This window comes from Streptomyces sp. NPDC006711 (assembly GCF_042869775.1).
In the GTDB taxonomy this organism is placed as follows: domain Bacteria; phylum Actinomycetota; class Actinomycetes; order Streptomycetales; family Streptomycetaceae; genus Streptomyces.
This window is the reverse complement of record NZ_JBIAGO010000001.1, coordinates 197,285-254,955: the sequence shown is the minus strand read 5'-3', so window position 1 is coordinate 254,955 and position 57,671 is coordinate 197,285. Positions and strand designations below refer to the sequence as shown.

43 protein-coding genes, 2 tRNA genes and 3 pseudogenes (2 of these 48 running past the window's edge) are annotated in these 57,671 nt (G+C 72.6%); 20 read left to right on the top strand and 28 right to left on the bottom strand.

Features of this window, described 5'->3' with window-relative positions; all coding sequences use genetic code 11:
• The 6 genes and pseudogenes from topA to ACFYM2_RS01120 all read left to right on the top strand — a co-directional run.
• Positions 1 to 77 carry the 3' end of a type I DNA topoisomerase gene (gene topA, locus ACFYM2_RS01145; protein ID WP_388832332.1) on the top strand. It extends 2,764 nt beyond the left edge of the window, so the window shows 77 of its 2,841 coding nt (coding positions 2,765-2,841); its start codon lies off the left edge, out of view; its stop codon occupies positions 75 to 77.
• A gap of 159 nt (positions 78 to 236) precedes the next feature.
• Positions 237 to 3,572: a dTMP kinase gene (gene tmk / locus ACFYM2_RS01140; RefSeq protein ID WP_388832329.1), complete on the top strand. Its 3,336-nt coding sequence runs from the start codon at positions 237 to 239 to the stop codon at positions 3,570 to 3,572.
• 257 nt (positions 3,573 to 3,829) lie between these two features.
• Entirely contained in the window at positions 3,830 to 5,035 is a 1,206-nt protein-coding gene (locus ACFYM2_RS01135; RefSeq protein WP_358994486.1) for a DNA polymerase III subunit delta', read from the top strand.
• A 420-nt stretch (positions 5,036 to 5,455) separates the two neighbouring features.
• Positions 5,456 to 7,015 carry an alpha/beta hydrolase gene (locus tag ACFYM2_RS01130; protein WP_388832326.1) on the top strand — a complete coding sequence of 520 codons (1,560 nt, stop codon included), beginning with the start codon at positions 5,456 to 5,458 and terminating at the stop codon, positions 7,013 to 7,015.
• Positions 7,016 to 7,110: 95 nt separating this feature from the next.
• Positions 7,111 to 7,184, top strand: a tRNA-Thr gene (locus tag ACFYM2_RS01125).
• A gap of 138 nt (positions 7,185 to 7,322) precedes the next feature.
• Positions 7,323 to 7,430: pseudogene (locus ACFYM2_RS01120) on the top strand (NUDIX hydrolase); the annotation flags it as partial.
• Here ACFYM2_RS01120 and ACFYM2_RS01115 read toward each other — a convergent pair.
• Positions 7,418 to 7,974: pseudogene (locus ACFYM2_RS01115) on the bottom strand (HD domain-containing protein). The pseudogenes ACFYM2_RS01120 and ACFYM2_RS01115 sit on opposite strands and share 13 nt — an antisense overlap.
• A gap of 128 nt (positions 7,975 to 8,102) precedes the next feature.
• Between ACFYM2_RS01115 and ACFYM2_RS01110 the strand changes: the two are divergent.
• The 3 genes from ACFYM2_RS01110 (at position 8,103) to ACFYM2_RS01100 (ending at position 10,961) form a co-directional block, all read left to right on the top strand.
• Positions 8,103 to 8,176: transfer RNA gene (locus ACFYM2_RS01110), tRNA-Met, on the top strand.
• Positions 8,177 to 8,385: 209 nt separating this feature from the next.
• Positions 8,386 to 9,990: a class I SAM-dependent DNA methyltransferase gene (locus ACFYM2_RS01105; protein WP_388832323.1), complete on the top strand. Its 1,605-nt coding sequence runs from the start codon at positions 8,386 to 8,388 to the stop codon at positions 9,988 to 9,990.
• On the top strand, positions 9,987 to 10,961 hold the full coding sequence (locus ACFYM2_RS01100; protein WP_388832320.1) for a hypothetical protein: 975 nt from the start codon (positions 9,987 to 9,989) through the stop codon (positions 10,959 to 10,961). Before ACFYM2_RS01105 ends, ACFYM2_RS01100 begins: the two co-directional genes overlap by 4 nt.
• Positions 10,962 to 11,285: 324 nt before the next feature.
• On the opposite strand, the pseudogene ACFYM2_RS01095 reads toward ACFYM2_RS01100, so the two are convergent.
• Both ACFYM2_RS01095 and ACFYM2_RS01090 read right to left on the bottom strand, forming a co-directional pair.
• Positions 11,286 to 11,814: pseudogene (locus tag ACFYM2_RS01095) on the bottom strand (UbiX family flavin prenyltransferase).
• An 84-nt stretch (positions 11,815 to 11,898) separates the two neighbouring features.
• Complete coding sequence (locus ACFYM2_RS01090; RefSeq protein WP_388832317.1) at positions 11,899 to 13,119, bottom strand: alpha/beta hydrolase family protein; 1,221 nt, start codon at positions 13,117 to 13,119, stop codon at positions 11,899 to 11,901.
• Positions 13,120 to 13,227: 108 nt separating this feature from the next.
• Between ACFYM2_RS01090 and ACFYM2_RS01085 the strand changes: the two genes are divergently transcribed.
• A complete protein-coding gene (locus ACFYM2_RS01085; protein WP_388459743.1) occupies positions 13,228 to 13,830 on the top strand; it encodes a TetR/AcrR family transcriptional regulator C-terminal ligand-binding domain-containing protein in 603 nt (200 codons plus the stop codon).
• 347 nt (positions 13,831 to 14,177) lie between these two features.
• Positions 14,178 to 14,909, top strand: a complete 732-nt coding sequence (locus ACFYM2_RS01080; protein WP_358994503.1) for a hypothetical protein — start codon at positions 14,178 to 14,180, stop codon at positions 14,907 to 14,909.
• Between the two features lie 22 nt (positions 14,910 to 14,931).
• Here the strand turns inward: ACFYM2_RS01080 and ACFYM2_RS01075 are convergent, their stop codons facing one another.
• The gene (locus ACFYM2_RS01075) at positions 14,932 to 15,441 is read right to left on the bottom strand and encodes a hypothetical protein (protein WP_388832314.1); all 510 of its coding nucleotides are present in this window, start codon (positions 15,439 to 15,441) and stop codon (positions 14,932 to 14,934) included.
• A 169-nt stretch (positions 15,442 to 15,610) separates the two neighbouring features.
• Positions 15,611 to 16,816, bottom strand: coding sequence for an alpha/beta hydrolase family protein (locus ACFYM2_RS01070; RefSeq protein ID WP_388832312.1), 1,206 nt, complete (start codon positions 16,814 to 16,816; stop codon positions 15,611 to 15,613).
• A gap of 190 nt (positions 16,817 to 17,006) precedes the next feature.
• Here ACFYM2_RS01070 and ACFYM2_RS01065 point away from each other — a divergent pair, with 190 nt between their 5' ends.
• Positions 17,007 to 17,237 carry a hypothetical protein gene (locus ACFYM2_RS01065; protein WP_388832309.1) on the top strand — a complete coding sequence of 77 codons (231 nt, stop codon included), beginning with the start codon at positions 17,007 to 17,009 and terminating at the stop codon, positions 17,235 to 17,237.
• Between the two features lie 36 nt (positions 17,238 to 17,273).
• On the opposite strand, the gene ACFYM2_RS01060 is transcribed toward ACFYM2_RS01065, so the two are convergent.
• Positions 17,274 to 18,251, bottom strand: a complete 978-nt coding sequence (locus ACFYM2_RS01060; protein ID WP_358994512.1) for a LuxR family transcriptional regulator — start codon at positions 18,249 to 18,251, stop codon at positions 17,274 to 17,276.
• Positions 18,252 to 18,745: 494 nt separating this feature from the next.
• Here ACFYM2_RS01060 and ACFYM2_RS01055 point away from each other — a divergent pair, with 494 nt between their 5' ends.
• The 3 genes from ACFYM2_RS01055 to ACFYM2_RS01045 all read left to right on the top strand — a co-directional run bounded on the left by ACFYM2_RS01055 (position 18,746) and on the right by ACFYM2_RS01045 (position 20,681).
• Complete coding sequence (locus tag ACFYM2_RS01055; RefSeq protein WP_358994515.1) at positions 18,746 to 19,003, top strand: hypothetical protein; 258 nt, start codon at positions 18,746 to 18,748, stop codon at positions 19,001 to 19,003.
• 29 nt (positions 19,004 to 19,032) lie between these two features.
• Complete coding sequence (locus ACFYM2_RS01050) at positions 19,033 to 19,626, top strand: hypothetical protein (RefSeq protein WP_350231107.1); 594 nt, start codon at positions 19,033 to 19,035, stop codon at positions 19,624 to 19,626.
• Between the two features lie 110 nt (positions 19,627 to 19,736).
• Entirely contained in the window at positions 19,737 to 20,681 is a 945-nt protein-coding gene (locus ACFYM2_RS01045) for a hypothetical protein (protein WP_388832307.1), read from the top strand.
• Positions 20,682 to 20,957: 276 nt separating this feature from the next.
• Here ACFYM2_RS01045 and ACFYM2_RS01040 read toward each other — a convergent pair whose 3' ends face one another.
• The 16 genes from ACFYM2_RS01040 to ACFYM2_RS00965 all read right to left on the bottom strand — a co-directional run bounded on the left by ACFYM2_RS01040 (position 20,958) and on the right by ACFYM2_RS00965 (position 44,893).
• Positions 20,958 to 23,651, bottom strand: a complete 2,694-nt coding sequence (locus ACFYM2_RS01040; protein ID WP_388832304.1) for an AAA family ATPase — start codon at positions 23,649 to 23,651, stop codon at positions 20,958 to 20,960.
• A gap of 36 nt (positions 23,652 to 23,687) precedes the next feature.
• On the bottom strand, positions 23,688 to 25,715 hold the full coding sequence (locus ACFYM2_RS01035) for a carbamoyltransferase C-terminal domain-containing protein (RefSeq protein ID WP_388832301.1): 2,028 nt from the start codon (positions 25,713 to 25,715) through the stop codon (positions 23,688 to 23,690).
• A 77-nt stretch (positions 25,716 to 25,792) separates the two neighbouring features.
• Positions 25,793 to 26,125: a YciI family protein gene (locus tag ACFYM2_RS01030; RefSeq protein WP_358994526.1), complete on the bottom strand. Its 333-nt coding sequence runs from the start codon at positions 26,123 to 26,125 to the stop codon at positions 25,793 to 25,795.
• A gap of 40 nt (positions 26,126 to 26,165) precedes the next feature.
• The gene (locus ACFYM2_RS01025; protein WP_388832297.1) at positions 26,166 to 29,108 is read right to left on the bottom strand and encodes an NHLP bacteriocin export ABC transporter permease/ATPase subunit; all 2,943 of its coding nucleotides are present in this window, start codon (positions 29,106 to 29,108) and stop codon (positions 26,166 to 26,168) included.
• A 37-nt stretch (positions 29,109 to 29,145) separates the two neighbouring features.
• Positions 29,146 to 31,401, bottom strand: coding sequence for an NHLP family bacteriocin export ABC transporter peptidase/permease/ATPase subunit (locus ACFYM2_RS01020; protein ID WP_388832294.1), 2,256 nt, complete (start codon positions 31,399 to 31,401; stop codon positions 29,146 to 29,148).
• Between the two features lie 9 nt (positions 31,402 to 31,410).
• Positions 31,411 to 32,223 (bottom strand): HlyD family efflux transporter periplasmic adaptor subunit, encoded by an 813-nt coding sequence (locus ACFYM2_RS01015; protein ID WP_358994535.1) that lies wholly within the window; start codon positions 32,221 to 32,223, stop codon positions 31,411 to 31,413.
• On the bottom strand, positions 32,220 to 33,800 hold the full coding sequence (locus ACFYM2_RS01010; RefSeq protein ID WP_388832291.1) for a SagB family peptide dehydrogenase: 1,581 nt from the start codon (positions 33,798 to 33,800) through the stop codon (positions 32,220 to 32,222). Before ACFYM2_RS01010 ends, ACFYM2_RS01015 begins: the two co-directional genes overlap by 4 nt.
• Entirely contained in the window at positions 33,782 to 36,028 is a 2,247-nt protein-coding gene (locus tag ACFYM2_RS01005; RefSeq protein ID WP_388832289.1) for a TOMM precursor leader peptide-binding protein, read from the bottom strand. Before ACFYM2_RS01005 ends, ACFYM2_RS01010 begins: the two co-directional genes overlap by 19 nt.
• Before the next feature lie 79 nt (positions 36,029 to 36,107).
• A complete protein-coding gene (locus tag ACFYM2_RS01000; protein ID WP_388832286.1) occupies positions 36,108 to 36,857 on the bottom strand; it encodes a VOC family protein in 750 nt (249 codons plus the stop codon).
• Positions 36,858 to 37,006: 149 nt separating this feature from the next.
• A complete protein-coding gene (locus tag ACFYM2_RS00995) occupies positions 37,007 to 38,395 on the bottom strand; it encodes an NAD(P)/FAD-dependent oxidoreductase (RefSeq protein ID WP_358994547.1) in 1,389 nt (462 codons plus the stop codon).
• An 88-nt stretch (positions 38,396 to 38,483) separates the two neighbouring features.
• The gene (locus tag ACFYM2_RS00990) at positions 38,484 to 39,293 is read right to left on the bottom strand and encodes an alpha/beta fold hydrolase (protein WP_388832283.1); all 810 of its coding nucleotides are present in this window, start codon (positions 39,291 to 39,293) and stop codon (positions 38,484 to 38,486) included.
• A 290-nt stretch (positions 39,294 to 39,583) separates the two neighbouring features.
• The gene (locus tag ACFYM2_RS00985) at positions 39,584 to 40,588 is read right to left on the bottom strand and encodes a Rieske 2Fe-2S domain-containing protein (RefSeq protein WP_388832280.1); all 1,005 of its coding nucleotides are present in this window, start codon (positions 40,586 to 40,588) and stop codon (positions 39,584 to 39,586) included.
• Positions 40,585 to 41,889 (bottom strand): flavin monoamine oxidase family protein, encoded by a 1,305-nt coding sequence (locus ACFYM2_RS00980; RefSeq protein ID WP_388832277.1) that lies wholly within the window; start codon positions 41,887 to 41,889, stop codon positions 40,585 to 40,587. The genes ACFYM2_RS00985 and ACFYM2_RS00980 overlap by 4 nt, the downstream gene beginning before the upstream one ends.
• Entirely contained in the window at positions 41,879 to 43,078 is a 1,200-nt protein-coding gene (locus tag ACFYM2_RS00975; RefSeq protein WP_388832274.1) for a cytochrome P450, read from the bottom strand. The genes ACFYM2_RS00980 and ACFYM2_RS00975 overlap by 11 nt, the downstream gene beginning before the upstream one ends.
• A 1-nt stretch (position 43,079) precedes the next feature.
• Positions 43,080 to 43,955 (bottom strand): ABC transporter permease, encoded by an 876-nt coding sequence (locus tag ACFYM2_RS00970; protein ID WP_358994561.1) that lies wholly within the window; start codon positions 43,953 to 43,955, stop codon positions 43,080 to 43,082.
• Complete coding sequence (locus tag ACFYM2_RS00965) at positions 43,952 to 44,893, bottom strand: ABC transporter ATP-binding protein (protein WP_358994564.1); 942 nt, start codon at positions 44,891 to 44,893, stop codon at positions 43,952 to 43,954. Before ACFYM2_RS00965 ends, ACFYM2_RS00970 begins: the two co-directional genes overlap by 4 nt.
• A 332-nt stretch (positions 44,894 to 45,225) precedes the next feature.
• Here ACFYM2_RS00965 and ACFYM2_RS00960 point away from each other — a divergent pair, with 332 nt between their 5' ends.
• Positions 45,226 to 46,548 (top strand): cytochrome P450, encoded by a 1,323-nt coding sequence (locus tag ACFYM2_RS00960; protein WP_358994567.1) that lies wholly within the window; start codon positions 45,226 to 45,228, stop codon positions 46,546 to 46,548.
• Positions 46,545 to 47,405, top strand: a complete 861-nt coding sequence (locus ACFYM2_RS00955; RefSeq protein ID WP_388832271.1) for a class I SAM-dependent methyltransferase — start codon at positions 46,545 to 46,547, stop codon at positions 47,403 to 47,405. Before ACFYM2_RS00960 ends, ACFYM2_RS00955 begins: the two co-directional genes overlap by 4 nt.
• A 99-nt stretch (positions 47,406 to 47,504) precedes the next feature.
• Here ACFYM2_RS00955 and ACFYM2_RS00950 read toward each other — a convergent pair whose 3' ends face one another.
• Positions 47,505 to 47,690 (bottom strand): hypothetical protein, encoded by a 186-nt coding sequence (locus tag ACFYM2_RS00950; protein WP_358994573.1) that lies wholly within the window; start codon positions 47,688 to 47,690, stop codon positions 47,505 to 47,507.
• Positions 47,691 to 48,098: 408 nt separating this feature from the next.
• Between ACFYM2_RS00950 and ACFYM2_RS00945 the strand changes: the two genes are divergently transcribed.
• Positions 48,099 to 48,467: a hypothetical protein gene (locus ACFYM2_RS00945; protein ID WP_358994576.1), complete on the top strand. Its 369-nt coding sequence runs from the start codon at positions 48,099 to 48,101 to the stop codon at positions 48,465 to 48,467.
• A 94-nt stretch (positions 48,468 to 48,561) separates the two neighbouring features.
• On the opposite strand, the gene ACFYM2_RS00940 is transcribed toward ACFYM2_RS00945, so the two are convergent.
• From ACFYM2_RS00940 to ACFYM2_RS00925, 4 genes are all read right to left on the bottom strand, one after another.
• On the bottom strand, positions 48,562 to 49,830 hold the full coding sequence (locus tag ACFYM2_RS00940; protein ID WP_388832268.1) for an MFS transporter: 1,269 nt from the start codon (positions 49,828 to 49,830) through the stop codon (positions 48,562 to 48,564).
• Positions 49,827 to 51,233, bottom strand: coding sequence for a GH1 family beta-glucosidase (locus tag ACFYM2_RS00935; RefSeq protein WP_388832265.1), 1,407 nt, complete (start codon positions 51,231 to 51,233; stop codon positions 49,827 to 49,829). The genes ACFYM2_RS00940 and ACFYM2_RS00935 overlap by 4 nt, the downstream gene beginning before the upstream one ends.
• Before the next feature lie 480 nt (positions 51,234 to 51,713).
• Positions 51,714 to 53,432 (bottom strand): bifunctional 3'-5' exonuclease/DNA polymerase, encoded by a 1,719-nt coding sequence (locus ACFYM2_RS00930; RefSeq protein ID WP_358994582.1) that lies wholly within the window; start codon positions 53,430 to 53,432, stop codon positions 51,714 to 51,716.
• A 187-nt stretch (positions 53,433 to 53,619) separates the two neighbouring features.
• Entirely contained in the window at positions 53,620 to 54,942 is a 1,323-nt protein-coding gene (locus ACFYM2_RS00925; protein WP_358994584.1) for a LuxR C-terminal-related transcriptional regulator, read from the bottom strand.
• A gap of 151 nt (positions 54,943 to 55,093) precedes the next feature.
• Between ACFYM2_RS00925 and ACFYM2_RS00920 the strand changes: the two genes are divergently transcribed.
• The gene (locus ACFYM2_RS00920) at positions 55,094 to 56,002 is read left to right on the top strand and encodes an NADP-dependent oxidoreductase (protein WP_388459765.1); all 909 of its coding nucleotides are present in this window, start codon (positions 55,094 to 55,096) and stop codon (positions 56,000 to 56,002) included.
• Between the two features lie 69 nt (positions 56,003 to 56,071).
• On the opposite strand, the gene ACFYM2_RS00915 is transcribed toward ACFYM2_RS00920, so the two are convergent.
• On the bottom strand, positions 56,072 to 56,752 hold the full coding sequence (locus ACFYM2_RS00915; RefSeq protein WP_358994590.1) for a GDSL-type esterase/lipase family protein: 681 nt from the start codon (positions 56,750 to 56,752) through the stop codon (positions 56,072 to 56,074).
• Between the two features lie 219 nt (positions 56,753 to 56,971).
• Between ACFYM2_RS00915 and ACFYM2_RS00910 the strand changes: the two genes are divergently transcribed.
• Positions 56,972 to 57,671: the 5' portion of a quinone oxidoreductase gene (locus ACFYM2_RS00910; protein WP_358994593.1), read on the top strand. 311 nt of this gene lie beyond the right edge of the window; the window shows 700 of its 1,011 coding nt (coding positions 1-700); its start codon is at positions 56,972 to 56,974; its stop codon lies off the right edge, out of view.

Sequence of the window (57,671 nt, the reverse complement as noted above, 5' to 3'; positions counted from 1 at the left end):
CCACGGCCAAGAGGGCCGCCGCGAAGAAGGCCCCGGCCAAGAAGGCGGTCGCCAAGAAGGCCGCGCCGTCGGAGTAGGCGCGGGAGACCGGGCTGTTGACGGGGGGTCGGGGCAGGCGCCCCGGCCCCCCGTTCCGCTTCGAGCCCAGGGTGGCCCGGGCCGCGGCGCCCGCGGGCGCCCGCCCATATGTTCGGGCGCCCCCGCCGGGACCGGGGCGCTCCGGATAGGCTGGGCGGATGACGCGAGGAGCCGAGCAGCACCCAAGCTCTGAAGGATCAGGGGGAGTGAGTCCCATCTCCGAAGCCCTGGCAGCGGATTCACGCGAACGGGCGGTACGCGCCCTCTTGCGCATCCCCACGCTGCGGCGATTGTGGAGCGCGCAGCTCGTGGGCGGGATCGGCGACGTGCTCGCCGTGCTCGTCTCGCTGCTGCTCGGGTTGCAGGCCGCGCTGGCCCAGCAGTCCTTCGGGGGTGGTTACCGGGGGGCGGCGTTCGCCGTCGCCGCGGTGCTCGGAGCCAGGGCGCTCGCGACGGTGCTCTTCGGCGCCGTGCTGCTCGGCCCGGTCTCCGCGCTCACCGCGCCGAACGGCCCGCTCGACCGGCGCTGGACCATGGTCGGCGCCGACGGCGTCCGGGCCGCGCTCCTGATCGTCGCCCCGCTGTGGATCGACTGGACGCCGTCCCACGCCCTGCTCCTCATCCTTGTCACCGCCTTCCTCGTCGGCGTCGCCGAACGGCTCTGGACGGTCGCCAAGGAGAGCGCGGCGCCCGCGCTGCTGCCCGCGCCGCCCCTGGAAGGCGCCGCCGTCCGGCCGTTGCCCGACCATCTCGGCGCGCTGCGGCGCCTGTCACTGCGTACGACCTTCGTGGCGATCCCCCTGGGCGCGGCGGCCCTGCTCGTCGCGGCCCTCATCAGCAACCTGCTGGGCACGGGCGTCGACTGGTTCAAGCTGCACCAGGCCGCGCTCGCCTCCTACCTCGCCGCCGGACTCTTCGCCGCGTCGATCTCCGTCGTCGCCCTGCTCGAACTCCCGGACACCCAGACGCCGCGCGCCCGTTCACCCCTGGAGGGGCTGCGCAGGCCCAGCACCGGCAACGGCCCCGACAAGGGACGCACCGGCGCGGTGCCGCTTCTGGTGCTCGCGTGCGCCTCGGTCGCCGGCGCCATCGCCGCGGCCGCGTCCGTGGCCGTACTGCACGCCGTGGACCTGGGCGGCGGCCCGGCCGCGTTCGCCCTGCTCGTCCTCGCCCTGACCGGCGGCACGGTGCTCGGCATCCGTGGCGCCGCCAAGATCCTTCCGGTGCTCTCGCGCCGACGGCTGCTGTCGTTCGCCGTCACGATCACCGGGGTCGCGCTGCTGGCCATGGGCCTGGTGCCCGACCTCGCGACGGTTTTGTTCATCGCGCTGACCGCGGGCGTCGCCGCCGGTGTCGCCGCCAACACCGGGCACGTACTGATCGACCAGGAGACCGAGGAGTACCGCAGGGCCCGCGTCGGCGACCACCTCCAGGCGGTCGTACGGGTCTCGGTCGGACTCGGCGCCATCGTCGCGCCGCTGCTCGCCGCGGCCATCGGCAGCCACCGGGTCGAGTCGGGCTCATTCGTCTTCGCGCACGGCGGCGCCGGGTTCACGCTCATGCTGGTCGGCGCGCTGCTGTTGCCGCTGGCCGCCGTCGTGCTCGCCAAGGCGGACGACCGCCAGGGCGTGCCGCTGCGGCGCGATCTGCTGGACGCGCTGCGCGGCGCCGACCCCGAGCAGCGTCCGGCCGCGACCGGATTCTTCATCGCCATCGAGGGCGGCGACGGCGCGGGCAAGTCCACGCAGGCCGAAGCGCTCGCCGAGTGGATCCGTGCCAAGGGCCACGAGGTCGTGGTGACCCGCGAGCCCGGCGCCACGCCGGTGGGCAAGCGGCTGCGCTCGATCCTGCTCGACGTGTCGTCGGCGGGCCTGTCCAACCGCGCCGAGGCGCTGCTGTACGCGGCCGACCGCGCGGAGCACGTCGATTCGCTGGTGCGCCCCGCCCTTGAGCGTGGCGCCATCGTCATCTCGGACCGCTACATCGACTCCTCCGTCGCCTACCAGGGGGCCGGTCGTGATCTGTCTCCGACCGAAATCGCCCGGATCAACCGGTGGGCAACTGGCGGTCTCGTACCGAATCTGACCGTTCTGCTCGATGTTTCGCCCGAAGCGGCTCGCGAGCGCTTCACCGAGGCACCCGACCGGCTCGAGTCGGAGCCGCCGGAGTTCCACGGCCGGGTCAGGTCGGGATTCCTCACCCTCGCCGCCGCCGACCCCTCCCGCTATCTGGTGGTCGACGCGGGCCAGGAGCCCGAGGCCGTCACCACGGTCGTACGCCACCGGCTCGACCGGATGCTGCCACTCTCCGAGGCCGAGATCAGGGCCCAGGAGGAGGCGCGCAAGAAGGCCGAGGAAGAGGCCAGGAAGCGCGCCGAGGAAGAGGCCGCGCGCAAGGCGGAGGAAGAGCGTCTGGAGCGCGAGCGCCAGGCCCAGCTCGCCAAGCTGCGCGCCGAGGAAGAGGAGCGCAAGCGGCGCGAGCTGGAGGAGGCGCGCCGCCTGGAGGAGGAGCGCAAGGCGGAGGAGGCCCGCCGACGGGCCGAGGAGGCCAGGCGGCTCGCCGAGGAGGAGCGGGTCAGGCGCGAGGCCGAGGAGAAGGCGCGCGAGGCCGAGCAGGAACGCCTGCGCAAGCAGGCGGAGGAAGAGGCGAAGCTGCGGGCCGAGGCGGAGGCGCGCCGCCTGGAGAAGCAGCGCAAGGCCGAGGCGGCGCTGCTGCGTGCCGAGGAGGCCCGTCGCCTGGCGGAGTCCGCCGCGGCGGCGGCGGCCAAGGCGGCCGCCAGGGAGACCGGGGCCGGCACGACGACGGCGTCCCGTTCGACGGGCCCGGCCGGCTCGGGTTCGCGGGGTCCGGCCGACGGGACCGGCGCCGCCGGCCCGTCCGCCCCGGCGTCCGAATCGGAGTCCGAGGTCACCGTGACCACTCCCGTCATCAGCCCCAACGAGGTGACCCAGCCGGTACCGGTCGCCGAACCCGGCGAGGTCACCCAGCCCGTGCCGGTGGCCGAGCCGGAGCCGCGCGACGCGACGGGCACCGCCGGGGCCCCGGCCGCGCGCGGCAGTGACGCCGAGGAGACCACCGTGCTGCCGTCGGTGCAGGACCCGGCAGCGGGCGGGGCGCGCGGCACCGGCCGGAACACGGACCGGAACGCCGGGCGCCGGGCCCCGCGCGACGCCGAGGAGACGGCGGTGCTGCCTCCGGTGCGCGACGCCGAGGAGACGGCGGTACTGCCCGCGGTGCGCGGCGGCGATCCGGCGGACCGGGTGCCACCGGGCCTGTTCCGCGACGAGCACGGCGCGGGCCACCACGATGACGGAGGCAACGAGCGCACCCGCGAGCTGCCCCAGATCGATCCGGCCACCGGCAAGGAGCGCCCGCGCCCCCGTCCGGACTGGGCGGAGGAGACCCCGCTGGACGACCTGCCCTCGCTGGCGGACGAGCTCCTGGGCCCGCACGAGGGCGACGAGGACAACCCGCGGGGTGGGCGGCGCCGCTGAGCGGGCGGCGCCCCTGACCGGGCCGGGCCTCGCCCAGTGAGGCTGCCCGTACCCCGGGCATTCGTGCTGGCACGCAGACCACATTGCGTGCCAGCACGATCGTTTTGGGCCCCCGGATTTTCTACAGTTTTCAGTGCCGCGCCAAGGCGGCCGGCCCATCGCCCGTCCGACCTGCGGCGTTCCGCGCTCTGGCGCCCGCTGTCAGTGGGGTGGCGCACAATGGGCGCAGCAGTGACGGAGGGACGGAGGGGCAGCGGATGACCGTGTGGGACGACCTGGTGGGCCAGGAACGCGTGCAGGAGCAGCTGGGTGCCGCCGCCCGGGACGCCGACGCGCTCATCACCGCCGAGCGTTCCGGCCAGCCACGCCCCGAGGCGTCGAAGATGACGCACGCCTGGCTGTTCACCGGTCCGCCCGGCTCCGGCGGTCCCACCGCCGCCCGCGCCTTCGCGGCCGCCCTCCAGTGCGTCAGCCCGGACCGCGCGCTCGGCGGCGTACCGGGCTGCGGATTCTGCGACGGCTGTCATACGGCTCTGATCGCCACCCACGCCGATGTCACGGTCGTCACCACCGAAGGCCTCACCATCGGCGTCAAGCAGACCCGTGAGCTGGTGCGCGGCGCCCAGATGTCGCCGTCCGGCGGCCGCTGGCAGGTGATCATCGTCGAGGACGCCGACCGGTTCACCGAGCAGGCGGCCAACGCGGTCCTCAAGGCCGTGGAGGAGCCCGCCCCCCGCACGGTGTGGCTGCTCTGCGCGCCCTCCCTTGAGGACGTGCTGCCCACCATCAAGTCCCGCTGCCGTCATCTCACCCTGCGCACACCGCCGGTCGAGGCGGTCGCCGATGTGCTGATCCGGCGCGACGGCATCGAGCCGGAGGCCGCGTACGCGGCGGCCCGTGCCACCCAGGGGCACATCGGCCGGGCCCGCCGCCTGGCCACCGACGCCTCGGCCCGGGCCCGGCGGGCCGCGGTCTTGAAGGTGCCGCTGCGGGTCGACGACGTGGGCGGCTGCCTCAAGGCCGCGCAGGAGCTGGTGGACACCGCGTCGGAGGACGCCAAGCAGATGGCTGAGGAGGTCGACGTCAAGGAGACCGAGGAGCTCAAGGCGGCGATGGGCCAAGTCGCCGGCGGCCGCATGCCACGGGGCACGGCCGGCGTGATGAAGGAGCTGGAGGACAAGCAGAAGCGCCGCAAGACCCGCACCCAGCGCGACAGCCTGGACCTCGCGCTCACCGAGCTGACCGGCTTCTACCGCGACGTTCTCGCGCTGCAACTGGGCACGGGGGTGGCGATCGCCAACGAGGACGTACGGGACGCGGTCGACCGGGTGGCCCGCGCCTCGGGCCCCGAGCGCACCCTGCGCCGCATCGAGTCGATCCTGGCCTGCCGCGACGCGCTCGACCGCAATGTGGCCCCTCTCCTGGCGATGGAGGCGATGACCTTGTCCCTCAGAACGGGTTGACCGAGCGGGGTTGAGCGACCGGGGCGGGCCGGGCCGAGCGGGCCGAGCGGGCCGACCGGGATGGGCCGACCGGACGGGCCGAGCGGGGCGGGCCGACCCGGCGGGTCAACCGGGGGAGCTGACCGACGCGGTTGGCCGAGCAGCTGACCGAGCGCCCCGGTTGCCGCCGAGCGCCCCGGTTGGCCGCCGAGCGCCGCTGGTGGGCTGGCGAGTGCCCCGGTCGGCCGGGCCGGCCCGGTGCACCCAACGCGCGCAGGCCCGACGACGGCAGCCGCCGCCCTGCCCGACGGCCGCAGCCTCCGCCCCGCCCCGACGGCCCGCTGTCGCTTCGGCGACGCGACAACGGGCCCGGGTCGGCGGGTTCACCCGTACGAGCCGCGCGCGGCGTGCAACGCGTCACTGGACGGCTACGCTCCGGAGATGGACTCCAGGCGCCTGCTCCGTACTTCAGCCATCGCCGTCGCGACCGCCGGGCTGCTCATCTCCGGCTGCTCGTCGGGCAGTTCGTCCACGTCGGCGAATGCCTCGGGGCACGCCGCCATCAAGGCGGGCCCGGCCGACGCGCCGTCGGCCGAAGACCTCGCCGCCTACACCACGCAGAAGCTGACGTGGCGGGCGTGCGGGGTCGCCACGTTCGAGTGCGCCACGATGAAGGCGCCGCTGGACTACGCCAAGCCGGCGGGTGCCTCCATCAAGCTCGCGGTGGCCCGCGTGAAGGCGACCGGCCCGGGCAATCGCATCGGATCGCTCATGGTCAACCCGGGCGGCCCGGGCGGCTCCGCCATCGGCTATCTCCAGTCGTACGCGGGCCTCGGCTACCCCGCGCCGGTACGGGCCCAGTACGACATGGTGGCCATGGACCCGCGCGGCGTGGCGCGCAGCGAGCCCGTCGAATGCCTCACGGGCCCGCAGATGGACGCGTACACGGAGGTCGACCAGACCCCCGACGACGCGGCCGAACAGGCCGCCCTGACCAAGGCGTTCAAGGACTTCGCGCACGGCTGCCAGACCAAGTCCGGCACGATTCTGCCGCACGTGTCCACGGTCGAGGCGGCCCGCGACATGGACATCCTGCGGCAGGTGCTCGGGGATCAGAAGCTCCACTACGTGGGCGCCTCGTACGGCACCTTCCTCGGTGCCACCTACGCCGAGCTCTACCCGGCCCGCGTCGGCCGGCTCGTCCTGGACGGCGCGATGGACCCGTCGATCTCGTCCCTGGAGATGAACCGCGACCAGACCGCGGGCTTCGAGACGGCCTTCAAGTCGTTCGCCGCTGACTGCGTCAAGCAGAAGGAGTGCCCGCTGGGCACCGAGTCCGTGGAGGACGCGTCGGACCGGCTGCGGACGTTCTTCAAGTCCGTGGATGCCAAGCCGGTCCCCACCGGCCAGAGCCGACAGCTCGGTGAAGCCCTGGCCACCACGGGCGTGATCGCCGCGATGTACGACCAGGCGGCGTGGCCCGAGCTGCGGACCGCCCTGGCCCACGCCATGAACCACGACGGCGCGGGCCTGCTGGCGCTGGCGGATTCCTACTACGAGCGCGACGCGAAGGGCAAGTACGCCAACCTCATGTTCGCCAACGCGGCCGTGAACTGCCTGGACCTGCCGCCGTCCTTCGCAGGCCCGGCCGAGGTGACGGCGTCCCTGCGCTCCTTCGAACAGGCCTCGCCGGTCTTCGGCGCGGGCTTCGCGTGGTCGAGCCTGAACTGCGCGTACTGGCCGGTCAAGGCCACCGGGTCGGCCCACCGCATCGAGGCGAAGGGCGCCGCCCCGATCCTGGTCGTCGGCACCACCCGCGACCCGGCCACCCCGTACAAGTGGGCCGAGTCCCTGGCGGGCCAGCTCTCCTCCGCCACCCTGCTCACCTACGAGGGCGACGGCCACACCGCGTACGGCCGGGGCAGCGACTGCATCGACACCGCGATCAACACCTACCTCCTGGACGGCACCCCGCCCGCCAAGGGAAAGCGCTGCTCGTAGCCGGTGCCGCCCCCGCTCCGGCCATGGTCAGGACCACTCCAGAAACTGTGTAGACTTGGCGACGCTGCTGCTCGCACCATGGTGCGCAGAGCGGTGCCGCCTTAGCTCAGTTGGCCAGAGCAACGCACTCGTAATGCGTAGGTCTCGGGTTCGAATCCCGAAGGCGGCTCTGTAGAAGCCCCAGGACTCACTCGCCGTGACCTGGGGCTTTTGCTTTTATTGGATACGTCGGCGGCGCCGGGCACGGGCCGCGCGGCGGTCCCCAGTCTCAGTTCTAGTCTCAGTCGCGGGCTTGGGCGCCGATTCCGGCGTCCGCTTCGTCCAGCCGGCCGACCTCGACCAGTACGACATCCACCCCAGCATGCGCCTGCAGATCGGCGACTACCTCGCCGGCACCTACCCCTACCTCGGGTGAGCCGCCAGCACCGCCTCCACCCGTCCCATGGCGGCGAAGATCTGGCGCCGCCCGACGGATGAACCGCCCGACCACGCTGTCGTCCCCGCAGCGGCCCAGGATCTCCGCGACCCGGTCCTCGGCGGTGGTCCGACCGTCGTCGGGCATGGTCGTCATGTCGCAGTACACGAGCGCGTCCACCAGCAGAGGTTCCTCCAGCAGCGGAAACTCGCTCGCGAGTTCGTCCCGCAGCTCCCGCTCGGCTTCCAGGAGCGCGAACGAGTGGTTGGCCACCAGCCGCACCAACCGCTCGTCGGCACTGTGCTCGTCGCGAGGAACCGGGCCCCATGCAGCGGGTGGAACCCAGTCGTGGCCAAGCGCGGCGCGTATCCGACGTCGTGCAGCGTGGCGGCGACGACGAGGAGGCCGGCGTCCTGGCCGAGAACCTGATCTACTTCGACCGCGTGTTTGGCCACTCCCTGCGTATGCGCTCACCTGCGTGGAAGCGCGCTGTGAGCTCAGCTTCCGCGACCTGCGTCGCCCACTCCTTGATCAAATCACCCATGCCTGGCTCTCTGCCCAGGACGTAGTCGGCCCACGCACTCGGCGTCAGTCATACGCGCCCCACAAGCGGCCTCATCGGAACAAGGCTCCTGATCGTGCTCGATCATGGCGTAGGGTGGTGTCTACCGACGCGGGGTGGAGCAGCTCGGTAGCTCGCTGGGCTCATAACCCAGAGGTCGCAGGTTCAAATCCTGTCCCCGCTACGAGATGCGGCCCAGTGCATATGCGCTGGGCCGCACTATTTTCAGCAGCGCTTCCCGCGTCCCTCATCCGCTTCCGGCTTCACCTGGTCCACATCACTCGGTAGCGGCAGCACGCAAGCCCCCTTCGGTCACCTGCCCAGGTCTTCCACACATAGTTCCAGGGGTGAGGCATGGGGTAGCGACTGGCGGCGTGCCGCTAGAGTCGCAGGGTGACTGACGACGCTACTCCCACCCGCACCCGGAGCGGCCCCGAGCATCAGCTGGTGCGGGTGCCGACGATCAAGCGCCTCGTGGAGGCGGGCTGGGATTCGGCCCAGCTGCAATGGAAGCCGGAATGGCGGGTACCGCAGTCGCCTCACGATGCCGCGAAGAGGGAAGAGGGAAAGTCTTTCGCGGGATGGCCCGTAGACCTCGCCCTCTTTGATGACGTGCGTCACGCTGGCGACTGGGAGCATATTCTCGTCATCTGCGAATTCAAGCAGCCCACGCTTGATTCAGGCGTATCGCAGCTCGAGATTTATCTCAATCGCGAACCGCGTGCGCGAATGGGTTATTGGACCAACGGCACCGAGGATGTCAGGGTCTATAAACTGGCCGATGGCAGGTTCCAGTACGTCCGCAATCATGGTTTGCCGCAGCCTGACGAAGAATTCACGCGTCCGTCCGAGAAACCGCTGACTTTCAGCGACTTGGGCACGCCGAAAAACGGCCAGCTGCGTTCCATTTTTAGTCGTCTCCTAGATGTGGTGGTTGCGCGAGACAGCCGCTCAACTCGCTCGGAGTCTCAGCTCAACGAGCTCTGCAATCTCCTATTGCTCAAGCTCGAGTCGGACGAGAACTCCTCCTATGACCCCGACAGGCCGGTCAAATTCCAGCTCTCCCGTGCAGGAGAGGCTGTCACGGCGAAGGCGATGCGGGAGCAGTTCGAAGCCCTTAAGAGGTTCCGTCCAGAGGTATTCGCTGAGCATCGAGAAGGGGCACTTGAGCTCGATGATCACACCATTCAGGAAGCAGTTTACGAGCTCTCCAATCTGAACCTGAAGGACGTAGGACCTGAAGCAATTTCTTCCGCCTTCCAGGTCTTCCGAAGAGCAAATCTAAAGGCAGGAGAGGGGCAGTACTTCACTCCGCAACGAGTTATCGCTGCTGCGGTGAAGATGATGGATATCCGCCTCGAGGACCGGATTATCGATCCGGCCTGCGGAACCGGAGGGTTCCTCACCGAGGCATTCCTCTCTCTGATCGACAAGATTCCTTCCGGGGATTCTGCTGCAGCGGCGCGGACTTGGGCGCACCGGAATGTCTATGGCGTCGACAAAGACTCCATCAACGTGAAGTTGACCCGAGCGATCATGGTTGGCCTCGGTGTCGGATCTGTCAATATCCACATCGGTGACTCCATAAGGGAAGACCGTTGGGCCAAGGATTACCCCCAACTTGAGCGAAGCCTGAGCGACGGATCCTTTACGGTCGTCATCACGAACCCCCCATTCGGAAAGAACCTCAAGGTCAGCAAGGTAGACGCACGTCGAAATGGATACGACATCGCGGCTGCGGCTAGTCGAAGGAAGGGCGAGTACGCGGATCTCGAGATCGGCCTCGTCTTCCTCGAGCGCTCTTACAGGTTGCTGACGAAGGGCGGACGACTCGGTATCATCCTGCCCGAGACGTACTTCTTTTCTCCAACGTACAAGTGGTTGCCGGAATGGTTGAGTGAACGCTTCATTTTGCGGGGTGTTCTGAATATTCCGATGGAAGCGTTTCAGGGGTTCTGTCGAGCGAAGACGAACTTCTACGTCTTTGAGAAGAAGTGATTTCCATGGTACATAAGCCTGCTTGGTTCCGAGATGGGGAAGTATTCGTTTCCTACGCCGCGACTGTCGGCATCAACAAGGACGGTGAAGATCTCTTCGTTGTTGATCCGGTCACGGGAAATCGAACGAATGTAATCGACGACCAGATCGCTGCCGATGTCACGGCGCTGATGGATGATCTCGATACTACGGAAAGCAGTCGCTGGGTAGGGGTGAGTGACCTCACCAGCCAGTTTACCGCAGTCCCCAATTATTTTGACGAGCGTCCGCAGCGTGAGTTCTTCACACTCATGGATTCCCCTGAGATGGAAGGATTTACAAGTGCGTCGATTGGCGAGCTGATCGAGGGCGAAATCCTGATCGGGATGAGTGGGCACGGCAGTCCCTCGGCCGACTTCCGAACCGGGCTCGTTCCGTACATCAAGGTCTCGGATATTCGTGCCGGCCAGGTGAATATCAACCCCACGAATCGTGTCCCGGATGTAGTCGCCGAGAAGTTTTGGAAGGGGAGCGTGTCTGGGCTCGAAGAGTACGACCTCATTACCCCGATCCGAACCAGCAAGAACATCGGGGACTTTGCTGTAATCATGCCCGGGCAGGAGCGTGTGGTTCTGACGAAGGAGGTTCTGGTGCTGCGGGCATCAGAATCTGCTCCGTTCGACAACTTCTACCTCTTGTGGGCGATGACACTGAAGGCAGTTCGGCGGCAGTGGGACCGAATCGTTTTCATGCAGACCAATCGCGAGGATGTCGGGCGACGGTATGTGGAAATTCGCATCCCGGTTCCACCGAGCCGTGAGGTAGCGGACGATGTGTCCAAGGCGTTTCGGGAGTACTACCTGGGCACGCAGCGGTTGCGGGAGAATTTCGTGAACTATCTCGCGAGTGATGACAAGCATCACATCTTCATGTCGACTGGTGCCGCAGTGGCTGAGGAATTCGACGATGAGGTAGACGCCGGCCTCGAGTAGGGCGTGGGGTGCGGGCGCGGGGCACTGGCTCTGGGCGCCGCGTGTTGCTAAGCGCTCGCAGGGCGGCCAGGCAGGCCGCCGTCCTGCTCATGGACGCGGGGTATCGGCAAGCGATCCAGCGTCGCGTCCTCGCCGAGGAGGATGTTCTGCTTGCAGGGGGCCTCGTCGCGGGACACGGGCTTGGGCGGCACCGGAGGCATGTCCCGGGTCGTCGCCGGCGTGTCCACGAGCTGCGCGGCCGTCAGATCCGGAGGAAGCCCAAGGGAGAGCGCGACACGGGCGAGCGGTGTGCCGGGCGCGGAACTCAGCGAGGCGGGTGCGCCATCAGGCGGAAGCCGGGATCGGCCCCGCTGACATGCCCTCCCAGCGCCGGGCCCGTGTCGAGGCGATGGCGAACTGGTCGCAGATCCTCGCCACGATGTGGTCGACGATGTCGTCCACGGTGGCGGGGTGGTTGTAGAAGGCGGGCATGGGCGGCACGATGGCGGCGCCCATGCGGGCCAGGCTGAGCATGTTGTCCAGGTGGATCTCGCTCAGCGGGGTCTCGCGGGGGACGAGGACCAGCTTCCGGCGCTCCTTGAGGGTGACGTCCGCGGCGCGGGCCACCAGACCGTCGGCGTACCCCGTGCGTATCCCGGCGAGCGTCTTCATGCTGCACGGGACGACCACCATCCCGTCGGCGGGGAACGAGCCGGAGGCGATGGACGCCCCCTGGTCGTCGGGGGAATGGACGACGTCGGCCGGAGCCGCGACGTCGCGGGTACTCATCACTCATCCCGGTCTCCAGCTCGACGGTGGCCCGCGCCCAGCGCGTCAGCACCAGGTGCGTCTGCACATCGGGATGGCGCCCCAGTTCCTGAAGGAGCCGGACTCCCCGTACGGAGCCAGGGCCCCGTCGTACGGAGCCGGGGCCGTCACGGCGCCGGGTCGTCCGCTGTCAGGCGGTCGCCCTGAGGGTGGTGTCGAGCCAGTCGTAGATGCGGGCCTGGGACAGGCGCATGGCGCCGGGGTGACAGTGGGCGCCGGACCCCTCCTCTGCGGTGAACACCATGAGGGTCTTGGGGCAGGTGAGGTGGGCGTAGAGCTGTTCGGGCTGGCCCTTGAAGAACATGTCCTCCTCGGCGTCACAGACGAGGGTGGGGCACTGGATCTGTTCGGCGATGCCGTCGGCGAGGGTGTAGTCGAGGTAGGAGGCGTTGAAGGCCCGGGGGGTGTCGACGCCCATGACGTACATGCCGTGGTTGATCGCCCAGCGTGCGATCGGGTCCGTGGTCATGAGCCGCGCCATGGCGGCGTCGAGTTCGGGAGCGGACCGCGCGCGCAGGAGCCGCTCGGCCTCCTCGCGGGTGCCGGGGATGTTGCGCGCGGAGGTCTCGCCGAGGTCGTAGAGGCCGTCGACGGCGACCAGCGCGGCCAGACGGTGCTCGAACGCGGCGGCCCTGGGCGCGAGGACCCCGCCCATGCTGATCCCGAGGAGCGCGATACGGCTGTTGTCGACTTCCGGGAGGGTTTCGGCGAAGTCCACGACGGGGGTGATGACGTTCTCCCAGTCGGGGCGGAAGACCAGACCCTGGTGGTGGCGCGGCCCGGGCATGCCGGGGCCGTCGAAGACCAGCACGGTGTAGCCGCGCTCGACACCGGCCATCGCCCCGAAGAAGTGCAACTCCTCGGCGGTGCCGTCGAAGCCGTTGTGCATGATCAGCGTCGGCCGCGGTGTCCCGGAGTCGTCGGCGCGGTAGAGGTAACCCGGCAGGGTGGTGTCCTCGTACGGGATGGAGACCGGCTCGATGGCCGGGGTGAACAGCGCCGCCGCCGCCCGGTAGCAGGCCACGCTGCGGTCGTAGGCGTCGTCGTGGCGGGGGTCGCACGGGTTGCCGTGCAGAAAGAACTCCGCCGAGCGGTAGTAGTTCGACGCCCGCAGGAACCCGTCCCGGGCGCTGACCTCGTGGCCGGCCGCCAGCGCCTTCTCGGCCTCGGCGGACACCCGGTCCGCGGTGGCCGACCACTCGGTGTACCAGCTGTCGTAGTCGCCCTCGGTGATCCGCTCACCGGTCGAGACGACCTCGCCGACGTCCGCGCCGCCATAGGCGATGTGGCTCATCGACCGCAGGGTCTCGTACCAGAACTGGATGTTGTTCGGAAACAGCAGCTGCTTCATCGCGCACACTCCGCTCGTCGCAAGCACTGATCTGTGCTTACGGCGAGGACTGTAGACCCATCAGGGGCTATGAAGCAAACATCTGTGCTTAACGCTTATGATGGGAGGGTGACTGCGAAACCACCCGTCGAACGCATCCGCAAGAGCCCCGCGCAGGTCCGCGCGGCCGTCCACCAGGCGGTCATCGACCTGCTCTGCGACCCGGCGGGCGAGGACCTCAACATCCCCGCGATCGCCCAACGCGCCGGCGTCAACCACAGCAGCGTCTACCGGCGTTGGGGCAGCCTCGACGCGCTCCTGGCCGACGTGGTCACCACCCGCCTGGAGCGCGACTCACCGCTGACCGACACCGGCACCCTGCGCGGCGACCTTCTCGTATGGGCCGAAGCCAGCGCCGCGAGCATCCGCACGCCCGAAGGACGCGCCCTCGTGCGCGCCGTCATCCTGTCCATGCCGAACAGCACCCAGGCCCAGGCCGAGCGTGCGCAGCACTTCCAGCGCCGCATGCACTCCATCGAGCAGATCCGCCGGCGCGCCACGGCCCGAGGCGAGAACCCGCCGCCCCTGGAGCAGATCCTCGACCAGCTGATCGCGCCCTTCTACATCCGGGCGATCTTCGGCATCGACCTGCCCGCCACCGGCTACTCCGAACTCCTCGTCGACCGCCTGCTCAGCACCGGAAGTGGTCCAGGCCCGGGTGCGTCGACCTGACGGATCCGTTCCGTGGTCGGCGGTGGTGACGCTGCGCCCTCAGGGGGCGGGGTGTGGTGGAAACCGATGCCGGGTGGGTGGTCGCAGGCGGCTGGAACGGGGCGTGGACATGCTGCACACCTCCGCCGCAACAAGACCGTAGGCCCTCCAGTACTATCCGCTCGACAAGCGAGGGGAACACTGCTCCCGTTCTGAGCGTCACGCCGTTCGGGACGGCGCTGCACCGTCATGCCGTTCCTGGGCAGGACGCGGCGGTGCGCAATGGATCCCTCTGTGCCCTCATGGTCGCGGTTCGTCCTCCAGCCTCTCCGGCCGGGCACATCTCTCATAGCCTCAGAAGGTTCTCCATGCGTCGGATACCCACCACCGCTGCCCTCCTCGCCGTCGCGGCGCTTCCGCTGTCCCTGACCGCCTGTTCGTCGGGCAGCTCGGCGTCCGCGGGTGCCGCGAAGCCGGCCACCCCTCCTGGGACCCCCAAGGCCGCCGAGGACCCCAATGCGGGCCTGGCGACCGGCAGTCAGCTGAAGAAGGCCCTGGCCCCCGCTTCGTTCTTCGGTGCCGGATACGCGGTGGACGATGCCGGGGTGCGCGACTCGGGGCCCATGTACCAGGAGCCGAGCAACTCGCCGGTCTCTCCGGGCAAGCCGGACTGCACCAAGTTCTCCGGTACCAGCTGGATAACGGTCACCGGAGACGGCGGTGTCTCCTTCGCGCAGAACGACTACGCGAACAAGAACACTTCCGCCCAAATGGCCCAGGAGATCGACGTGTTCAGGGGAACGGACGCCGCGACCGTTCTCCAGCACCTGGAGAAGGCGACCGCTGCCTGCCCGACCTTCAAGGACGCCGACACGAAGACGATGGTCAAGGTCAAGGGCGCGGCGACCACCGGCCTCGGCGACGAGGCGTACACCGTGACGCTCACCGACCCGGCCTGGCAGAACGGTTCGACATTGATCGCGGTGCGCCGGGGCACGGCTGTGGTGACGGTCCTGTCGACGGCCGGCCACGACAACGGCCTCGCGACCGCGAAGAAACTGGCAGCGCGGGTGACGGGCGCGCTGGGCGCGGAGCGCTGAGCGCGGCAGACACCCCCTAGGCTCAGCGCAGGACTTCGACGAGGATGACCCAGGCGTTGACGGCTGCGACTGTGATGGCCAGGACGAACGCGGCGGGCAGCCAGTACAGGCCGCCCCCCTGGCCGACGGCGAGGGATATACCGGCCGCCAGCAGGGTGAGGGTCAGCGCGGCGGCGACGGACAGCCTGAGCAGCGTCGCGGTGGTCGGTGCGCCCTTGCCTCGACCGGATCGCACGGCTCGGCAGGGGGAGATCGCGCTGCACATGGCGTTGATGAGGACGAAGGCGGCCAGTGCGGTCCGGTTGAGGGCCGGGGTCAGCGTGACCAGACTGACGACCAGGACGATGAGCAGCGCGACAAGGGCTTCGAGTGCGCGGCCTGTCAGGGAGTTGTGGCCTTCGCGTTTCTCCATTTCCAGGACGGTGCGGAGGTTGACGCTCAGGCCGACGAAGATGAGGCCGCAGAGCGCTGCCGCGGCGCCTCCCGCGCACAGGAACAGGTCGGTCCAGCCTTCGGTGGCGTAGCCGGTCATCTTCGGGGCCCTTCGTCGGTCCGGGATCTCGCCTCTGCGGATCTGGTCTGATGCTGCGGGGCGTCCGTTCGACGCGTCCGGCTGTGGTCGGGGCCCGGGTTGGACAGGGAGGCGCGGGGCCCCGGGGTTCGCTGTTCCGGGGCCCCGCGGGGTATGGCGGGGAGTTCGGTTACTTCGCCGGGGTGAGGGTGGTGTCGAGCCAGTCGAAGGTGATCTGGTTGAAGCGGGACATGGCTCCCATGTGGCAGTGCTCGCCCGCGCCTTCGTCCTCGGGAAGGGTGATCAGGGTGTGGGGGCAGGTCAGGGCGTCGCTGACAAGCTGGGGCTGGCCGCGGAAGAACTGGTCGTTCTCGGCGTCCAGGACGAGGGTGGGGCACTGGATGAGCTGGGCGACGCCCTTGAGGGTGTAGTCGGTGGTGCGGCGGATGTAGTCCGCGGGCGAGGCGGCGCCGAACGCCCACACACCGTTGCGCAGGGCCCAGCGCAGCTGGGTGTTGTTCTTCATCATCAGGCCGACGACGGGGTTGGCCAGCTCGTCGCGTCCGGTCTCGACCCACTCGGTCAGGAACGGCGGCATCATCCGGGTGTGGGCGTCGTAGTAGTCGTACAGGCCGTCGTCCAGGACCAGGGCGGCCAGGCGGTGCTCGTGGGCGGCGGCGCGGGCGGTCAGGTAGCCGCCGAGGCTGTAGCCCATCAGGGCGAGCCGGTCGGGGGCGATCTCGGGGCGGGTCAGCGCGTAGTCGACCACCGGCGAGACCACCGCCTCCCAGTCCGGGCGGAAGAAAAGACCCTGCTCGCGCAGCGCCGCACCTTGCCCGGGGCCGTCGTAGGCGAGCACGTTGTAGCCGCGGCGCAGCGCGGCCGCGCCGACGACGAAGTAGACCTCTTCCAGGGTGGAGTCGAAGCCGCTGGTGAAGATGACGGTGGGGCGGGGGGTGCCCGAGTCGTCGACGAGGAAGAGGTAGCCGGGCAGGGTGGTGTCCTCGTAGGGGATCCGGACGGCTTCGACGGGGGTGTCCATCAGGGACGCGGCGGTGGCGAAGGTTTCGCGGGAGAGCGTGGACAGGCGCTTGGCCTCGGGGTCGTTGGCGGGGTCGTCGCGGCGGTAGAACTCGGCGGTGCGGTAGTAGCTGGAGGCGCGCAGCAGGGCTTCGCGGGCGCTGACCCGGTGCCTGCCGGTCAGGGCGTGGATGGCGATCGCGTGGACGCGCTCGGCGGTCTTCGTCCACTCGCGCAGCCAGGCGTCCTCGTCGCCTTCGGGGATGTTGTGGGCGGTGGCCAGGACCTCGCCGAGGTCCGCGCCGCCGGAGTTGGCGAACCCGGCAGCGCGCAGTGCCTCGTAGGAGAAGGACTCGTCCTCGTACAGGAATCGCATGATGCCACCTCAGTGTCGTGCAGCCGAGACGGGTCCGTTCCGTCTCGCTTCGAGAAGGACGGTAGCCCTCATCTAGCCGAGACGCAACCGTTCCGTCTCGTGTGAGGTTCCCGAGCTTGCCTCAGAGCCCTGCCGCACGGCCCCCGGGCCCGGGCGCCGGCCCCCCGGAGGGCCCGTCCTCCAGGACTCCGTGACCGAGGCGATCGTCGCCGTGGAGGGGCGCTGTGTCCGCCGGTACTCCAGCAATGGCAGCGACGGCACCACCCGCTGGCGTCATGTGCACGGCTTCACCACGCTCGACGGGCGGTGCCTCGAATTCGAGGAGGACGCCGCGGTGCCGGCCCAGGGTGACGCCGTCGCCGCGTCCGGTACCGGCCCGAGGACCCCGCGCGCACCCCGCGCTCCGGGGCTGGGGCGGTAACCGCGCCGGCCCCCCGCCACGTACGCCCCGCGTCCCTCAGATCCAGCCCGCTCGCGCCGCCTTCGCGCCGAACTCGAAGCGGCTCGACGCGCCGATGCGGTCGGCCAGTTCGGCCACCATGCGGCGTTCCGTGCGCAGGCCGATGCCCAGGGTGCGGGCGATCGCGTCGTCCTTCGCGCCCGATGCCAGCAGGCGTACCAGCTCGTGCTCCTGCGGGGTCAGGCCGCCGTTGCGGGGCGGGGCGGGTGTGCCGAGCCGGGTGGCGTGTTCCCAGTACGACTCGAACAGCGCCGTCATCGCCGCCACGATCGCCCGGTTGGTCAGCACCAGCGCCGTCGGGCGGCCCCCCTCGAACCCCTCGCCGACCACCGCCGAGGCACCGTCCACGATCAGAAGCCGCATCGGCAGGGACGGCGCGGTACGGATCTCCCCGCCCCGCTCCTTCACCCAGCGGACGTACTCCAGGGTGGCCCGCTCCTTGCTGATGCTGTCCAGGTAGATGCTGCGGAAGGTGACGCCGCGGTCGAGGGCGCGCTGGTTGAGCGGCTGCGCCGCCTCCGTGCCCTCGACGGAGAGCACATTGCTGGGATGGAAGGCGAGCGCTTCGGTGCGGCACTCCTGCGACAGCATCTCCAGACGGGTACGGATCTGGTCCATCCCCACCAGGCGTTCGGTGCCGGTCAGGCCGCCGGACGCGCCCTGCGCCGAGTACTCCGCGGCCAGCGCGGCGAGCGCCGAGCGGTGCTGCTCGATGCGCCACTGCCGGGCGGCCAGTTCGCGCTGTTCCGCCTGGACCAGGACCTCCAGGCCGAGCGCCGGGCTCACCGCGCGCAGGCTGCCGGGCCGGTCCCAGGAAGGTTTGAGGAGCGTCAGGGCGATCAGCCGGTCCACCGCGTTCGTGACCCGCTCCTCGGGCATCGCCAGGTACTTGGCGAGCTCGGGCACCGCTTGTTCCTGATGGAGCAGGATCGCGCGGTAGACCGCCAGCGAATCCTGATCCAGCTCAGCAGGCATCCCCATAGTGCAACCCCTGTCCCCGGCCGTCGACCCGACGGACCCGCCCCCTGGTCCCGCCCGTCCGCGGCACCACCCATCTGCGCGTTCGCGGACCGTCGCGTCCCGCCCGCCGCGGGACGTTCCCCGGCCGCGCAGGACGCCCCGGTCCCGGGCGGCCGCAGGATCGACGGCCGTGCCCGACCTCGAGGTCGGGCAATGCTAGTACGAAATCCGCTGATACGAGCCCGAGTTGGCGCGGTTGCCGCCTCCCCGCCGAGCCACCCCGGACCACACGCGCCCCGCTGCCCTCTCGTCCGGCAGCTTCATGCCCGGCAGCTTCCTGGCTCGCCGGAGCCGGGCCTGAATAACCGGCTCCGGTGTTTTCTATTGGGTGTCGCCAGACGCCGGGCCGTTGAGTTCCGGCCGGCGCGCGGGGCGACACGATCCGAGGCGAAGCACCGGCAGGGGGCCGGCGACCGCCACCGCACCCGCGAGGAACCAGGGGGATTCACATGCGTAACCGGTCCACCGCACGCCACGCCGCTGCCCAGCTCACCGCCGTCGCCTGCACGGCGGCCGTCCTGTTGCTGGGCCTCGTGCTCGGTGCGTCGTCGCTGTTCGGCGGCGGCCACCACGATGCCGGCCCCACAGGCCGTGACACCACCGCGAGACGGACCGTCGACGCCGCGACCGCCGGGCAGTCCGGCCGGTCCACCGTCGTCGACGTGGACTTCCGCTGGGACGGCAAGCCCACCGCCGTACGCGACTGATCCGCTCCGCCTACCCGAGGGAAGCACCAGTGCCGCACCCCTTCTCCATCTCCCCGTCGGTCCTGGTCGCCAGCGCGGCGACCAGGACCGCGCGGGACGTCACGGCGAGCCTGGGCAACCTGGGCGCGACGGTGGCGGTCTGCGCGCCCGAACCGGTGAGCGCCGCCTATCTGTGCCGCGACCTCACGGCGTCCGGGGTGCTCGCCCTGCCCTTCCACAGCAGGCCGGGCGACATCGAGGACATCGCGAGGCTCCTGGTGGACCTCGCCACCGACGTGGGGCCGCTGGACGCGCTGGTCGACCTCTCGCCCGTCGACGCGGCCGAACTCGCCGCGTTACCGGCCGACCCGGACGCCCCGTGGCCCGGCGTGCCCACTTCGCTCCGGCTGACCTGGGCCGTCGCCCAGTCCATGCGGGCCACCGGGCGGCCCGGCCGCGTCGTGCTCCTCGGGGGCCCCGGCGCGGCGGGCGCCGTCCGGCCCGGCGTGCGGCTGCCGCCCGCCAGCCGCGTCGAGCTGCACGTCGTGGAGCCGGCCGACCCCACGGACTCCAAGGGCGCGGGCGACGGCGTCGATCCCTACCCGGCCGAGGCGATCGTGCGCCTGCTGTGGCCCAAGCCCTGAACACCACCCCGGCCGTACCCGGTACCGGACCTGGTCACCCGCCAGGCACCGGGCCGGGGCACGCATACCCGGAGCCGGACGCCGGATGCCGGACCGGACAGGAGAGCGGCATGAAAACCACCGGTGGGGAATCGCTGTGCGCCGAGTTCTTCGGCATCGGGATCACGGTCACCGCCGCTTCCCAGCTCGCCGCCCTGCGCTTCCGCTTCGCCCCGCATCTGATCCCCGAACCGCGCGGCGCCGACCGGCTCCACGTCGACCTCGGGCCCGAACGGCCGGACGGCGCGGCCCAGTTCGTGGTCTCCGGCGCGAACGGTACGCCCATGCTGCGCCGCACCTTCCGGGCCTGGACCAACGTGCCGCCGCCGGTGCCGCCCTTCGCCGCGCTGGCCCGGCGGTTCTGGATCGCCCCGGCCGTGGTCCTGGCGAAGGGGCCGGCCAGCGTCGCGCTGCTCGGCAGTCCCTACGCGCCGCGCGCCGAGGTGGCCCTCGCGCTCGCCCAGCGTTCCTGGCAGTTCGTCTCGGGTCAACTCCTCGTGGTGGACCGGATGGTGGGGCACACGATGCCGTACCTGGTGCCGCTGGAGTTCTACGGTGCTTCGGCGGCCGCGGTGAACACGGACGCGCTGCCCGAGGGGACCTGGCACCGGCGCGCGTCGGCCATCAGCGACGGGGTGCTCCAGGTGCGGCCCGAGCGTCTGGGCGCGGTGGTGCCCGTGCGGGCCAGGCTCGGGCCGCCGGCCCTGGTGCGGCTGTGCCGGGCGCCGGGTGAGACGGTCCGGGTGGCGCCCGCGCACGGGGGGCCCGCCGTCTGGCCACCGGAGGCCGCCGCCGAGACGGCCGCGCTCACCTCTTTCCGCGTCGACATGCCGGGCTCGGGTGGGGCCGAGGAGGCGGCCTGGTTGATCGACGACCAGGTGACGGCTTCGGCGTCCGCCGGGTTCGACGCGGGTGCGGGTGCGGGTGCGGGTGCGGGTGCGGGTGCGGGTGCGGCTGCCGGTGCCGGTGCGGGTGCCGTGGGCCGGGTGCGGGCGATGGACCCCCTCCGCATCTGAGGGGCCCCTCGCCCCGGCCCGTATGCCCAGCCTGTCTGCGGGCCGCCTTCATGTGCGGGTGGTGGGTGGCTGGGCGCGCAGTTCCCCGCGCCCCTGGACGGGGCTTGTGGTGGTCCGGGTGATCTCCGTGTGCGGGTGGTGGGTGGCTGGGCGCGCAGTTCCTCGCGCCCCTGGCGGGGTTTGTGGCGGTCCGCGTGACCCCCCTGAACGGGACGTGCGTGGCTGGGCGCGTAGTTCCTCGCGCGCCTGGACGGGGTTTGTGGCGGCCGGGCGTCTTCAGGCGGGGGGTGTGGGGGCGTTCAACTCCCGCAGGGCTTCGGCCAGTTCGGCTCGGCCGCGGATTTCCAGTTTGCGGTAGATCCGGCCCAGGTGGGTGTCGACCGTCCGCTTGCTGAGGAAGAGGCGTTCGGCCACCTCCAGGTTGCTGAGCCCGGTGAGCACCAGATCCGTGACGCGCCGCTCGCTCGTGGTCAGGCCCGCCCGGCGTTTCGTGCCGGTCCGTAGGTCCGGCGCGTGGGCGGAAGCTGCGCCGCCGGGGCCGTCCCGGCCGTCCTCGGGCGGCTCACCCGGCCCCCCCTCGGCCGACCCGGGCGCGCCCGCGAGCCCAGCCCCTCCAGGCCCGGCCCCGTCGGACCACTTGGCCACACCTGAGCCCGCACCCACACCCCCCGCCCGTACCCCCACCGGCTCCGCCTCCGCGATCGCCAGCGCGGCCTCCGGTTCGCCCAGTTCCTCGTACGCGCGCCGGGCGTCGGCCCGCCACCGTACGCACTCCGGGTTGGCCATGCCGCGCGCGGCCAGCGCGTGGCCGCACTCCAGGAAGAGCTGCAACGCCTCCCCGTGCGCGCCCCGGCCGGCCGCCACCAGGCCCCGCGCCTGGAGGAACTGGGCCCGGATCAGCGGATGCGCGCCGGCCGGGAGCGGCGACCCGGCCAGCACCGTGGCCGCCGCCTCGTGCTGGTCCCTGCGCACCAGGGCGCGGGCGGCGCAGGCGGCGGCCGCGGCCGCGAGACCCGCCGCCCGTACGGATTCGGCGAGCCGCAGCGCTTCCCTGGCGTCGCCGAGAGCCGCCGCCGTACGGTCAAGGCGCAGCGCGATGTCGGCGCGCACGATCAGGGCGAGCGCGAGTTCCCCGGGGCGGGCGGCGCCCCGCGCGGTCAGGACGGTCCGGTCGGCCAGCGCGGCGGCGTCCGGGGCGCGGCCGGTCCAGGCGAGCGCGAGGGCGGCGCCCGGCGCGCCGGTGTCGACGCCGATGAGCGCGGCCGCGTCCGCGCACCGCTCGGCGAGCCGCTGGGCCCGGCGCGGGAAGCGGCCGCCGGCCGCCGTGAGCGCGGCGAGCGCGCCGAGGAACGCGGGCGCGGCGGTGTGCGCCTCCGGTGAGCGGCGCAGCGCGGCCAGCGTGTGGTGCGCGGTGCCCCGGTGGCCGGCCAGCAGGGCCTGGGTGGCGAGCGGCAGCCGCAGGGCGAGCGGTGCCTCCCCGCCGTGACCGGCCTCCAGAGCGGTGGCGGCCTCGACGAAGGAGTGGGCGGCCATCGAGGAGTCCAGGGTGAGGACCGGGCCCGCGAACGGCAGCAGGGCGCGGGCCCGTTCGGCCGGGGGGCGGATCGAGGCGGCCACGGTCGCGGCGTAACGCGCGCAGGCGGCCACGTCGCGGTGCAGTTCGACCGCGCCGAGCTGGCCGGTGACGGCGAGGACGACCTCGGGATCGACGGACTCCGCCAGCGCCCGGCGCAGATAGCGGGCGGCATTGGCCCAGTCGGAGCCGGCGGCGGCCTCGCGCGCGGCGGTGCGCAGGATGGGCAGCGCCCAGGCCCGGCCGCTCGCGCCCACCGACATCAGGTGCTCGGCGGTCTGCGCGGCCGGGGCGCCGAGCCGCAGCAGCAGGGCCGCCGCGCGGGCGTGCAGGTCGAGCCGGGTCTTCGGGTCGATGCGGGAGAGGATCGCGGTGCGCACCAGCTCGTGCCGGAAGCGCTGCGGCGGCCCCGGGTCGATGAGCCCGCTGCGGCGCAACTCCTCGCCGGCCAGCGCCGACTCGAACTCGCCCTGGTCGGCGAGGGCCGCCGCCGTCGCGATGTCGGCGCCCGGCCCCAGGACGGCCAGGTTGGCGAGCAGGTCGACGGCCGCGGGGTGGCGCCGGCTCAGCCACTCCACCGTGGTGTCGGACAGCGTGGCGGCGCCGATCTCCAGGACGGCGCTCTGGTCGGGGGAGCCGGCCGAGACACCGGCCGCGAGCAGCCGGTCGGTGAGCTCCCGAAGGACCAGCGGATTGCCGAGCGAGAGGGTGTGACAGGCGGCGGCGAGCTCGGTGTCGAGGGGCGCGCCGAAGGCCCCCGCCATCCACTGCGCGGCGCAGCTCTCGCACAGCGGCCCCGGCCGCAGCAGCCGGGTGTGCGCGGGCGCGCCGGACTCGGCGGGCGGCACCTCGTGCGCGTCCGGGTCGGCCGTGAAGACCAGGGCCAGCGGGAGCCCGTCGAGGCGGCGCACGATGTAGGAGAGCCAGGCCAGCGACTCCTGGTCGGCGAAGCCCAGATCGTCCACCGCGATCACCACGGGCTTGCCGTCGGACAGCGAGCGGGCCGCCTGGAAGAGGTCCTGGAGCTGTTCGTGCACCTCGGCGCCGCCGGCTCCCGCGCGGGCGGCCGGGCGCAGTTCGAGGCCGCCGGGCCCGGTGCGCCCGGGCCGGGTGAGCAGCCGGTCGAAGAGCTGGCGCACCACGCCGTAGGGGAAGCCCCGCTCGCTCTCGTGGCAGCGGGCCCGCAGGACGACGGCCTGCCCGGGCACCCGGGCGAGCGCGGCCCGCAGCAGCGCGGTCTTGCCGATGCCGCGCGGGCCGTGGATGGCCACCACCGACGAGCGCCCTTCGGCGAGTTCGGCCATGGTCCCATCGAGCAGGTCCAGCTCCTCGTCCCGGTGCAGCAGTCCCGCCGGTCTGCGCGGCCCGCCTCTGGCTCCCCCGTCGACTGCTACCACGTCCGCCCCCGTCAGTGAGGTCAACAATGAGTCCAATTATGCGGAACTTCCGCCTTTTCGCAGGGTGTTGATGACACCGAAGGCGCCGGTCAGCGTCGAGGGGTCGGTGAACGAGGCGCCGGGGCCGTGGGTGCGCCGGAAGTTCTCGGCGAGCCCGGCGAACGACGGGTCGACGGTGGCGCGGTATCCGGCGAGCAGGTTGACGCGTTCGGGTGTGGCGAGCTCCCCCTCGGCGCGCAGTTCGGGGGAGCGGGCGAGCAGGAACATGCCGGGCACGGTGTAACCCCGGTCCAGCCACTCCTGCCAGATCGCGTCCCGGTCCTCCTCCTGGCCGGTGAAGAACTCCACCGCGCGCGGACGCGGCCCTTCCGGCACCAGAGCGTCCAACTCCCGATCCCCGACGCGCAGTTCGATGCGGCGCCCGCACAAGTACAGGACCTTGATGCCCTTGCGTACGCAGAAGGTGAGCGCTTCGGCGGCGGTGTCCACGATCGCCTCGCCCCGGTCGTTGAGCGAGGTGTTGCACAGGATCGGCACCCCCGTCGCGTCCCGGAAGGCCGAAAGGGCCCGGTGCAGCAGGGGGTTGGTCTCCCGGTGCACGACCTGGTGGCGGGCGGAGCCGTCCAGGTGCAGGATCGCCGGGACGCGCCCCGCGACGTCGGGGCGTACCTGGACCGCCTCCAGCATGTACGGCGAGTCGCGGTCGCTCGAGAACCACTCGCCCACGTGCTCGGCCAGCACCACCGGCGCCACCGGCCGCCACCACTGGCGCTGCTTGTGGCCGTTGAGCAGGTCCTTGACCTCGGTGGAGCGCGGGTCGCCGATGAGGCTGCGGTGGCCCAGCGCGCGCGGCCCGATCTCGGCGCGCCCGTCGACCCAGGCGAGCACCGAGCCGGACACGTCGGCCACGAAGCGGTCGTCGTCGAAGGGTTCGTCCGAGACGATCCAGGGCGCGAACTCGGCGAGCGCGTCCCGCACGCCGCCCACCTCGCGCCCCACGTACGCCGACTCCACCCGCAGGTCCGCCTCGTCCAGGACGCCGGTGCCGTGCAGCCCGAGCAGGCCGAGCCCGATGCCCTGGCCCGAGTCGTTGGCGCAGGGCGGGGTGAGCAGGCCGCGGAAGCCGAAGCGGTCCATCAGGAGCGTGTTGGTGGGGCAGTTGAGGGCGTAGCCGCCACTGGTGGACAGATAGCACTCCTCGGCGCGCAGGCCGCCGAGGGCGAGCAGGTGCTCCACGTTGCGTACGGCGACCAGCTCCGAGCAGCGCTGCACCACCTTCATGGCGGCGCTGCGCAGGTTCTCCTCGCGCGAGAACGCGGGGTCGAGCCGTACCGAGCCGAGCTGGGCCTCGGCCGCCTCCACGACGGACCGCACCAGGGCGAAGGCCTCCTTCCACGGCTGCACCTGGCCGCCGTAGAGGGCGATCCGGGCGACCGCGGCCTCGGCGTCGAAGCGGATCTCGGTGGTGCTGGCCGACGCGAGCGCCATCAGGGTGCCGGGTTCCTGCCCGAACAGGGTCTCGGCGGCGGTGTAGAGCGGGGCCGGGGACTCGACGGGGGCGAAGGTGAGGGCGCCCCGGTCGGCGACGGCGCCCGCGTACCAGTAGCGGGTCGGGCCGCCGTCCTGGACGTAGTCGGGCAGCGCGTCGATCGCCATCGCGACGATCTTCTCCCGCTTGAACAGCGCGGTGTCCGTCATCAGGCCGCTGAACAGGTGCGCGAGGCTGTGCACGGGGAAGTCACCGGCGCCGGGCGGCACCGGCACGGGCCGCGCGGCCGGCAGGCCGGGGGTGCCCCAGCTGACGGAGATGTCGGCGAGGGTCAGGCCCTCCTCGGCGAGGAGGGCGCCCAGGAACGCCTCGGCGCGCGCGGCCGTGTACAGCGGCCAGAAGTGGTGCTTCTGCCCGCTGACGCGCTCCAGCTCCCAGACCCGTACGAGCTCCACCGTCGTCCCGCGGCGGCGCCACAGGGCCACGTTCTGGTCGTGCCGGACGGAGAAGACGGCGCCCGGGCCCGGCGGGGTCAGATAGCAGGACAGGTAGTGGGTCGCGGGGTGTTCAGCCATGGTGCGTTCCCTTCAACTCGCTTGCTGCGCAGGTAGGTTGGTGCCGTGCGGGTCATCGGGCGGGTCATCGGGCGCGGTCAGGGGCCGGACGGGCCCGGCCGGTCGCAGCGGCGCACCTCGACCCGGTTGCCGGGCCCGGCCGGCACCTTGGCGCCCCACTCCAGGGCCTCCTCCTCGGTGGCCACCTCGATCAGCCACAGGCCGCCGAGCTCCAGGACGCCCTCACCGGACCTGGCCTCGCCCTCAAGGACGTCGGGGCGGGCGAGCCGGGCGCCGTAGCGCACGCTCACCCCGGCCTCGGCCAGCGCCCGGCCGAACGCGCGGTTGGCGGCGAACCGCTCCGCGCGCTCCTGCTCCGGCATCCGGTCCCAGCTCTTCTCCTCGCCGAAGATGAGCAGCGCGAATTCCACGGGATCTCCTCAGGTCAACCAGTGGGCGGGGCGGGGTCGTTCAGGACATCTGGCGCTGGGCGAGCCGGGCGAAGAGGCCGGCGGAGTCGGCGAGCAGTTCCTCGTACCGGCCCTGCTGGACCACCCGGCCGCCGTCCATGACGACGATCTTGTCGGCGTCCGCGACGGTGGAGAGGCGGTGGGCGATGACGACCCGGCTCGCGTTGAGCCGGCGGGTGGACTCGGCGACCATCTTCTGGGTGGGGTTGTCGAGCGCGCTGGTCGCCTCGTCGAAGAAGACGATGCGGGGCCTCGCCACCAGCGCGCGGGCGATCATCAGGCGCTGGCGCTGGCCGCCGGACAGGGTGCTGGTGCCCTCGGAGAGCACGGTGTTCATGCCCATCGGCATCGCCTCGATGTCGGCGGAGATCCCGGCCATCTCGGCGGCCGCCCACGCGTCCTCGACGGTGTAGCCGCCGCTGCCGACGATGTTGGTCTTGATGCTGCCCGCGAGCAGCGCGCCGTGCTGGAGCACCACCCCGCACTGGCGCCGCACCGCCGAGACGTCGAGCTCCGCGAGGTTCTGGCCGTCGTACAGGACCGAGCCCGCGCTCGGCTGCTCGAAGCCGAGCAGCAGCCTGAGCACCGTCGACTTCCCGCTGCCCGAGGGCCCGACCAGGGCCACGAACTCACCCGGTTCCACGCTCAGGTCGACGTCGTCGAGGACCAGCGGCCCGTCCTCCTTGTAGCGGAACGTCACATGCGAGAGCGCGACCCGGCCCGACAGGTCGCCGGGGTCGGCCTGGACGTCGTTGACCTCGGGCTCGGCCTCCAGGATGGGCCGCAGCTCCTCCAGCATCGGCACCACGCCCATCGCGATGACGGCGGCGGCGGTGAATTGCAGGGAGGCGGCGAGCAGCAGGTTGAACGCGGCGAAGAAGGACAGGAAGGCGGCGACCGGCACGCTGCCGCCGAGCGGGCCGCCGACCACGGCGAACAGGATCGCCGAACACAGCACCGGATAGGCGGCGTTGAAGGTGGTCACCATGTTCTGCACCCGGCGGGCCGACGCCGCTTGGGAGCGGCCCTTGCCGAACTGCTCCGCCCACACCCCGAACACCCGCTCCTCGGCCGCAGTCACCCGCAACTTCGGTATGGCGGTGAGCAGTTGGAACACGCGCGAGGACATCCGCTGCTCGTGCTGGTAGAGGCGGCGCTGCCAGCGCACCTCGAAGTACCCGGCGACCATGGCGAACGCCCCGCCGGCCAGGACGAGAGCGGTCGCGAGGAGCGCGAGCCACACGCTGTAGAAGTACACGAGGGCCAGGTTGGCCAGGCCCGTGAGCAGCCCGAGGGCCGCCGTGGTGGTCATCCCGGACAGCATCTCCTGGGCGGTGCTGATGCCGAGGACGGTGGTGCCGAGCTCGCCCGTGGAGTAGCGCGAGAAGAACGACGCGGGCAGCGAGAGCAGCCGGGTCCACATGCCGACCTGCATCGCGGCCGTCGACCGGCTCTCGATCCGCAGGACGGCGATGTTCTGGAGGATGGACAGGGCGGCCACCACCAGGGCGGAGGCGATCACCACACAGGCGCCCTGGACGATCAGGTCGCGCCGGGCCTCGGCGACGAACGTGCCGAGCACCGCGCCCGTCATGATGGGCACGAGCAGACCGATCACGGAGACGGCGACGCCCATCACGGCGAAGGTCCACAGGTCGCGGCGGTTGTTGCGGAAGCCGAAGCGCAGCAGAGCGCCGATCGTCTTCACCGTCGCGGGCAGCGGCCGGTACAACACCGTCGCCTGGTTGGTGAGTTCGCCGGCCACCTCGCGGGTGAGCGGGGTGACCCGGGCGCCCTCGGCGACGACGTAGCCCCGGCCGATCGGCAGCAGCGCCACCGGGGCGTCGCCGATCTTGCGGTAGCCGATCATCGGGCCGAGGTCCTGCTTCCACCAGGTCCCGTCCAGACGGACCGTGCGGGTGCGCACACCCGAGGCGAGCGCGATGGCCTGGAGCTCGGTGGTGTCCCGGCCGTGTCCGCTGCCCGCGACCGGCGCCTTGACGGTGAAGCCCTGGTGGGACGCGACCAGGCGGGCGGCGGCCAGCGTGGCGGGGTCGGTGGCCACCTCGGCCAGTTTGATACGGGCCTCGGTGTCGCGGATGACGGACTCGAAGCCGAGAGCGGCGCGCGCCAGGGTGGACTTGTCCCGCGCGCGCCGGCGCTCAAGCGCCTCGCGCTCGGCGAGCCGCCCGCGCTCCACCCGGCGGTCGATCACATACAGGAGCCGGGCCGCGTGGGTCACCCAGCGGCCCCACAGCTCCCCGTTGGACAGCAGCTCCTGCACGGAGCGCGAGCGCAGCCGGGTGGGGCCGTGGGCGATGAGCCAGTCGCGTTCGGTGACGCAGATGTCGGTGCCGGGGCCGATCTCGCCCGCCACCCCCTCCACCATCTCGACGTGGCCCTCCTCGATGAGGACCCAGCGCACCCCGTCGACCGACCGGATCGCCTCGCCGTCGGCGGCCTCGGTGGCGGCGCCGGTCGCCAGCGGTACGAACTCACGCGGCGGCAGCACCCCGCGCAGCGCCTCGGCGAGGGCCACGATGCCCTGCTCGACGCCGCGTACGAACTGCTCGACGGTGGCCCGGAACTCGGCTTCGGGCAGGGCCTGCCCGGCCGGTCCCGACAACGACTCGACGTGCGAGAACGGCAGGTGGGACAGGCGCGAGCCGAGCACGGGGCGGCCCACGATGCGGTGGTGGGGACCATAGGGCGTGCCGATCAGGATGGCGCCGCGCTCGACCCGGTTCAGATAGGTCCAGCGCCCCCGCGGCACGCCGTCGCGCATCTCGACCGCGAACAGGTCGACCGCGCCCGACTCCACCACGACCACCCGGCGGATGTCGTCGAAGCGCAGGAAGCGGTCGGCCGTCAGCTCGACGGGAGTGGCCCGCTCGGTGAGGAACGGCATGAGCTCGGCGCCGGCCGGCGGCGGGGCGATGGTCATGCTGCCTCCTTGGGGCGGCGGACGAAGGACGCGGGTCTCATGCGGCGTCCTTCGTGCGGCGGCTCGACTCGATGAGGGCCGCGTACTGGCCGCCGAGCGCCAACAGCTCCTCGTGGGTGCCGCGTTCGGCGATGCGGCCGGCGTCGAGCACGATGATCTCGTCGGCGTCGCGGACCGTGGAGAGGCGGTGCGCGATGGTCAGGCAGGCGCAGCCGCGCCGGCGCAGGTTGTCCATGATGAGCCGTTCGGTCTCCGGGTCCAGGGCGCTGGTGGCCTCGTCCAGGATCAAAAGGGTGGGTTGCAGGGCGAGCGCGCGGGCCAGTTCGAGGCGCTGGCGCTGGCCGCCGCTGTAGTTGCGGCCGTCCTCGTCGACGAGGCTGTTGATGCCGCCGGGCCGGGCGGCGACCGTGTCGAAGAGCGCGGCGTCGCGCAGGGCCGCGATCACGTCGTCGTCGGGGATGTCGGTGTTCCAGAGCGTCAGGTTGTCCCTGACCGTGCCCTCGAACAGGGAGATGTCCTGGTCGACATAGGCGACCGAGAAGGCGAGACGGCTGCGGGAGACCTCCTCGCGCGGCTGCCCGTCGAGCAGGATCTGCCCCGACCACGGCTGGTGCAGGCCGGTGACCAGGCGCCCCAGGGTGGATTTGCCGCTGCCCGAGCTCCCCACGACCGCCACCCGCCGCCCCGGCACCAGGCTCAGGCTGAGGTCCTTGATCACGGGCTCGGCCAGCGGGCTGTAGCCGAACCGCACGTCCTTGAACTCCAGATAGCCGTCGAGCCGGCTGACCTCCCCCTCGTCGGGCAGGTCGAACACGGTCGCCGCCGGGTAGCGCTCCACGTCGTACAGGCGCTTGATGTCGGCGGTGACCTCCTGGAGGCGGCTTCCGAGGTTGGTGAGCTGGGTGACGGGGCGGCTGAGCGCGGCGAGCAGCGTCTGGAAGGAGACCAGCATGCCGACGCTGATCACGCCGTCCACCACCCGTTCGCCGCCGACGAGCAGGATGAGCCCGCTGTTGAGGGCCGCGAGCATCGCGGGCACCACGGTCAGGACGGCCGTCGGCGGCCCGAGGCGCTGCTTGGCGGTGATCACCTTGGCCAGGAAGCCGGCCCAGCGGGTGAACGCGTCCGGTTCGGAGCCGGTCGCCTTGACCGTCTCGATCAGGCTGAGCGTGGTGAAGGTGGTGGCGGTCAGGTTGCCCCGGTCGGCGCGCAGGGCGACCACCGCGTCGGTGCGGGCCCGCGAGACCCAGCGGAGCACCGCGATGTTGAGCAGCGCCATGCCGATCCCGATGACGCCGAGCAGCACGTCGTAGCGGATGAGGACGGCCGCGTAGAAGGTGACGAGGACCAGGTTGATGACGGAAAGGGCGAGGTCGCGGGAGAGGATTTCGGCGACCACGTCGTTGCCGGACACCCGCTTGGCGACCTCGGCGGGCCTGCGCTGGAGGAAGAAGTCCACGGGCAGCCGCAGCAGATGCCGGAAGAAGCGGGCCGAGCTCGCGAGCCCGAGGCGTATCTCCAGGCGCAGCAGATAGTGCCGCTGTACGGAGGTGAGGATCAGGATGCCGAGCGCGGTCGCCGTCATCGCGAGGACCAGGGGCAGCAGATAGCCCCGCTGTCCGCCGGCGAGCACCCGGTCGATGAAGACCCGGCTGAAGGCGGGCGCCGCGATGCCGGGAAGGACGAGCAGGGCGCTGGCCAGGAGCACCAGCGGCAGCGCCCGGCCCGAGGGCAGCCGGCGTTGCAGGAGCGCCGCGCCGACCTTCGTCTCCTTGCCGCCGGGCCGGAAGCCGGGCCCCTTCTCGAAGGACAGGACGATCCCGGTGAATCCGGAGTCGAATTCCTCCCAGTCCATCAACCGGGGCCCTGCGGCCGGGTCGTTGACCGCGACGACCGTCCTGCCCAGCCGGGTCCGTACGCCCTCCACCACCATGAAGTGCTGGAAGGCCCAGAAGATGATGACGGGCGCGGAGAGGTCCTTCAGGGTCTCCGCCTCGGCCTGGTGGCCCTTGGCGGTCAGGCCGTGGGCGCGGGCGGCGGCGAGCACCGTGGAGGCCTTCGCGCCGTCGCGGGAGACCCCGCACAGGCCGCGCAGCTCCTCCAGGGGCACGAAGCGGCCGTAGTAGCCGAGGATCATGGCCAGGCTCGCGGCGCCGCACTCCACCGACTCCATCTGGATCACGGTGGGCACCTTGTGCCGCCAGCGCGCCGAGCGTCTGCCCGGGGTGAGCGCCGCGGGCCGCTCGACGGGGTCGGGCGCGGGGCGCGGCGGGGTGTCGACTGTCTGCGTCATCGCTCCACCTCAGCGTCCGAGAATCAGGCTGAACGGTGTCTGGCTGCCGAGGTTGATCGTCGCCTGGACGGAGACCTGCGTGTCCAGCGCGTGCGGCGGGCCGTCCGTGGTCGACCAGGCGTATCCCGACCGGGTGGCGGAGGAGCGGACCAGGTCGACGACGACCAGGCGGGGCGCGCTCGTCGCGGCGTAACTCCTGGCGGCGAGGTCGCCGCCCACCAGGCCGGTCAGTTCGCCCGAGGTGAGCGGGTAGGGGCTCACCGAGGTGATCCTGCCGCGCAGCAGCCCGAAGACGCCGGCCGGGGCGCTCGACACCGACAGGTCCACGGGCCGGCCAGGGACCAGGCCGACCGCGCGGGCGGCCGGCACGAAGACCATGGCCACGATCCGGTCGTCGGCGGCGTCGGTGCGCTCGACGGTGGCGAGGGTGGAGCCGGCCGGTATGACCTGCCCCTCGCTCACCCCCAGGCCCACCACATGCCCGGCGAAGGGGCTGGTGACCGGCGAGGACGTGCCGTCGGCCGACCGCACCCGCGCGACGGGCTGCCCAGCGGCGACGCTGTCGGTGGCGCGCACGAGCAGCTGGGTGACCGTGCCCGGCACCGGGCTCTGCACCTGGGCGCTGCCGAGCGGCCGGGTCAGCAGGCCGGGCGCGGAGACGCTGATGGGCAGGCTGCCCCGGAACGCCCAGAGCGAGGCACCGGCCATGATGATCATGACGACGAAGACGGCGATCCAGCCCCGGGGCGCGGCGAGCAGGGTGGGGGAGTCCAACTCGTCGGGCTCCCGCATGCGTTGCAGCGCCTTGTAGCGGAAGTTCATGGTCTCTCCTCGGCGGCGAAGGCCCCCGCGTGGGGCGCCGCGCCGGGGCCGGCCGAAGGGGCGCCGGCCGAAGGGGCGCCGGCGGCCAGGGGTGGCACGGCGAAGGGGTGGCGCAGGCGCGCGGGCCTGCTGCCGACGACCAGTTCCCCGACGCCGCCCTCGGCCAGCGGGTCGAGCCCGGTGGCCGCCGCGAAGTCGGCCGCGTCGCCGCCGCCGAGCCCGCACACCGCGAGCCCCATCGCGGCGCCGACCAGATACACGGTCTGGTAGAACACCCCGACGTGCTTGAGCAGCAGCGGATAGGCGACCGTCTCGTACTTCCACATGACGCGCCCGAACCGCGCCGCCACCAGCAGCACGACCTGGGGGTCGTCCGTCATCAGGGCCCCCTCGCGGGCGCCGTGCACCAGCGCGGCGGTGGCCGGGCCGGGCTGCGCCACGTGTTCGAGCTCGTGCCGGTCGGTGCGGTAGTGCCACAGGCCCGGCTCGATGCCCGCGCAGGCGGTGACGAGCGGATAGACCTCCAGCTCGTGCACTGCGCCACCGCTGGGATAGGGCCGGTCGGCCAGCTCCTGCCCGTCCCCGCCGGTGAACGTCTGGCGGCAGCGGGCCGTGCGGTAGAGGAGTTCACCGAGCTGTACGTCGGTGAGGGGCGCGGCGGCGTCGTGCTCGCGGACCGAACGCCGGCTCTCCAGGACCTCGGTCAGCGAGGGGTCGGTGCGGGCGATGGCCGCCAGGTCCGGGACGGGCAGGGCCACGCGCCGGGTGCCGCGCGCGGGCGGCGCGGCGGGCAGCGGCGCGAAGTGGTCGCGGCCCGGGTAGGTGCCGCCGTAGCCGGCGACCGTGCGCGGGTTGCGGCTGCGGGCGTGCAGCCACAGCTCGGCCGGCGCCCACTGGGCGGCGGGCAGCGCGGTGTCCTCAAGGTCCTGGCCGGGCGCGCCGGGGGCGAGCAGTCCGGCGGCGTGCAGCAGCCGCAGCGTCGCGTCCGTGCCCGCCAGCGCGAGCCGTTCCCCGGCCGCCTCGGGCGTCGTCCAGTCGGCGAGCACGCCGAGCAGCGCGGACGCCTCGGGGCAGAGCGTGACCGTGAGGTGGCTGCCCGGCGCGGCCAGGGTCAGCCGTCCGCCGCCGACCTGGGCCAGGGCGAAACGGGAGAGCTTGACGGGCCGGCCGGCCAGCGGCGCGGGGCCGAGCACCGTGCGTCCACGACCGACCGGTGACAGCCGCGCCAGCTCCGACTCGCCGCTGAGGACGGCGTGTTCGAGCAGCCCCTCCTCGTCGAGCCGGCCCACCGCGAGCCGCAGCCGCAGCAGCGCCCGCATGCCGTCGGCGGCGACGACCCGGGCCCCGAGCGCGTCCAGATCCTGCCACCCGGTGGCGAGCAGGGCAAGCTCCGACCGTACGCCGAGCGGAAGTTGACGCAGCGTCAGAGTGGATCGCGGTCCGGTGATCCGCAGTTCGCCGTCGCCGGGCGTGGTGAGCCGCGCGTCGGGGCGCAGCCGCGAGGAGGTCGTGACCGGGGCGGCAGCCAAGGGCGCGGCGGGGGCCGGCGCCGGGGCGGTCAGAAGAACACGTTCCACGGATTCACCTCTTCCTCGCGCGTCGGCTCCGCCAGGAGACCGAGCTGTACGGGTACGTCGTAGAGGCGGCCCGGGCCGAGCCGGCGCCAGAAGTGGCGCATGCCGGGGGCGATCACCTTGACCACGTGCAGATCCAGATCGGGCTGGGTCTGGTCGAGCACGATCACCTCGATGCCGGCCCGGTTCGCGCGGGCCACGCACTCCTCGATGTGGCCGGCCAGGTCGTGCCCGGCGAAGTTCTGGTGGCTCGCGAGGGTGGTGGGGGGCAGCGCGGGGTCGGGCAGCAGCCAGGGCTCGTCGGCGAGCCTGGCCGTGCGGCACCACTTCAGGGTCTCGACGTCGTCGGTGCGGTACTCGGTGTTGCCGTCGGCGTCCCTGCGCTCCACGAACGGCAGGAACTGGTTGACCTCGGTCAGGGCGCGCATCGCGGCGATCGCGGGGTCGGGGTGGGCGCCGAAGCCGACCATGATGTCCTCGACCTCGTGGCGCCGGTGCGAGAGCGCGGCGAACGTCGGGATGCCGAGGTCGCTGGTGAGGTCGAGGACCCACAGGTCGCGGTCCATGCCGGCGTAGAAGCGGCGCAGCGAGTCGATGTAGGGGTCTTCGAGCGAGTCCAGGTCGAAGGCGGGCCTGCGCAGCCGGTTGTACCACCACAGGGCCACCGCGTCGCGCTCGACGACCTCGCAGAAGCCCTGGAGGACCGCCTCTTCGAGGGTGTTGCCGCTCGCGCCGCCGTTGGAGTCGCCCACGCAGTAGAAGTGCCGGGCCAGATCCGGGTGTCCGTAGTAGGCGTAACCGGTCGGCACCAGGCGTTCGGTGGCGTGGGTCAGGGACCAGGCGGTGGACCAGTCGAGCGGCAGATCGGTGCGGAAACGTTCCGGCACGAGGTGGATGCGGTGCTCGGGATCGGCGTTCCAGGCATCGCGCCCGGCGAACTGCGCGGGCGAGAAAAGCAGCAGCTGGTCCATGTGCAGGGCCACGGCGGGATCGAGGTCCGCGTACGCGGCGCGCCGCACCGGCTCACCGCCGCGCCACACCGCCGAATAACGCTCGATCGCCTCGCAGAGCGCGCTGACTTTCGCCTGTATCTCCGACCTTCCTTTTCCTCCGCTCTGCCCGCGCATATTGCGGCGCAAAAGATCCATGTTGTCGTTGACCATGGCGAAGTTGTGGCCGGCCGTGAAGGCGTAGGTGATTCCGTTTCCGATGTCGTCGTGCGCGCCGAGTTTGGTGATCGCGCCCAGGTGCGCGCTGACGTGGTGCTTCAGGCGCTCGTAGGTCAGCTGCGGGGGCAGCGTGCGGTAGCCGCCGTCGGTGGTGTGCCGGGCGGCGCCGGGGGTGAGGACGACCTTGGGGCTCCGGTGCGCGGTCAGGCCCGGGTCCCCGCAGGAGGGGCACTGCGGGCGGCGCACCAGGGTGTGGCCGGTGGTGGCGAGCCCGGCCAGATCCAGCGTCACCATCCGCCCCGCCAGGGCCTGAGACTCACCCGTGGCCAGGAAACGCGCGGCCTCCGTCGCGAGCAGCCCGGCGAGCGCCTGGTGGCCGCCGGGGTGCGCGGCGATGGTGGTGCCGCGTGGTACGCGGTCGCCGCGCTTGCCGCTCAGATAGCGCTCGACCTGCCGGTTCTCGAAGAGCCGCTGGGCCAGACAGGACCAGCAGCCGCTCTGCCCCGGCAGGAGGAGCGGGCCGAGCCAGGCGGTGACGCCGGCGGGCCTGGCCAGCAGCCAGGGCCGCCCGTCGGCGAGCCGTTCGCGGTTGACCGACTCCAGCTCCGGATCCAGGTAGTCCGCCACCAGGACCACCTGGAGGGCGCCGTCCTCGCCGACCCGTATCCCGCTCGAACGCAGCGCCTCGGTGACCGGCGCCGGGTCGGCGCCGCCCAGCACGGTCAGGCACACACCGCGGGCGCCCGCCTCGACCACGGCGTACGGGTCGATGCCCTGCGCGTCCCAGAACGCGAGGGCGCGCTCGTCGAGGCCGGGCCGGCCCTCCGCGAGGTGGCCCGCGGCCTCGTAGCGCCGCAGCGCGGTCAGGGTCTGGGGGAGCGAGAGCTCGCCGTGCAGCGCCTGGACGATCTCGCCGACCGTCTTGCGGCCGTCCAGATGGGGCAGTACCGCAACCGCGCCCCGGCCTTTGAGCAGATAATGCTGATCGTCGGCGACCAGGAATACCCGGTCGCCATCGACGATTTCCGCGCCGAAGTGTGCTTTGAGACGAGGACGTTCCAAAATTCAGCCCCCCAGGAGAATGACCCCGAATTCGAATGCGGGATCAGTCAAGCATGGGGGGAATGCGCTCGAACATACTTCAGTTTTTGGCCGGGATGCGTATGTTCCGGGGCGGCCCCGCGTACGTATCGGGGCCCGCCGGGCGGGGCGCGGCGGCGCTCAGGCCGAACCGGGCGCCGCCCGCGTCGCGCAGCACCACCCGGCCCCCGGCTGCGGGACCGACCGGACGCGCCCCGGCCAGCAGAGCGGCGCCCGCCGACGCGACCGGGGAGTCCACGCCGAAGTACACCAGCCAGTGCGGCGGGGCCGAGCGGTCCTGGACGATCCGGAAGGAGCCGCCGGGCCCGTCCCCGGCTGTCGGGTGCGCGCCGAGCCCCCGGTAGAAACCGGCCACCGCCGAGGGGTCGGGCACCCGCAGTTCGTACCCGCAGGCCGCGCCCGCCTCGTCGGCCAGGACCACGCCCCGCGCCCGCGCCCCCTGCCAGCAGCCCGTCAGGGTGCCCGCCGGGTCGGTGGCGAGCAGCAGCCGGCCGTTCGGCCCGGCGTCCACCGGGCCCAGCACCACGCGGCCGCCTAGCTCCGCGATCACCGCCGCGGTGGCGTCCACGTCCTTCGCGGCCAGATACACCGTCCACGACTCCAGGGGCCCGGGCGCCGAGCCGAAGCCCGCGACCAGCTCCCCGGCCAGCCGGGCCGTGCGGTAGCCGCCCTCCTCGGCGTACGTCCAGCCGAACAGGGCGGCGTAGAAGGCCTCCGCCGCCTCGGGCCTGGCCGAGATCCGGTCGATCCAGCACGGGTCCCCGGCCGCATAGGTGGTACGCACAGGCATGATGTCCCCCTGGAATTGGGTGTGTTGACGTGCCGATGGGGGGCGCGGCATGCCGCGCCCTCTTGAGAGCGGGGCAGGGTGAGTGGGGCGGGCGGGGTGAGAGGGGTGAGCGCGGCGGGGGCCGGGCGCTCGGCCTCCGCCGCGCCGGGTCAGGCCCGGTGGATGCCGAGGCGGCCCTGTGTCCTCAGATGGAGTCCGGAGGCGGCGTCGTACAGATCGCCCGGGTCCAGCTTCATCGGGGCGCTGGTCACCCCCGAGGCGCGCTGTCCCTCGGCGGCGCGCCCCTTGGCGAGTCCCGCCGCCTCGATCAGGCCGAGCGCGGGGGCCACGCCGCCCGTCGTGGTGGCGTCCCGCAGATCGGTGAGCCCGGCCACGATCGCGCCGAACGCGCTGTCCGGCTCCTCGTCGCCGGCGTCCCGCAGCAGGGTCTGGGCCAGCCAGAAGTAGTGCTTGCGGCCCTGGTACTTGCGGTACATCCCCGACACGAGCGCCAGCATCCGCGCGTAGGAGTCGCGGTACAGCGTCTCGTAGAAACCCAGCGCCTCCGCCTCGCCGACGTCGCGGTACTCGATCGCGTTGATGGCGGCCGCCGACAACATGCCGCTGTACATGGCCAGATGGACGCCGGTGGACAGCAGCGGGTCGAGGAAGCAGGCCGCGTCGCCCGCCATGAAGTAGCCGGGACCGCAGAACCGGTCGGCGACGTAACTGAAGTCCTGCTCGACCCGGACCCGCCCCTCGTGGGCGGCGCCCGCCACCAGCTCGCGTACCGTCGGCGACTCGGCCACCAGCGCCCGGAACATCTCCTCCAGGGAGGCGAACTTCGGGCGGCGCTGGGCGAACTGGGTCTGGTGCGTGACGAATCCGACGCTGTACTCGTCGTCCTTCAGCGGGATCACCCAGTACCAGCCCTGCGGCGAGGAGATCACGTCGATGCCGCCCGACGGCGTGTCCGGCAGCAGCTTCGCGCCCCGGTAGTAGCCCCAGATGGCGACGTTGCGGAAGACGTCGTGGCGCTCGCGGTTCTTGAACTGGCGCGCCGAGAGCAGACCGGCGCGCCCCGAGGCGTCCACGACGTGGTCGAACTCCATCCGGTTCAGGCGCCCTTGGTGCTCCCAGCCCGCCGCGACCGCGCGCCCGCCCTCGAAGTGGATCTGCTTGACCGTCGCCTCCTGCACCACCCGCGCGCCCTGTTCCGCGGCGTGGTCGAGCAGGACCTGGTCGAAGTCGGCGCGGTCGACCTGCCAGGAGCGGATGTCCTCGCCGAACATGTCGCGCCAGTCCACCGACCAGTCCTTCTCCGCGCCCCAGCGCAGCAGTACGCCCCGCTTGACGGGGTAGCCGCGCGCCTCGACCTTCTCGGCGACCCCGGAGTACTCCATGATGGCGCGGCAGGACGGGGCGATGGACTCGCCCACGTGGTAGCGCGGGAACCGGTCGCGCTCCAGGAGTGTCACGCGGTGGCCGGCCCGGGCGAGCAGGGCCGCGCTGGTCGAGCCGGCCGGCCCGCCTCCGATGACGAGCACCGTGCCTGTCATGTCTTCTCCTTAGGATCCTCGGTGACGCGGGGTGAGGCGGGGCGCCGGGAGCGCCGGGGGCGCGGTTACGGGAGCGGCGGTTCAGGGTTCAGGCCAGATGGGCCGCGAGGGCGGTGGCGACCGCGTCGGGGCGTTCGAGCAGCGGAAGGTGACCGGCGCCCGTGACGGTGCGTACCGCGCAGTGCGGCACGGTGGCGCCGAGCAGCCGGGCGTTGGCGGTGAACGTCGGCATGTCCTCGTCCCCGACGACGACCAGGGTGCGGGCCGCGATCCGGGCGAGGTGCGCGGGGGAGTGGACCTGGGTGGTGAGCCCGCTCATCGCGCCGTCGTCGAGCTCTTGCCACGAGTGGCGGCCGATCACCTGACGGAGCCGGGCGTGGAGCTCGGGGTGGCGGGAGGCGCCCCGGAAGATGTCGGGGGGCGAGGTCATCCACAGGTCGGCGAGCGGCGCGGCGCTCCCGGCGAGCCGTCTGAGCATCACCAGTTCCTGGTAGCGCCGCTTGGCGTGCGGTTCGGCGGGCGCCCCGCCCAGCGTCGGCGCGGCCAGCACGAGCCGGGTGAGCAGGGCGGGTTCGTCGATCGCCAGCTGGGTGGCGGCGAGCGAGCCGAAGGAGAGGGCGACCATCCGCGTCGCGCCCTCGCGGCGCGCCAACTCGCCCAGTTCCGCCGCGAGTTCGGCCAGGCCGAGCCCGGCGGGGATGGGCCCCGAGCGGCCGTGTCCCGGCAGGTCGACGCCGACATGCCGAAAGCCGGGAAGCAGCTCCCACAGCGGGCTCCAGGTGCTGGAGTCCATGGTGTAGCCGTGGATCCACAGCACGGTGGGGCCGCTGCCGTACGCGGTGGTGGCCAGGGCTGGACACCTGCCGCCAGGTGCGGGTGCGGGGGCGGCGGGGCGCACGGAGGCAGACGGGCCCGGGTTCGTCGGGTCCTTCGGGAGTCGGCCCGGGTTCGTCGGGTCCTTCGCAGGTGGGCCCGGGGTCAGTGGGTCCTGTCGAAGTGGGCCCGGGTTCATTCGGTCCTCCGGAAGCGGGTCCGGGTTCGTCGGGTCCTTCGAGGATCGGCCCGGGTTCATCGGGGCCTCCCGAAGCGGTCCTGCGTTCATCCGGTCCTCCCCAAGCCGGCCCGGGTTCGTCCGGTCCTGCCGAAGTGGGCCCGGGTTTATCCGGCCCTCCGGGAGCCGGCCCGGGTTCATTGGGTCCTCCCGAAGCCGGCGCAGAACGCGCGGAACGCCAGTACCGGGTCATCGCCCGCGTCGTAGTGGGGCTCGGCGGTGTGGTCCAGGTTCTCCCAGATGGAGATGTCCTCGCCGATCGCCTTGTGGCTGCCCTCGATCAGCATCCCCAGCTCCCCCTCGTGGCCCGCCGACACGCCGATCGCGACCCGCGCCACACATCCCGTAGCCGTCGCCGACGCGGCGGTGACGATGACATGGGTGCGCCCGGGCGGCCCGAATTCCGTGACCACCACCCCGGGGCTGAAGGCGCGGGCCAGGAACCGGGGCCGGTAGTCCCAGCGGACCACGCCGGTGCGCACCGCCTGCCAGCGGACCTCCTCCTTGGCCCGGTCGTCCTGCCAGGGCGAGGTCTGCATGAGGAATTCGCCCTCGATCACCAGCTCGCCCGCCTCGCCGGTCCGCGCCTGCATCCCGGTCACCTTGGGCACCTTGTGCAGGGCGGTGAAGTGATCGCCGTCGAAGGCGTTCTCGACGATCAGGTCGGCGGGCGCGGCGATGGCCCGGGTGAGCGCGGGCACGAGCGGATGGGTGGCGGCGAAACGCGCCAGGGCCTCGGGGAACCCCCGCTCGTCGGCGTCGTCGGACCCGAACCGGGTGAACAGCGCCTGGCCCCAGCGGAGTACGGGATACTCCCGCACGGCCCAGCGCCTGTTGGCGCGGTCGCCCAGGGCGATGCGTTTGCCGTGGAAGGGGCAGATCACGCAGTCCCCTTCGAGGGTGCCGCCGATTCCCAAGTGGGCGCCCCGGTGCGGGCAGTTGGCGTCGAAGAGCCGCACCCGCTCGTCCTGTTCGACGGCGATGAGCCGGCGCGGGCCGATGGCGAGCGGGGTGAGGCCGCCGGTCAGCTCGGACAGGAAGGCGAACAGGTGCCATCCGGTGTGCGGGGCGGACGCCACGGCGCGAGGGGCGCTGGCGGCGGTGGAAGGGGCGGTCGCCGCGGCACGGTCCTGGTGTGTCATGGGCGTACCGCCGCGAGGATGTCGTGGGCCGTGCGCAGGCCGCTGTCCAGGGCGCTGTGCAGCCAGGGAAGGCGGCGACCGGCCGCCGTGGCCTCGCCCGCGAAGAAGAGGGTGTCGCCCAGCGGCGCGGACCAGGAGGCGGCGGCGGCCTCGGCGCCCGGCCCCGCGTGGGTGAAGGCGCCGAGGCTCCAGGGCGAGGCCCCCCAGTCCGCCACCGTCACCCCCCGCACCTCGGCCCGCGCGGTCCACGGCAGGGCGGGCGCGAGCAGCCTGCCCACGCTGTCGGGGGAGTCGGCGGCGGCGGCGCGGACCGCGTCCGCCGCCCCCGCCTTGGCCACCACGAGCACTTGGCGCCGGCCGGGGTGGCTGGTCACGAAGCCGCGTGCGCCGTCCGCGTCGAAGACCACCGTCGGCGTGGCGCGGGTGACGGGAGCCGGCCGGGAGTAGGTGACCGCGAGGCAGCAGGCGTCGCCCGCCGGCAGCCGGGCCGCCGCGTCGCTCTTCGCGGCGGGCAGGACGGCGATCTTCAGGTGGCCCGTGGCGACGACGGCGGGCGGCGCCGTCACGACGAGCGCGCGCGCCGTCAACTCCCCCTGGTCCGTACGTACGTGAACGCGTCCGGGTGCCCACTCCACCGAGCGCACCGGCATCCCGAGCCGCACGTCGAGCCCGGCGGCGAGGCGGGCCGGGAGCCGGTCGAGGCCGCCCGGCAGCGCGTACTCGCCGTCCCCCACGCCGTCGCCCCGATGGGCCGCCGCCACCGCGCGGGCGTCCAGGCGCGCGGGGTCCACGGCCCAGTGCTGGGCGAACCACTCCCTCGCCGCCCGCGTCTCGGCGCGGCTCAGGCGGTGCGTGGCGAGCCAGTCGGCGACCGAGCCCTCAAGGGCGCCGGAGGCCGTGGCGAGGCGGTGCTGGAGCGCCCAGGGGGCCCGCCCGTAGCGCCCGAGCGCGGCGAGTTGGGCGAGGCGTCCTTCGGTGACGGCGCGGGCGTCGGCGGTGCGGGGCACGGCGTCCAGCGGTCCGGCCAGCGCGTGCACGGGGCTCGCGGCGCCGTGCACGACCTGGGCGCCGAGTTCCAGCGGGGGGCCGCCGTCGTCGGGGCGGAAGGTGCGGATGCGGCCGCCGATGCGGCGCCGGGCCTCAAGGACCAGTACGGCAACCCCGGCGTCGGCCAGCGTCCTGGCGCACATCAGCCCGGCGGCCCCCGCCCCCGCCACGATCACCGCGTGCGGTATCTGTCCGGCCGCTTTCCGCCCGGTGGCCAGCTCGGCGGCTTGTTCGGCGTTCTGCTCAGCGGGCATCGGCGCTCCCTGTCGTGACGGGGCAGCCGAGCAGCCGCCGAGGTAGGGGTCGTGGGTCCCAGGCGAGCTCACCGGACGGCTGCGCCAGGGCGAGCGAGGGGTGGCGGCGTACCAGCCGGGTGAGCAGCAACTCCAGGGACACGCGCACCAGTTGGGCCGCAAGGCAGAAGTGGGTTCCGGCGCCGAACGCGAGCTGGGGGTTGGCGGCCCGGCCGGGCACCAGCTCGTCGGGGCGCTCGAAGACGGCCGGGTCGCGGTTGGCCGCGCCGATGATGATCAGGACGCGGCCGCCCTGGGGCACGGTCCCGCCGGGCAGCGCCACCTGCGCACGGGCGACCCGGGCCGTGAAGGGGATGGGCGCTTCGAGGCGCAGCAGCTCCTGGACGAGCAGCCGGGCGTCGTCCGCGTCGCCCTCGCGCAGCAGGGCGACCGCGTCGGGCCGGGGCAGCAGCCAGTACAGCGCGTTGCCGACCGCCTCGGCCAGGGGCTGCCAGCCGCCGACGACGGCCAGGCCGAGTATGCCGGCCCACTCGCGCTCGGTGAGCCGGGTGTCCGCTTTAAGGCGGGCCAGCGGCCCTTCGGTGACGGTACGGGCGTGCGCGGTGAGGAAGCGGCTGAGCTCGCCCATCGCGGCCCGGCCCGCCATCGCCACGGCGGGCCCGGCCAGCGGATCGAGGTTGACCGACGCGGCGCGGGCCAGGGCGGCGAAGGTCGCCCAGTCGGCGCGGGGCAGCTGGAAGAGCCGCCCGAACACGGCCGTGGCGAACGGCGCCCCCACATCCTCGACGCCGTCCGCCCGGGGCGCGAGCCCGTCCACCAGGGCGTCCACGTCCGCGCCCAGGACGTCGGCCAGGGCGCGGATCACGGCGGGCCCGAGCAGCAACTGGCCCGGCGCGCGAAGGCGTTGGTGCTCGGGCGGGTCGGTGGTCAGCATGGACGGCGGCAGCGTGTCGCTCCTGGCCCGCTCCCGCTGCCCGGCGGCGGCCGAGAGCCCGTCCGCGCGCAGCGCGGCCGCGCAGTCGGCGTGGCTGGTGAGCCACCACATGCGGGAGAACGGGTCGTAGTGCACCGGGTCGTGGGCCCGCAGCCAGCCGTAGGTAGGCCCCGGGTCGGCGCGGCCCGCCGGTGAGAAGGGGTGCGGCAGGTGGGCGGGCAGCCGCACCCCGGCCGTCTGGGGGCTCGTGGTCATCTCAGTTCACCCGGGGCCCGCGCCAGCGGAACGTCAGCGCCGAGAGCACCGCCCCGCCCAGCGCCCACAGGGCCAGGACCAGGGCGATGCGTCCCAGCTCCCAGGAGCCCGCCGGTTCCACCACCGCGAAGGAGTCCGGCAGGAACACCGAACGGAAGCCCTGCGCCATCCACTTGACGGGGAACAGCGCCGCCACGCCCTGCATCCACGACGGCAGCTGGTTGAACGGGAAGAAGACACCGGAGATGAACTGGAGGACCATGAACACCGGCGTCACGATCGCCGCCGCCGACCGGCTGTTGGGGATCAGGGCGCTGTAGGCCACCGCGATCAGCGAGCAGGCGACCGTGCCGAGCCCGAGGTCCCAGCCGAGCGTCGCCCAGCGCGTCGCGGTGCTCGGCAGCGGCAGCCCGAACAGCAGGACCGCGATCCCGACGAGCAGCACGGTCTCCAGGACGGCGGTGACCACCACCCGGATCAACTTGCCGATGAAGTAGGCCGACTTGGGCATCGGGGTGATGCCCAGGCGCCGCACCGTGCCGGTGTCGCGCTCGATGGCGATGCTGATGGCCAGGCCCGAGAACGCCGTGCTCATCACGCCGGCCGCGATGATCCCGGCCATGAACACCTGCTTGACGTCGGTCCCTGTGCCCTTGACGGTGCCGGAGAAGATCGAACCGAACACCAGGAGCAGCAGGACCGGGAAGAGCAGCGTGAAGATCAGCGACTGCTTGTTGCGGAAGAAGGCCTTCAGTTCGACGGAGCTCCTGGCGAGCCCCGTCCGCCACATGCCCGGCATCGGGCGCTGGGTCGCCGGGGCCCTGCGGGCGGCCGTGGCCGGGCGGCCCGACGCCGACGGCTCGGTGGTGGTGGTCATGACGCCCCCAGTTCGCTGTTGCGCCGGATCAGGTCCAGGTAGATCTCTTCGAGGCTGGGCCGGTGCACCCGCAGATCGGGCAGCTCCGGCACGTTCGCGGCGTCCGCCCAGGCGAGCAGGGTGCGCAGCACCTGGCTGGGCTGCTCGGTCAGCACGCTCACCGCGCTGCCGTGCTCCTCGGCCCGCGCGCCCGGCGGCAGGCCCGGCAGCGCCAGGCCGTCCAGGGCGGCCGGGCGCTGGAAGGAGACGGTGGCCGGGGTCCGCGCGCGGTCGCCGAGCTGGTCCAGCGGCCCGACCTCGACGACCCGGCCCTCCACGATGACGGCGGCCCGCTGGGACAGCGCCTCCGCCTCGTCCAGATAGTGCGTGGTGAGTACGGTGGTGGTGCCCCGGTCGGCGAAGAACCGCACCAGGTCCCAGGCCTCGCGGCGGGCGACCGGGTCAAGGCCCGTGGTCGGCTCGTCCAGGAAGATCAGTTCGGGATCGCCCACGATCCCCACGGCCACGTCCAGGCGCCGCTGCTGGCCGCCCGAGAGCGCCAGGCTCTGCTTGCGCTGGTGCTTGGCGAGCCCGACCATGTCGATGACCTGGTCGACGGGGAGCGGCGCCGGGTAGAACGCCGCGAAGTGCGAGATCACCTCACGCACCGTCAAGTCCGGGTAGCTGCCGGTCGTTTGGGGCACCACGCCGATCCGGGCCCGCCAGGAGCGCCGGTCGCGGTTCGGATCCTCGCCGAGCACGGTCACCTCGCCCCCGCTGCGGTGGCGAATTCCCTCCAGAATTTCGACCGTGGTGCTCTTTCCCGCGCCATTCGGACCGAGCAGTGAAAAGATCTCACCGGGAAATACATCAAGGTCCACGCCGCGCACCGCTTCGTGGTCTCCGTATTGTTTTCGAAGTCCTCGTACGGTGATGGGGTTGCCCTCGTCGACGATCACCAGGCTGCTCCTCTTCCACTGAATCCTGATCCCTCCGGCAGCCTGCCACGGGGCCCGTACCAGGCCAATACTTCACTTCTGGGCGGCAGTACCGACGTATTGAACCCGTTGACCCGGCCGCGCTAGATTGCGGCGCCCGGCCCCGCCGGACGCAGGTGCGCCGTACGTATCGAGCCCCGGCGCCGTACGTATCAGGGCCCGCGACCTTACGTATGCGCGGCCCTTGTTCTTACGTATCGCGAAATGTTTGCGCGTACGTATCGGCGTCCCGTGGCACCTCCCGCGTACGCGTGGAAATCACCGACCCCTACCCAGGACAGGCGGTCCGTCCCATGCCCGAGCAACTGACCCTGCCGCCCGGCCCGGCGGACCAGGTCGACCTGGAGCGGATGCGGCAGGCTCCACTCGACTTCGTCACCGAACTGGCCCGCACCCATGGAGATGTGACGTGCCATCGGGCCGACGGGGACACCGTGTACCTGCTCAACCGGCCCGACCTGGTCCGCCACGTCCTCAAGGACAACGGCGCCAACTACAGCAAGGAGCGGACCCCGGACGACCGCATGCTGCGCCCGCTGCTCGGCAACGGCCTGCTGACCAGTGACGGCGAGGAGTGGGCCCGCCAGCGCCACCAGTGCGCGCCGGCTTTCCGCCCCGGCGCGGTGAAGGCCTTCGACACCGTGATCACCGACGCGGCCCGCACCATGATCGACCAGTGGGAGCCGGCCATCGCGGCGGGCACCCCGCTCGCCGTCGACCACCACCTGGCGGCGCTGACCCTGACCATCGTGACGCGGGCGATCCTCGGCGCCGACCTCACCGGCATCGGCGAGGGCTTCGGCGAAGCGGTCGACGCCGTCAACCGGTGCATCGGCCACTACGTACCGCCCGACGACCCCGATCCGGACGACACCGCCCGCAGGCAGCGCGACTTCGCCCGCGCCCGCGCCTTCCTCGGCCTGGTCACCACCACCCTGATCGGCGCGCGCCGGGTCGCGGGCGGCGGCGGTGCCACCCTGCTCGACGCCCTGCTCGGCGGCCCGCACCCGCTGAGCGAGCGGGAGCTGCGCGACGAGGTGCTGACCCTGATCATGGCCGGGCACGAGACCACCGCGAAGTCGCTGACCTGGACCCTGTACCTGCTCGATCAGCACCGCGCCGAGGCGGACCTGGTCCGCGAGGAGGTCGACCGGGTGCTCGGCGGCCGCACCCCGACCGCCGCCGACCTGCCCCGGCTCGTGCACTGCAAGCGGGCCGTGCAGGAGGCCATGCGGCTCTACCCGCCGGTGTGGCTCACCACCCGGCGGGCCCGCGCGGCCGATGTGATCGACGGCTACGACGTCGCGCCCGGCACCCTGGTCTGCGTCAGCCAGTGGGTGCTGCACCGCGACCCCCGCTACTGGGAGCGGCCCGATGCGTACATCCCGGCCCGGTTCGCGGGACCCGTGCGGCCCAGCCACCTCTACCTCCCCTTCGGCGGCGGCGACCGGGTGTGCATCGGGCAGCACTTCGCCCTGGTGGAGGCGGTCCTCGTGCTCGCGACGCTGGCCCAGCGGGTCCGCCTCGAACTGGTCGAGGGCTTCCCGGTGGAGCCGGAGGCCCTGGTCACCCTGCGCCCCAAGCACGGCATGCGCATGATCGCGAGATCCCGATGAGCGCGCCCGCCCGCCCCGCCGGGTCCTACGACCCCGCCCACACCACCGGTGGCGGCCTCGGCGGCGAACTCGCCCGCCTGGAGGCCCAGGCCGGCCTCTCCTTCCCCGAAGAGCTGCGCGTGCTGCGCCAGTTGGGCCTGTCCGAACGCGGCGTGCTGCTCGAACTGGGCGCGGGGCCCGGCGCGGTCACCCGGCGGCTGAGGGCCGAGCTGCCCGCCCTCGACGTCGTCGCCCTGGACATCGACGAGACGCTGCTCGGACACAACACCGCGAGGGGCGCGGCCCGGGTGGTCGGGGACGCGGGCCGGCTGCCGCTGCGGGACGCCTGCGTGGACGCCGTACTGCTGCGGTACGTGCTCCAGCACCTGCCCGAACCGGGAGCGGCCCTGGCCGAGGTGGCCCGCGTCCTCAAGCCGGGTGGCAGGGTCATCACCATCGAGGTGGACAACGGCTGCTGGGGACTTGCCGAACCCGTCTATCCCGAACTCGGGCCCATTCACGCCGCGTTGGCCGCTGCCCAGCGCGGCGCGGGCGGCGACCGCACCGTCGGGCGCCGGATGACCAGGATGCTGCGCGCGGCCGGATTCGACGAGGTGGCCCTGCGGCTCTTCGCCACCAGCAGCGACGACCGCCCGGTCGCCGACTTCGCCCCCCACCTCGGCCCCCAGCGCCTCGAACCGCTGGTCGCCGACGGCCGCCTCCCGCTCGCCGCGCTCGCCCTGGCCGCCGACCGCTGGCGGCGTTTCCAGGAGGACCCGGAGGCGTGGGTGATGCTGGTGGGCTTCGTCGCGACGGGCACGGCGGCCGGGGCGGGCGGGAGCGGACCGGAGCAGGACGCCCGGCCCAAGGCCCCCTGAAACGCCGAGGACCACGGCGCCGGGGCAGCGCACCGTGGTCCTCGAGTCCGGCCGGGCGGCCGGGTCCGGCAGCGGGGCCCGGGGGCCCCGTGGCCGGGGTCAGTAGCGCGGCTTGCGGGTGAGCGCCACACCGCCCAGCAGGAACACCACGCCGATCACGCCCGCCACGATGGCCGTGGTCGACTCCACCGGCTTGTGGATCGCCGCCGTCACCGCGCTGACCAGGCCCGCCACACCGCTGATGTAGCAGAAGATGGTGATGAAGATCTTGAGGTTGGGATTCACCGGAAACTCCTTTGCGGAAATGCGTACACCACCGGATCGACACGTATCCCCGTACCGCTCGCCTGGCGGCACTACGTATGCAAAATGGCTCCGTTGCGAGAATGTACCGGAACCCCTGATGCCGCTCAATGCTTAACAATTGGGGGCGGGTCGAGGGGTGGTGACGCCGCTGCGGAGCCGTCGGCGCGACCGCCCGGGCCCCGACCCGTACGTATGCGTACACCTGCGGCGGGAGGCGTCCGCATCGCATTTTAGGTCTTGGCGCCGAGGCGAACGCGTGTCAGATTTATGGACGTCGCCAAGGAAACAGTTCGACCGGCCGACAGGAACGCTTCGGCAATTGTCTCGGCAACTGTCGACCCGCACCGCCCACCCGCATTGTTCATCCGCTCTGCGAAGGAGAATTCCGTGGCTTTGGATCCCCGTGCACGTGCTGAATTCGTGAATGGTTACACCCGGGCACTGATCACCGCCTGGTCGAGCGAGACGTTCGCGGCGAAGCTGGGCAGCGACCCCCGTTCGGCGCTGGCCGAGGCGGGGCTCACCGTCCCGGAGGGCGCCGAGATCGTGGTCGTCCGCACCGTCCCCGAGGGGCAGGCGGACGGCGACCTGGAGGTCCAGGTCCAGCTGTGGGAGGCGGGTCTCGCCTCGGGCCGCTTCGAGTTCCACATCCCCCAGACCCCGCAGATCGACATGGCGGAGCTCTCCGAGGGCGACCTGGCCGACGTCGCCGCCGGTGGCACCTCCTGCTGCTGCCCCTGCTCCTGCTGCACCTGATCCCCTGGCAGCAGAGCGACGGACGCCCCGGACCCCGTGGTCCGGGGCGTCCGCCCGTGCTGCCCCAAAGGCCTCCCGCTGGGGCGGCGTGGGCTCAGCGCACCGACCGGATGCGGCCCACGAGCAGCGATCCGCCGACCCCGATCGCCCCGGCGAGCGCGTACAGGACGCCGTATCCGCCGAGCCGGGTCACCACCGGCGCGGCGATCGCGGGAGCCAGGACCTGAGGGAGCGCGTTGGCGATGTTGATGACGCCGAGGTCGCGGCCCCGGTCGGCGGCGCTCGGCAGGACGTCCGTGAGCAGGGCGAAGTCGACGGCGGTGTACACCCCGTAGCCGACGCCGAGCACCAGCGATGCCACCACCGCGCCGGTCCATGTCTGCCAGAGGGCGAGCAGCAGCGTCGCCGCCGAGATGAGGAGCCCGGACCGGACGACGAAGACCTTGCGCCGGCCCGTGCGGTCCGACCGGACGCCGGCGATCACGACGGTGGCCAGCAGCGTCACCGCGTCCAGCGCGGTCAGGACGAGCACCCCGGTGTCGGCGTCGCCCCGGTAGTGCACCGCGTCCGTCAGGTAGTACAGCAGGTACATCGTGCTGATGGAGTACGAGAGGTTCATCAGGAACCGGGTCAGCCACGCCCACCCGAAGTCGGGGAAGCGCCGGGGATCGATCCAGAACCCGGTCACGAACTCACGTAGGGAGAACGGCACTTGTGCGCCGGGCGGCAGCGCGGTGTCCCGGCGCATCGCCACATACGGGACGACGGCGAGGAGCGAGAACGCCGCGCAGAGCGCGTATCCCAGGGTGATGCCGCCCGCCGCCGTCGCAAGCGCCGTGCCCACCAGGACGCCGCCGACCTGGGCCACCCCGAGCCAGCCGCCCACCATGCCGCGTCGCCGGTGGGGCACCTGGTCGGGGACGGCGGCGGTCAGCGCGGCGAAGGAGGCGTTCAGGGCGAGCTGCACCAGGCACCAGCCCGCCGTCATCACGGCCACGTCCGGCGCCCACGCCAGCACGAGCAGTCCCGCGGCCCCGCCCACCGCGCCCGCCACGACCCACGGGACGCGCCGCCCCACCCGCGCCGTCGTCCGGTCGGACAGGGCCCCGAACACCGGGTTGGCCACCAGGGAGACGGCGGCGCCGACCCCGGTGACCAGCGCGAGGGTCGAGGCCTTGTGGCCGGGGGTGAAGTGCTGCGCCTGGCGGGCCAAGAGCAGTTGCAGCGGGCCGAACCAGCCCACCCACACCCCGAGATTGGCCAGCGCGAGCGCCCCCACCCAGCGCCCACCGGCCCAGGGTTCGCCACCCTTGCCGCCCCGCTCGGCGGCGCCCGGGGCTCTCGCCCCGGGCCCGACCGTCACCGCCCGGCCCCGGCCGCGCCGGGATTCGCGCCCGCGATGACGTCCCGGTACCAGGCGTAGGAGTCCTTGGGGGTGCGCGCCAGGGTCTCGTAGTCGACGTGGACGAGCCCGAAGCGCTGCCGATAGCCCTCCGCCCACTCGAAGTTGTCCAGGATCGACCAGATGAAGTAGCCCCGTACGTCGACGCCCTCGGCCATCGCCCGGCGCAGGGCGCGCAGATGGCCGTCGTGGTAGGCGATGCGCCGGGCGTCGGCGATCCGGCCCCCGCGCGCCGGGTCGGGCCCGTCCCCGTAGGAGCAGCCGTTCTCGGTGATGTACAGCGGGGGAAGGGCGTCGCCGTAACGGGAGCGGAAGGCGACCAGGAGCTCGCGCAGCCCCTCGGGCACCACCGGCCAGCCGAAATCGGTCCGTTCGTGGCCCTCGATCTCGTACACGCCGAACGGCAGGTCCGGCGGGAGCGCGATCCCGGCCACGCTGGCGGCCGCGTCCGGCCTCGGCGCCCCGACGAGCGCCGGGTTGTAGTAGTTGATCCCGTACCAGTCGAGCGGGGCGGAGATGACCTTCAAGTCCTCGGCCACCGGGCCCGGCATCAGCGCGGCCCAGTCGTCGGGGTAGGCGCCGGTGAGGACCGGGTCGGCGAAGAGGTGGTTCATGAGGGTGTCGTAGAGCGCGGCCGCCGCGCGGTCCTCGTCGGTGTCGCCCGCCGTACGGACCGGACTGTGCGAGGCGGCGATGCCTATCTCACGCGCCCCGGCCGCCCGCAGCGCCTCAACCGCCCTGCCGTGGGCGAGGAGTTGGTGGTGGGCCGCGGGCAGCGCGTCGAAGACCAGACGCCGGCCGGGCGCGTGCTCGCCGAGCCCGTACCCGAGCAGGGTGACCTCGGCGGGCTCGTTGAGGGTGATCCAGCGCGGCACCCGGTCGGCCAGGCGCTCACCGACGAGCGCGGCGTACGCGGCGAACCGTTCCGCCGTGTCCCGCTGAAGCCAGCCGCCGCGCTCTTCCAGGGCGAGCGGGGTGTCCCAGTGGAACAGGGTGGGCACGGGCGCGATGTTGGCGGCGCACAGTTCGTCGACGAGCCGGTCGTAGAAGTCGAGGCCCTTGGGGTGGGCGGAGCCGGTGCCGGCGGGCTGGACGCGGGGCCAGGAGACGGAGAAGCGGTAGGCGCCGACGCCGAGCCCGGCCATCAGGGCGACGTCCTCGCGGTAGCGGTGGTAGTGGTCGGTGGCCACGTCCGCGTGCGAACCGTCCTTGACGCGCCCGGCCTCCTTGGTGAACGCGTCCCACACCGAGGGCCCCCGCCCCTCGGCGTCCACCGCCCCCTCGATCTGGAACGCGGAGGCGGACACCCCCCACAGAAACCCGGGCGGAAAGGCGGGCAGCGGCGTGCGCGGCGGCGGCGTCATGGGGGAACCTTTGGGCCCGGGGGCGGTCCCTGTCAATGGAAAGTGAACAAGTCTCAGGTTTTGCGGTCAGCCTGGCCCTGGGGGCGTTGGGGGCGTTGGGGGCGTTGGGGGCGTTGGGGGCGTTGGGTCCGTGGGGTCCGTTGGGGTGTGTGGGATCCGTTGGGGTCCTGGGGTTCGTGGGGTCCGTTGGGGTTTGTGGGGTCCTGGGGTTCGTGGGGGGCCGTTGGGGTCCTGGGGGACCTTGCAAACGCGCCTGCCATCAACCCTGCCAGGGGCGCGGGGAACTGCGCGCCCGGCCACGCACGGCCCGCACGTGAGACTCCGGACCCGCGCGCCCGCCCCGCACGGCCCGCACGTGAGACTCCGGACCCGCGCGCCCGGCCCCGCACGGCCCGCACGTGAGGCCCCGGGCTCGCGCACCCGGGCACCCGCACCCGCACCCGGGCACCCGCACCCGGGCCCCCGGCACCCGCACCCGGGTCACTTCGCATCCGAGTAGCGCTCCACCACCGCCGTGGTGAACGGAAACCGCACCGGCGTGTCCCCGAAGGTGAGGCGGCCGGCGAGTTCGCCCGCCTCGCGGATCGCCCGCGTCACGGTCGCGGCCTCGTCGGCGGGGCAGTGCACGATCACCTCGTCGTGCTGGAAGAAGACCAGCTCGGCCCGGAGCCCGGCGGACGCGATCGCCCGGCGCAGGGCCGCGAGCATCAGCAGCGCCCAGTCCGCGGCGCTGCCCTGCACCACGAAGTTACGGGTGAACCGCCCGCGCGCACGGGCGTCGCTCGAAGAGTATCCGTACGTGAACTCGCCCCCGGAGCCGCCAAGTTGGGCATCCGGCTCCTGGGGGATGCCCGCCTCGTCGGTCTCGCCCGCGCCGGTCGCGGGCGGGCTGGTGCGGCCGAGCCACGTACGCACGAGGCGGCCCTCCTGGCCGGCCCTGGCCGCGTCGTCCACGTACGCCACCGCGAGGGGGAACCGGCGGCGCAGCGCGGCCAGGTTCTTCAGGCCGTCGCCCGAGGTCTGGCCGTAGATGGCGCCGAGCAGCGCCAGCTTGGCGTGGTCGCGGTCGCCGGAGAAGGCCCGGTCGGACAGCGAGGTGTACAGGTCGCCGTCGTGGCCCGCCACCTCCATCAGGCCGGGGTCGCGGGAGATCGCGGCGAGCACCCTCGGCTCCATCTGGTCGGCGTCGGCCACCACCAGGCGCCAGCCCTCGTCGGCGACGACCGCCTGCCGTATCACCTTGGGGATCTGCAACGCGCCGCCGCCGTTGGTCGTCCAGCGGCCGCTGACCGTGCCGCCCGGGGTGTACTCGGGACGGAAGCGGCCCTCGCGCACCCAGTCCTGGAGCCAGCTCCAGCCGTGGGCCGTCCAGATCCGGTACAGCTTCTTGTACTCGATCAGCGGCTCGACCGCGGGATGGTCGAGCTCGGCCAGCTCCCAGCGCCGGGTGGACTTCAGGCGCAGCCCGGCCTCGCCGAACGCCTTCACCACGTCGGCCGGCAGGTCGGGCCTGACCCGGCGGCCGAACGCCGCCGACACCTGCTCGGTGAGCTCGGCCAGGCGGCGCGGCTCACCTCCGCCGCCGGTGCGCGGCGAGCCGCTCGCGTACCGCGCGCCGAGCAGCGTCTCCAGCAGCGCGCGGTGCACATCGGCCCGCCACGGCAGCCCCGCCCGGCGCATCTCGGCGGCCACCAGCATCCCGGCCGACTGGGACGCGGTGAGCAGCCGCATCCGGTCGGGGTGTTCGGCGCGCTCGTGGCGGCGCTGCTGGTCCGCGTACACCTCAAGGAGCGCGTCGAAGGGCAGGTTCGTGGCGCCGTGCGGCTCGAAGAGCGAGGACTGCGCGCCGGGCTCGGCCGCCCGCGCGGGTGGGTCCTGCGGCACGGGACGGTGGTGCAGGCGGGCCCAGGCGGCGGCCGCCGAGCGGGGTTCGCCGTGCCGGCCCTCGTGGCCGAGCAGCAGCAGCTCGGCGTCCTCGATGTCGTAGCACCGCTCGACGCGGACGCCGCCGGCGAGCAGCCGGGGGTAGATGTCGGCGCTGGAGCGCCACACCCAGCGGGCGGCGCCGGGGCGCGCGCGGACCGCCGCCACCAGGTCGGCCTCCTCGTGGATGCCGCCCAGCGGCAGCCCGTCGTCCCCGAGGGCCGCGAGCCGTGCGCCGCCGCCCTCGGTCGCCTCGATGGCCCACCGTTCGTTCACGCGATCGAGTCTGGCACCCGCCACTGACAACGGCACCGCGCCGCGACCGGCCACGCGGCCCGTCCCGCCACCGGACCAGCGACCCGGGTTGCCCCGCGACCCGCGCGGCCCCGCGGCCCCGGTGGCCCGATGAGCCGGGTTGCCCCGCTACCCGGGTGGCCCCGCGACCCCGCTGGCGCCTTCGGCCTCACGCCACCGCGTGCAGCACCGCCGCCGCCTCGCCCCGTGAGCTCACCCCCAGTTTCGCCAGGATGTTGGCGACGTGGAACTTCACCGTCGACTCGCTGATGTGCAGCTCCTGCGCGATCGTCCGGTTGCGGTGCCCCTGGGCGAGGTGGCCCAGCACCTCCGCCTCGCGCGGATGCAGCGCGGCCAGCGGGTCGACGCGCGGGGCCGGCGCGGTGTCCAGCGGCAGGGTCACGGTGGCGGTGGTGCCCCAGCCGGGCAGCGCGTCCACGGCCAGGACCCCGCCGAGCGCGGCCAGGCGCTCGGACACCTGGTGCGTGCCGAGCGTGCCGAGCGTGGCGTGCCCCACCTCGCCGGGCCCGTCGTCCCGTACCGACACGACCAGCTGGCGGTGGTCGAGCCGCCAGCGGACGTGGACGCGGCGCACGCCCTGCTGCCCGGCCATCGCGAGCACCAGTGTGCGTACCGCGGCGCGCGCCAGGTGCGCGATCTCGGCGGGCAGGGACACCTCGGCGGTCTCGGCCTCCGGCGGCGAGAACTCCAGGCGCACCTCGCAGTGGCGCGTCAGCGGGGTCAGGGATTCGGTGAGCCGGGTGAAGGCCTCGGCGGCGGGCTCCCGCGTGAGTTCCTGGTCGCGGTCGGCCACGGCGCGCAGCGCGACCAGGGCGGACCCCGCGAGGTCGACGGCGCGGGCCCGTGCGTCGCGGTCCTCAAGGCCCTTGCCGCGCAGCACGCCCAACAGCGCGAGGAGCGTGGCCTCGTGGGCCTCACCCAGTTCGGCGATCACCCGGGCCCGCTCGGCGGCGGTCGAGCGGGACTGGGCGAGCGCGCCGGGCACCGCCTCGATCGAGATGCGCGCCCGGTGGCCGGTCACCAGGTCCCACAGATCCTGGACGGTCCTCGCGTCCGCAGGCGCCAGCACCTCTCCCGGCGAGGCGCGGACGAGGACCAGCAGCGGGGGCCGCACGGCCATCGGCGCGGCCTCGCTCGCGACCGCGACCACGGTGTGCTCCTCGCCGCCGACCACGGCCGTGCCCTGCCACGGGCGGCCCGGTTCGACGAGCGGGCCGAGCGTCTGGAGGTCGGTGACGCCGACCCGCGGGCCCGCACCGGTGACAGCGTGCACCTTGAACGGCGAGTGCGCGCACTGCCCCGACAGCTCGGCGGCCACCGTGTGCGCGACCAGCGGGGCGACGGCTTCGCACAGGAGCGGCAGGATCCGGTCCATGGGGGAGCGCACCAGCTCGGCGGCCCGCCCGAGCGCGAAGGCGAGGGGCGACGAGGCGGCGTCGGCGGGTGTGCTGCGGATCGTGCGGGGCTCCATCGCCTCAGCGTACGGCCCGGGCGGGCCCCGGCGCCCCGCCTTCCGGCCAGGTCGAACCGGCCATAGGACGGGCCGCTTCGGGCTCCGGGCCGATGGACGCTTGGTCCACGACGCCGAGGACGGCGGATGAACGATGCGAAGGAGCGCGGCGATGGAAGCGATCGTGTACGAACGGTTCGGCGGACCCGAGGTGTTGACGCTCACCACGGTGGACAAGCCCCGGCCGGGCCCGGGCCAGGTGCGGGTCAAGGTGGTCCTCGCGGGCGTCAACCCGGTCGACCACAAGATTCGCGGCGGCACGATGGGGCACTTCTTCCCGGTGGCCTTTCCCGCGATCCCGGGTCTCGAACTGGCGGGCGTGGTAGACGAGTTGGGGCCGGGCGTCACGGACTTCGCGGTCGGCGACGAGGTGTTCGGACAGGCCGACACCGGCGCGTACGCCGCGTACGCCCTGGCCACCCACGTCGTGCCCAAGCCCGCCGGACTGACCTGGGAGCAGGCCGTCGCGCTGCCCATCGCGGGCGAGACGTCCGAGCGGGTCCTGAACCTGCTCGAACTGGGGGCGGGCGAGACGCTGTTGGTGCACGGCGCGGCGGGTGTGACCGGATCGGTCGGCACGCAGCTCGCGGTGGCGAGGGGCGCCACCGTGATCGGGACGGCGTCCCCGGACAACCACGCCTTCCTGCGCGAACTGGGCGCGATCCCGGTGGCGTACGGTGCCGGTCTCACCGAGCGGGTACGCGCCCTGGCACCACGGGGTGTCGACGCGGTCTACGACGCGGCCGGCCAGGGCGCGCTGCCCGACTCGATCGCGCTGCGCGGCGGCGCCACCTCCCGCATCGTCACCATCGCCGACCCGGGGGCCGCCGAGTCCGGCGTCGTCTTCAGCGGCGAGGCCACGCCCGACCCCCGGCCCGTCTTCACCGCCCACGCCCGGCTGGCCGCCGCGGGCCGGCTGCGGGTCCGGCACGCCGGGACGTTCCCGCTCGCCGACGCCGCCAAGGCCCAGGAGCTCAGCGAGGGCGGGCACGTCCGGGGCAAGCTCGCCCTCGCGCCGTGACGTGCTGGGGTTCGAGGGGTGCGCGTCGCGGCGCGAAGACGCCTGCCCCGTAATCCGGGAGCGGACCTCCTACGGCGCGTAGCGGCCGCCCAGTTCCCACGCGCCGTGCAGCGCCCCGGCGAAGGCGGCCGCCAGTTTGTGCTCGCCGGTGGGGCCCGGATGCGTACCGTCGTAGGTGTCCGCGTGGATGTCGTACGTGTCGGGGACCGTCGCCAGCAGCAGCGGTGAGGCCGCCGTGTCGAGGTCGGCGACGGCCTTGGCGAGCAGGACGTTGAAGCGGTCCACCTCGGCGGCGAACGCGGCGTCGTCGCGGGCCCTGATGTTCGGGATGACGGGCAGGGCGACCATGCGTACCCGGGGATTGGCGGCGCGGGCATGGGCGACGAACGCGGTGACGTTCGCGGCGGTCTGGTCGGCGTCCGTGTAGAACCCGAGGTCTATCAGGCCGAGCGAGACGAGCAGCACGTCGGCCCGGCTCTCCGCGACCGCCGGGCCGATCAGCGGCGCCATGTGCAGCCACCCCTCGCCCCACCCGGCGAGGTGCCGGCGGGAAGCGGGCGGAAAGGCGGGATCGGCGTAGGCATCCGAGACGGCCGCCCCGGCCGCCGGATCGTACAGCGCGGAGCGCGGCCCGACGATCTCGTACGGGCCGCGGAAGGACGTCTCCAGGTGGCGCCACATGCGGTAGCGCCAGGTGAAGTCGCCGGGGCATCCGATGGTCATGGAGTCACCGACGAAGAGAAAACGCATGGGGGTCATCATTACCGATCGGTACACCGAGCGGCGACGTGACGGTGAACACGCCGGGCCCCGGAAAGCCCGGGTTCATTGGACGTCCGCCGCGCCTGTCGCCATTCGATCGTTTGCCCACAGGCGAGCTCTCGGCGGGGGCTACGGGCTGCTCTGCTTGCCGGGAATCGGATCGCCATCAATGGGGTTGGCAGGGGGAAAGCCGCTATTGGAGGGGTCATGAGAGCAATTCAGGTGTACGAAGTGGGCGGCCCCGAGGTGCTGCAGGAGGCCGAGGTGGACCAGCCGCGGCCGGGTCCGGGCGAAGCGGTCGTGGAGGTCGCCGCATCCGGGGTCAACTTCCTCGACGTCTACCACCGCGAAGGCCGGTACAGCCTCCCGCTGCCCTTCACCCCAGGCGCTGAGGGCGCCGGCACGGTCGTCGAAGTGGGACCCGGCGTCGCTGACGTCGCAGTCGGGGACCGGGTCGGTTGGGTGGAGATTCCCGGCACATATGCCGAGCGGGCCGTCGTGGATTCCTCCCGGCTGGTGCCGCTGCCCGACGACATCGGCTTCGAGACAGCCGCCGCCGTGCTCCTCCAAGGCATGACCGCGCACTATCTCGTCAAGGACGCCTACCCGGTTCAGGGGGGCGACACGGTGCTCGTGCATGCGGCTGCTGGTGGCATGGGGCTGCTTTTGACCCAGCTCATCACCCATCTCGGCGGCAGGGTGATCGGCACGACGTCGACCACGGCGAAGGCCGAGCTGGCGAAGCGTGCCGGGGCCGCTGAGGTGATCCTTTCCTCTGCGGTCGACGATCTCGCAGCCGAGGTGAGGCGGCTCAACGGCGGTCAGGGACTGCCGGTTGTCTTCGACGGCGTCGGCGCGCACACCTTCGATGCGAGCCTCGCCAGCCTGCGAACCCGCGGCCATCTCG

Bases quoted from the DNA above. Each gene is read 5' to 3' on its own strand.
- tmk (WP_388832329.1), top strand. From the start codon at position 237: ATGACGCGAGGAGCCGAGCAGCACCCAAGCTCTGAAGGATCAGGGGGA.
- ACFYM2_RS01135 (WP_358994486.1), top strand. From the start codon at position 3,830: ATGACCGTGTGGGACGACCTGGTGGGCCAGGAACGCGTGCAGGAGCAG.
- ACFYM2_RS01130 (WP_388832326.1), top strand. From the start codon at position 5,456: ATGGACTCCAGGCGCCTGCTCCGTACTTCAGCCATCGCCGTCGCGACC.
- ACFYM2_RS01090 (WP_388832317.1), bottom strand. From the start codon at position 13,119: ATGAAGCAGCTGCTGTTTCCGAACAACATCCAGTTCTGGTACGAGACC.
- ACFYM2_RS01080 (WP_358994503.1), top strand. From the start codon at position 14,178: ATGCGTCGGATACCCACCACCGCTGCCCTCCTCGCCGTCGCGGCGCTT.
- ACFYM2_RS01075 (WP_388832314.1), bottom strand. From the start codon at position 15,441: ATGACCGGCTACGCCACCGAAGGCTGGACCGACCTGTTCCTGTGCGCG.
- ACFYM2_RS01070 (WP_388832312.1), bottom strand. From the start codon at position 16,816: ATGCGATTCCTGTACGAGGACGAGTCCTTCTCCTACGAGGCACTGCGC.
- ACFYM2_RS01060 (WP_358994512.1), bottom strand. From the start codon at position 18,251: ATGCCTGCTGAGCTGGATCAGGATTCGCTGGCGGTCTACCGCGCGATC.
- ACFYM2_RS01055 (WP_358994515.1), top strand. From the start codon at position 18,746: ATGCGTAACCGGTCCACCGCACGCCACGCCGCTGCCCAGCTCACCGCC.
- ACFYM2_RS01045 (WP_388832307.1), top strand. From the start codon at position 19,737: ATGAAAACCACCGGTGGGGAATCGCTGTGCGCCGAGTTCTTCGGCATC.
- ACFYM2_RS01035 (WP_388832301.1), bottom strand. From the start codon at position 25,715: ATGGCTGAACACCCCGCGACCCACTACCTGTCCTGCTATCTGACCCCG.
- ACFYM2_RS01025 (WP_388832297.1), bottom strand. From the start codon at position 29,108: ATGACCATCGCCCCGCCGCCGGCCGGCGCCGAGCTCATGCCGTTCCTC.
- ACFYM2_RS01020 (WP_388832294.1), bottom strand. From the start codon at position 31,401: ATGACGCAGACAGTCGACACCCCGCCGCGCCCCGCGCCCGACCCCGTC.
- ACFYM2_RS01015 (WP_358994535.1), bottom strand. From the start codon at position 32,223: ATGAACTTCCGCTACAAGGCGCTGCAACGCATGCGGGAGCCCGACGAG.
- ACFYM2_RS01000 (WP_388832286.1), bottom strand. From the start codon at position 36,857: ATGCCTGTGCGTACCACCTATGCGGCCGGGGACCCGTGCTGGATCGAC.
- ACFYM2_RS00995 (WP_358994547.1), bottom strand. From the start codon at position 38,395: ATGACAGGCACGGTGCTCGTCATCGGAGGCGGGCCGGCCGGCTCGACC.
- ACFYM2_RS00985 (WP_388832280.1), bottom strand. From the start codon at position 40,588: ATGACACACCAGGACCGTGCCGCGGCGACCGCCCCTTCCACCGCCGCC.
- ACFYM2_RS00980 (WP_388832277.1), bottom strand. From the start codon at position 41,889: ATGCCCGCTGAGCAGAACGCCGAACAAGCCGCCGAGCTGGCCACCGGG.
- ACFYM2_RS00975 (WP_388832274.1), bottom strand. From the start codon at position 43,078: ATGACCACGAGCCCCCAGACGGCCGGGGTGCGGCTGCCCGCCCACCTG.
- ACFYM2_RS00970 (WP_358994561.1), bottom strand. From the start codon at position 43,955: ATGACCACCACCACCGAGCCGTCGGCGTCGGGCCGCCCGGCCACGGCC.
- ACFYM2_RS00960 (WP_358994567.1), top strand. From the start codon at position 45,226: ATGCCCGAGCAACTGACCCTGCCGCCCGGCCCGGCGGACCAGGTCGAC.
- ACFYM2_RS00955 (WP_388832271.1), top strand. From the start codon at position 46,545: ATGAGCGCGCCCGCCCGCCCCGCCGGGTCCTACGACCCCGCCCACACC.
- ACFYM2_RS00935 (WP_388832265.1), bottom strand. From the start codon at position 51,233: ATGACGCCGCCGCCGCGCACGCCGCTGCCCGCCTTTCCGCCCGGGTTT.
- ACFYM2_RS00925 (WP_358994584.1), bottom strand. From the start codon at position 54,942: ATGGAGCCCCGCACGATCCGCAGCACACCCGCCGACGCCGCCTCGTCG.
- ACFYM2_RS00920 (WP_388459765.1), top strand. From the start codon at position 55,094: ATGGAAGCGATCGTGTACGAACGGTTCGGCGGACCCGAGGTGTTGACG.
- ACFYM2_RS00915 (WP_358994590.1), bottom strand. From the start codon at position 56,752: ATGCGTTTTCTCTTCGTCGGTGACTCCATGACCATCGGATGCCCCGGC.